The sequence below is a fragment of the Streptomyces sp. NPDC085481 genome (assembly GCF_044541845.1).
Classification (GTDB): domain Bacteria; phylum Actinomycetota; class Actinomycetes; order Streptomycetales; family Streptomycetaceae; genus Streptomyces.
On record NZ_JBITTJ010000006.1, the window covers coordinates 1 to 57,671 of the forward strand.

At 71.6% G+C, this 57,671-nt stretch carries 40 protein-coding genes (1 of these 40 running past the window's edge); 30 read left to right on the top strand and 10 right to left on the bottom strand.

The genetic code is table 11. The annotated features are described in order from the left end of the window. The coding region (locus ACIGEZ_RS14880; protein WP_399830635.1) for a DNRLRE domain-containing protein at nt 1-2,344 on the bottom strand (2,344 nt) is incomplete at its 3' end. 572 nt (nt 2,345-2,916) lie between these two features. Between ACIGEZ_RS14880 and ACIGEZ_RS14885 the strand changes: the two genes are divergently transcribed. From ACIGEZ_RS14885 to ACIGEZ_RS14900, 4 genes are all read left to right on the top strand, one after another. Then, nucleotides 2,917-10,746, top strand: a complete 7,830-nt coding sequence (locus tag ACIGEZ_RS14885; protein ID WP_399830637.1) for a ricin-type beta-trefoil lectin domain protein — start codon at nt 2,917-2,919, stop codon at nt 10,744-10,746. Between the two features lie 13 nt (nt 10,747-10,759). Further along, nucleotides 10,760-11,056 carry a hypothetical protein gene (locus ACIGEZ_RS14890; protein WP_399830640.1) on the top strand — a complete coding sequence of 99 codons (297 nt, stop codon included), beginning with the start codon at nt 10,760-10,762 and terminating at the stop codon, nt 11,054-11,056. A gap of 137 nt (nt 11,057-11,193) precedes the next feature. Continuing rightward, entirely contained in the window at nt 11,194-12,726 is a 1,533-nt protein-coding gene (gene miaB, locus ACIGEZ_RS14895) for a tRNA (N6-isopentenyl adenosine(37)-C2)-methylthiotransferase MiaB (RefSeq protein ID WP_399830642.1), read from the top strand. 134 nt (nt 12,727-12,860) lie between these two features. Next, entirely contained in the window at nt 12,861-13,568 is a 708-nt protein-coding gene (locus ACIGEZ_RS14900) for a hypothetical protein (RefSeq protein WP_399830645.1), read from the top strand. 154 nt (nt 13,569-13,722) lie between these two features. Here the strand turns inward: ACIGEZ_RS14900 and ACIGEZ_RS14905 are convergent, their stop codons facing one another. Continuing rightward, nucleotides 13,723-13,980 carry an antitoxin gene (locus ACIGEZ_RS14905; RefSeq protein WP_399830647.1) on the bottom strand — a complete coding sequence of 86 codons (258 nt, stop codon included), beginning with the start codon at nt 13,978-13,980 and terminating at the stop codon, nt 13,723-13,725. 79 nt (nt 13,981-14,059) lie between these two features. Continuing rightward, complete coding sequence (locus ACIGEZ_RS14910) at nt 14,060-14,287, bottom strand: hypothetical protein (RefSeq protein WP_399830650.1); 228 nt, start codon at nt 14,285-14,287, stop codon at nt 14,060-14,062. 113 nt (nt 14,288-14,400) lie between these two features. On the opposite strand from ACIGEZ_RS14910, the gene miaA reads away from it, so the two are divergent. The 6 genes from miaA (at nt 14,401) to hflX (ending at nt 22,608) form a co-directional block, all read left to right on the top strand. After that, complete coding sequence (gene miaA / locus ACIGEZ_RS14915; protein WP_399830651.1) at nt 14,401-15,339, top strand: tRNA (adenosine(37)-N6)-dimethylallyltransferase MiaA; 939 nt, start codon at nt 14,401-14,403, stop codon at nt 15,337-15,339. Between the two features lie 108 nt (nt 15,340-15,447). Continuing rightward, the gene (locus ACIGEZ_RS14920; protein ID WP_399831466.1) at nt 15,448-15,912 is read left to right on the top strand and encodes a hypothetical protein; all 465 of its coding nucleotides are present in this window, start codon (nt 15,448-15,450) and stop codon (nt 15,910-15,912) included. Between the two features lie 197 nt (nt 15,913-16,109). Continuing rightward, entirely contained in the window at nt 16,110-17,009 is a 900-nt protein-coding gene (gene dapF, locus ACIGEZ_RS14925) for a diaminopimelate epimerase (protein WP_399830654.1), read from the top strand. A 144-nt stretch (nt 17,010-17,153) separates the two neighbouring features. Next, nucleotides 17,154-19,385, top strand: a complete 2,232-nt coding sequence (locus ACIGEZ_RS14930; protein ID WP_399830656.1) for a RelA/SpoT family protein — start codon at nt 17,154-17,156, stop codon at nt 19,383-19,385. Between the two features lie 72 nt (nt 19,386-19,457). Further along, nucleotides 19,458-20,993: a M1 family metallopeptidase gene (locus ACIGEZ_RS14935; RefSeq protein WP_399830659.1), complete on the top strand. Its 1,536-nt coding sequence runs from the start codon at nt 19,458-19,460 to the stop codon at nt 20,991-20,993. Nucleotides 20,994-21,114: 121 nt separating this feature from the next. Continuing rightward, the gene (hflX, locus tag ACIGEZ_RS14940) at nt 21,115-22,608 is read left to right on the top strand and encodes a GTPase HflX (protein WP_399830661.1); all 1,494 of its coding nucleotides are present in this window, start codon (nt 21,115-21,117) and stop codon (nt 22,606-22,608) included. Between the two features lie 159 nt (nt 22,609-22,767). Here the strand turns inward: hflX and ACIGEZ_RS14945 are convergent, their stop codons facing one another. Both ACIGEZ_RS14945 and ACIGEZ_RS14950 read right to left on the bottom strand, forming a co-directional pair. Then, complete coding sequence (locus ACIGEZ_RS14945) at nt 22,768-23,940, bottom strand: trypsin-like serine peptidase (RefSeq protein ID WP_399830663.1); 1,173 nt, start codon at nt 23,938-23,940, stop codon at nt 22,768-22,770. A 199-nt stretch (nt 23,941-24,139) separates the two neighbouring features. Then, nucleotides 24,140-25,318, bottom strand: a complete 1,179-nt coding sequence (locus ACIGEZ_RS14950) for a trypsin-like serine peptidase (RefSeq protein WP_399830664.1) — start codon at nt 25,316-25,318, stop codon at nt 24,140-24,142. 321 nt (nt 25,319-25,639) lie between these two features. On the opposite strand from ACIGEZ_RS14950, the gene ACIGEZ_RS14955 reads away from it, so the two are divergent. The 5 genes from ACIGEZ_RS14955 to ACIGEZ_RS14975 all read left to right on the top strand — a co-directional run bounded on the left by ACIGEZ_RS14955 (nt 25,640) and on the right by ACIGEZ_RS14975 (nt 33,920). After that, nucleotides 25,640-27,076: a diaminobutyrate--2-oxoglutarate transaminase family protein gene (locus tag ACIGEZ_RS14955; RefSeq protein WP_399830667.1), complete on the top strand. Its 1,437-nt coding sequence runs from the start codon at nt 25,640-25,642 to the stop codon at nt 27,074-27,076. A 54-nt stretch (nt 27,077-27,130) separates the two neighbouring features. After that, a complete protein-coding gene (locus ACIGEZ_RS14960; RefSeq protein ID WP_399830670.1) occupies nt 27,131-29,164 on the top strand; it encodes an IucA/IucC family protein in 2,034 nt (677 codons plus the stop codon). Between the two features lie 68 nt (nt 29,165-29,232). Next, nucleotides 29,233-30,021 (top strand): GNAT family N-acetyltransferase, encoded by a 789-nt coding sequence (locus tag ACIGEZ_RS14965; protein ID WP_399830673.1) that lies wholly within the window; start codon nt 29,233-29,235, stop codon nt 30,019-30,021. 66 nt (nt 30,022-30,087) lie between these two features. Then, entirely contained in the window at nt 30,088-31,896 is a 1,809-nt protein-coding gene (locus ACIGEZ_RS14970) for an IucA/IucC family protein (RefSeq protein ID WP_399830676.1), read from the top strand. Between the two features lie 50 nt (nt 31,897-31,946). Beyond that, the gene (locus ACIGEZ_RS14975; RefSeq protein ID WP_399830679.1) at nt 31,947-33,920 is read left to right on the top strand and encodes an ATP-dependent DNA helicase; all 1,974 of its coding nucleotides are present in this window, start codon (nt 31,947-31,949) and stop codon (nt 33,918-33,920) included. A gap of 113 nt (nt 33,921-34,033) precedes the next feature. Here ACIGEZ_RS14975 and lexA read toward each other — a convergent pair whose 3' ends face one another. Beyond that, nucleotides 34,034-34,822, bottom strand: coding sequence for a transcriptional repressor LexA (gene lexA / locus ACIGEZ_RS14980; protein WP_362479180.1), 789 nt, complete (start codon nt 34,820-34,822; stop codon nt 34,034-34,036). Nucleotides 34,823-35,288: 466 nt separating this feature from the next. Between lexA and nrdR the strand changes: the two genes are divergently transcribed. The 3 genes from nrdR to ACIGEZ_RS14995 all read left to right on the top strand — a co-directional run bounded on the left by nrdR (nt 35,289) and on the right by ACIGEZ_RS14995 (nt 39,699). Beyond that, nucleotides 35,289-35,798 carry a transcriptional regulator NrdR gene (gene nrdR / locus ACIGEZ_RS14985; RefSeq protein WP_399830683.1) on the top strand — a complete coding sequence of 170 codons (510 nt, stop codon included), beginning with the start codon at nt 35,289-35,291 and terminating at the stop codon, nt 35,796-35,798. Between the two features lie 184 nt (nt 35,799-35,982). Further along, nucleotides 35,983-38,874: a vitamin B12-dependent ribonucleotide reductase gene (locus ACIGEZ_RS14990; RefSeq protein ID WP_399830686.1), complete on the top strand. Its 2,892-nt coding sequence runs from the start codon at nt 35,983-35,985 to the stop codon at nt 38,872-38,874. Nucleotides 38,875-39,015: 141 nt separating this feature from the next. Further along, nucleotides 39,016-39,699, top strand: a complete 684-nt coding sequence (locus ACIGEZ_RS14995) for a DUF6215 domain-containing protein (RefSeq protein WP_399830689.1) — start codon at nt 39,016-39,018, stop codon at nt 39,697-39,699. Nucleotides 39,700-39,750: 51 nt separating this feature from the next. On the opposite strand, the gene ACIGEZ_RS15000 is transcribed toward ACIGEZ_RS14995, so the two are convergent. After that, nucleotides 39,751-40,281 carry a TerD family protein gene (locus tag ACIGEZ_RS15000; protein ID WP_399830692.1) on the bottom strand — a complete coding sequence of 177 codons (531 nt, stop codon included), beginning with the start codon at nt 40,279-40,281 and terminating at the stop codon, nt 39,751-39,753. An 87-nt stretch (nt 40,282-40,368) separates the two neighbouring features. On the opposite strand from ACIGEZ_RS15000, the gene ACIGEZ_RS15005 reads away from it, so the two are divergent. Together ACIGEZ_RS15005 and ACIGEZ_RS15010 are read left to right on the top strand one after the other, a co-directional pair. Then, nucleotides 40,369-41,187 (top strand): arylamine N-acetyltransferase, encoded by an 819-nt coding sequence (locus ACIGEZ_RS15005; protein WP_399830695.1) that lies wholly within the window; start codon nt 40,369-40,371, stop codon nt 41,185-41,187. 32 nt (nt 41,188-41,219) lie between these two features. Further along, nucleotides 41,220-41,825 carry a YdbC family protein gene (locus ACIGEZ_RS15010; protein ID WP_399830698.1) on the top strand — a complete coding sequence of 202 codons (606 nt, stop codon included), beginning with the start codon at nt 41,220-41,222 and terminating at the stop codon, nt 41,823-41,825. 56 nt (nt 41,826-41,881) lie between these two features. Here the strand turns inward: ACIGEZ_RS15010 and ACIGEZ_RS15015 are convergent, their stop codons facing one another. Continuing rightward, entirely contained in the window at nt 41,882-42,571 is a 690-nt protein-coding gene (locus ACIGEZ_RS15015; protein WP_399830702.1) for a TetR/AcrR family transcriptional regulator C-terminal ligand-binding domain-containing protein, read from the bottom strand. A gap of 100 nt (nt 42,572-42,671) precedes the next feature. Between ACIGEZ_RS15015 and ACIGEZ_RS15020 the strand changes: the two genes are divergently transcribed. The 4 genes from ACIGEZ_RS15020 (at nt 42,672) to ACIGEZ_RS15035 (ending at nt 48,049) form a co-directional block, all read left to right on the top strand. Further along, the gene (locus tag ACIGEZ_RS15020) at nt 42,672-44,282 is read left to right on the top strand and encodes an ABC-F family ATP-binding cassette domain-containing protein (protein ID WP_399830705.1); all 1,611 of its coding nucleotides are present in this window, start codon (nt 42,672-42,674) and stop codon (nt 44,280-44,282) included. A 33-nt stretch (nt 44,283-44,315) separates the two neighbouring features. Next, the gene (locus tag ACIGEZ_RS15025; RefSeq protein ID WP_399830708.1) at nt 44,316-44,975 is read left to right on the top strand and encodes a histidine phosphatase family protein; all 660 of its coding nucleotides are present in this window, start codon (nt 44,316-44,318) and stop codon (nt 44,973-44,975) included. 12 nt (nt 44,976-44,987) lie between these two features. Then, nucleotides 44,988-45,899, top strand: coding sequence for an ADP-ribosylglycohydrolase family protein (locus ACIGEZ_RS15030; RefSeq protein ID WP_399830711.1), 912 nt, complete (start codon nt 44,988-44,990; stop codon nt 45,897-45,899). Between the two features lie 212 nt (nt 45,900-46,111). Further along, a complete protein-coding gene (locus ACIGEZ_RS15035; RefSeq protein WP_399830714.1) occupies nt 46,112-48,049 on the top strand; it encodes a DUF4153 domain-containing protein in 1,938 nt (645 codons plus the stop codon). Nucleotides 48,050-48,239: 190 nt separating this feature from the next. Here the strand turns inward: ACIGEZ_RS15035 and ACIGEZ_RS15040 are convergent, their stop codons facing one another. Then, entirely contained in the window at nt 48,240-49,793 is a 1,554-nt protein-coding gene (locus ACIGEZ_RS15040) for an MFS transporter (protein WP_399830717.1), read from the bottom strand. A 134-nt stretch (nt 49,794-49,927) separates the two neighbouring features. On the opposite strand from ACIGEZ_RS15040, the gene ACIGEZ_RS15045 reads away from it, so the two are divergent. The 3 genes from ACIGEZ_RS15045 (at nt 49,928) to ACIGEZ_RS15055 (ending at nt 52,193) form a co-directional block, all read left to right on the top strand. Continuing rightward, nucleotides 49,928-50,545 (top strand): TetR/AcrR family transcriptional regulator, encoded by a 618-nt coding sequence (locus tag ACIGEZ_RS15045; RefSeq protein WP_399830721.1) that lies wholly within the window; start codon nt 49,928-49,930, stop codon nt 50,543-50,545. A gap of 173 nt (nt 50,546-50,718) precedes the next feature. Beyond that, nucleotides 50,719-51,429 carry a ribonuclease HII gene (locus ACIGEZ_RS15050; protein WP_399830724.1) on the top strand — a complete coding sequence of 237 codons (711 nt, stop codon included), beginning with the start codon at nt 50,719-50,721 and terminating at the stop codon, nt 51,427-51,429. A 131-nt stretch (nt 51,430-51,560) separates the two neighbouring features. Next, complete coding sequence (locus tag ACIGEZ_RS15055) at nt 51,561-52,193, top strand: hypothetical protein (protein ID WP_399830726.1); 633 nt, start codon at nt 51,561-51,563, stop codon at nt 52,191-52,193. 263 nt (nt 52,194-52,456) lie between these two features. On the opposite strand, the gene ACIGEZ_RS15060 is transcribed toward ACIGEZ_RS15055, so the two are convergent. Continuing rightward, the gene (locus ACIGEZ_RS15060; protein WP_399830729.1) at nt 52,457-53,083 is read right to left on the bottom strand and encodes a hypothetical protein; all 627 of its coding nucleotides are present in this window, start codon (nt 53,081-53,083) and stop codon (nt 52,457-52,459) included. Between the two features lie 361 nt (nt 53,084-53,444). Here ACIGEZ_RS15060 and ACIGEZ_RS15065 point away from each other — a divergent pair, with 361 nt between their 5' ends. From ACIGEZ_RS15065 to ACIGEZ_RS15075, 3 genes are all read left to right on the top strand, one after another. Further along, the gene (locus tag ACIGEZ_RS15065) at nt 53,445-55,604 is read left to right on the top strand and encodes a RecQ family ATP-dependent DNA helicase (protein WP_399830731.1); all 2,160 of its coding nucleotides are present in this window, start codon (nt 53,445-53,447) and stop codon (nt 55,602-55,604) included. Between the two features lie 178 nt (nt 55,605-55,782). Then, nucleotides 55,783-57,381: a DUF4192 domain-containing protein gene (locus ACIGEZ_RS15070; protein ID WP_399830734.1), complete on the top strand. Its 1,599-nt coding sequence runs from the start codon at nt 55,783-55,785 to the stop codon at nt 57,379-57,381. Between the two features lie 169 nt (nt 57,382-57,550). Continuing rightward, on the top strand, nt 57,551-57,671 hold the start of the coding sequence (locus ACIGEZ_RS15075; RefSeq protein ID WP_399830737.1) for a glycogen debranching N-terminal domain-containing protein. Its footprint extends 1,967 nt past the window's final position; the window shows 121 of its 2,088 coding nt (coding positions 1-121); the start codon lies at nt 57,551-57,553; its stop codon lies off the right edge, out of view.

Here is a 57,671-nt window from a genome sequence, read left to right on the forward strand (position 1 = left end):
CGGGGGAGCCGGGGTAGGAGAACAGGTTGCCGTTGGCGTCGATGATCATCAGGTCGGCGATGTTGTCGCCGCCGACGTCACCGGGACCGTCCGCGGACTCCTTCGGCGGGACGTAGGTGGCGTAGTCGGTACGCGCACTGACGTTGCCGTTGGCGTCAAGGGCGAAGAGGTGCATCCAGTTCGGGCCGGCGTGCGGGGGCGTGAGGTTGGTCAGCGTGTAGGCGCCGTTGACCGCGGTGACGTCGGTGTACGACATCCCCTCCCAGCCCCAGCGGAACTTCGCCGCGCCGGGGGAGGTGATGGTCATGTTGCCGGTGCCGCCGAACTTCACGTCGGCCCAGGTGGCGCCGTCGGAGGTGGCGCGCTTGAACGGGGTGGTGTCCTCGTCCACGGTGGGCGGCGGGGGTGCGGAGCCGTCGACGGTGAGGCGGCAGGGCTCGGTGCCCGTGGGGAAGTTGGTCGAGGTGGCTCCGGCGGCGTCCTGTGCCATCACGTCCCAGGAGTACGTCGCCTTGTCCTCCAGTGACGTGGACGGGATGGTCGTCGAGACCGTGCCGCCGGCGGCGGGCGCGGCGACGAACGTGCCGGCCGGGACGGTGCCGCCGGTCTTCCAGAAGCGGAAGCGGAGCTTGGACAGGTTGTTGTCGCCGTCCTTGCCCGTGGCCTTCAGGACGATGTTGGTCTTGCCGACCGTGACACCCGCACCCGGGCCGGGCACGCAGGCGCCACCGGGGGTCGAGGTGCCGGCGGTGGGCTCGGACGGCGGACGGTTGTAGTCGACCTCGAGCGTCGCTGACGTGGCGCGGAACTTGCGCCAGGTCTGGGTGTCGGACTCGCTGGTGGCGCGCATGCCGAAGGTGATGTTCGACCAGCCGTTGTCGGCGCCCTTCTGGGCGGCGGCGACGACGGCGGAGTTGTTGAACGTCTCGTACTCGTCCGGGCAGGAGGTCGACCAGCCGTGCGCGAAGGACTTCGACTGCAGGTGGGTGGACCAGGACGGCTGCGAGTTCCACGTCGTACCGGAGGAGATCGACCCGGTCAGGTAGAACTTGAACTCGCGGGTGGTGCAGGACCAGGAGTGGTTGTTGAGGACCTTGAAGGCCGCCGAGGTGACGGTGGCGCCCTTCATCTTGGTGTCGAAGCCCATCCGCCAGAACGAACGGCCCAGACCGCCGGTGTCCGACTCGTAGCCCACACGGGCGTCGGAGGTACCGGAGGAGAAGTTGGTGCCGTTGTAGAAGCTGGAGTTCGGGTACGGACGGTACGCCGTCGTCCACGCCTGCCAGCCCGAGTTCATCGTCGGGTCGACGAAGAGCGGGAACTTGACGTTCTTGTCGTCAAGGAGCTTGGTGGCGGCGACGTTCAGCGCGAGACGGGCAGTCCCGGTCTTGTCACCGTCGAGGGCGACGGGCAGCTGAGCGGACTTGGCACCGGGCTCGATACCGGTCAGGCCCGACAGCTTCAGCACATCGCCCGGCGTAGCGGTCGAAGTGCGGTTGACGGTGCCGGCGGGCAGCTCGGGGTCGCGGCCGCTGGAGTCCCAGGCGAACGGGGTCGGGATCGACCCGACCTCCTTGCCGGCCTTGTCCAGGACGAGCACGCGGTTGGTCTTGGTGTCGTGCTGGAAGGTCGCGGTGGCGGAGCGCAGCCCGTAGGAGACGGACTTCAGCGCGTCCTGCTGGGCGGCCTGCGGCGTCTTGACGATGAGGACCTGGGCGAAACCGCCCTCCTCACGCGCGACGAGCAGCAGGTCGACACCCGGAAGCACCTCGGAATAGAGCGCACGCGGGCCGTCGAGCACCGGCTCGGGCAGCACACCCGGCCACGTGTACGCGATGGTGTGACCACCGAACTCCACCTCGGCCAGCACCGACGCACCCGGCGTCTCCGCGCGGGCGAACGAACGGTCCGCACGCGCGGCCTGCTCGCTGCCGCTGGAGAACCGCACCGGGTAGACGGCATTGGCCGGCGAGATGCCGAGCCCACGCGGAGCCCTCTCCGAGCGCGTGAGCTTGTTGTCGATCGGCGCCCACTTGCCGGCGGCGTTCTTCGTCCGCTGAGGCAGCGCGTGCGTCTGCGAACGCAGCTGACCGTTGGGCAGGGCCCACGTCAGCGAGGTCGCCGTGGTCGCGGTGTCGACGAGGACCTTCTTGCCACTGCGAACGGCCTCGGCCAGCGCGGTGGCCTCGTCCTTCGGGCCGGTGGAGGCCTGCTTGGCGTCGGTGGCCTTGCCACCGTTAGCCGTGACAGGCGTGGAATCGGGCTGCCACCAGGGCAAGAGGGCAGCGGTGAGGGCGGCCAGCACGAGGCCGATGGTCAAAGACAGCCGCGTGCGCGTGCGCACGAAGGGGCTGAGATAACGAGGCGGCGCGGTCACGGCGGTCTACTCCCGTGTGAACCAGACGGATGGTGAACGTGGACAACACAGACAGCCCCTACGGCAAGCCGCGGGGCACAGGACGGCACACGATCACACGCGCGAAGCATCACGTCTACGGATTAGATCTTTATTAATCCGTGACCTGAACAAAAGAGTCGGTCTCAGTGACGACGTGAATCCCCTGGTTTGCGGCTTTCGGAGCGAAGCGATGCGGGGACTTCAGGGGATTTCCCGGTTTGCCTGATTAGCAGTCAGAAAGGCGCTGTGATCGGCAATACGGCGTGACGTACGTCACTCGACATCACTCTGGGTAGTGCGTTATGCGCTTGCTCGTCACGCCACACGTCGCGGAGAGTGCCCCGGCGGGCGCCACGTAGGCGTGCGCTCCTTGGTGTTCCCGCAACTCTTTTCATTTTCCTTCACTTTGTGGCTGGTGGGAGTCGACGCGTATGCGTGCTTCAGGTCCGCTGTCATGGCTGGGGCGGGGACGCCCAGTCATGACGGAGTCGATACGACGGCGCCGGCGGCGAAGCCGCGTGGCGACCGTCCTTTTGTTGTCCTCGACCTTGACGGTGACGAGCCTGGGCGGGCAGGCGCTGGCCATCCCGGGCCCGGGCATGAACCGCGAAGAGCAGACCACTTCGGTCGATCTGCCCGACATCCCGAAGAGCACCGAGCTCGGCGGTGACGCCGAGGCGCAGAAGACGCTGAGCACGGCGCCCGAGGTCCCGGTCGACCCGTACGACCCGAAGGCCGTCACGCCGTGGACCGCGGACGTCGGCACGGCGCCGCTGACCGCGCAGACGCAGCCGGGGACGACGGTTCCGGTCTCCGACCTGCCGATCGCGATCGGTGTGCCGGTGGGCACGGATCCGGCTTCTGTCGCGGGTGACTGGAAGGTCGACCTGAAGGCGCCGGAGGCGTCGCAGGACGCCGGTGTCTCCGGTCTCATCATGCAGATCACGCCGCCCGCGACCGCGGACCCCGCGGCGCAGGTCGCGGTGGAGGTCGACACCACCGCGTTCGCCGACCTCTACGGCCCGCAGGCCGCCGACCGCTTCGGTCTCGTCCTCCTCCCGGACTGCGTCCTCTCCGCCACGCCGGAAGGCGACTGCGTCGCCGAGCCGGGCACGGAGACGATGTCGGGCAAGGACGGCGGGAGTGAGGGCGAGAAGTTCGAGCGCCTTCGCTCGACCGTGAAGACGGTCGCCGCGAAGGACGCGCCGACCAGGTCGCCTGCCGCGAAGAACGCCAAGACCCGCAAGATCCTGACCGGCAACGTGCCCGTCGCGGACCTGCTGGAAGGCGGAACCTCCTCCAGCGTGTCGGGCGCCTCCGCGCGCAAGGCCGCCTTCCCCGCGGTCGACGCGTCGGGCGCCCAGGCCCTCGGCGCGATGGACACCGGCGCCTCGGTGTCGGGTGACTTCACGGCCTCCCCGCTGCTGTCCTCGGGCTCCTGGTCGGCCGGCTCGTCCTCGGGCGCCTTCACCTACCAGTACCAGGTGCAGGTCCCGGAGACGGCGGGCGGCCTGATCCCGAAGATCGGCCTGTCCTACTCCTCGCAGTCGGTCGACGGGCGTACCTCGTCGACGAACAACCAGGCCTCGTGGATCGGTGACGGCTGGGACTACAACGCGGGTTCCATCACCCGTACGTACGCCAACTGCCGCCAGGACTCCAAGAAGGCCGGCTCCAACAACGCCACCCACCGCACCGCGGACCTGTGCTGGGGCTCGGACAACGCGACCCTTTCGCTGGGTGGCATGACCACCGAGCTGGTGTGGGACGCGGCCCAGAGCAAGTGGTTCACGGCCAACGGCGACGGCTCGAAGATCGAGCGCATCACCGGCCAGGCCACGGGCAACGGAGCCAAGGACGGTGAGTACTGGGTCGTCACGACGAAGGACGGCACCCGGTACCACTTCGGCCTGAACAAGCTGCCGGGCTGGTCCGACAACGGCACCGCCGCCGACGACCCGACCACCGACTCGGTGCTCACGGTCCCGGTCTACGGCAACCACCCGGGCGAGGACTGCTACAAGGCCGGCGACTGGGCCCACTCCTACTGCACGCAGGGCTGGCGCTGGAGCCTCGACTACGTCGAGGACATCCACGGCAACGCCATGTCGCTGTGGTGGAAGCGCGACACGAACTACTACGCGCGCAACATGTACTTCAAGGGCCCCGTCTCGTACCACCGTGACGGTTACCTGTCGCACATCTACTACGGCCAGCGCAAGGACACCATCTTCAGCGCCACGGCCCCGGCCCGCGTCGGCTTCACCGTCGAGGAGCGCTGCTACAAGGTCGGCACGGTCGAGTGCACCGAGGACAACTTCAAGTCGAAGAACCCGGGCAACTACCGCCCCTGGTTCGACACCCCGGCCGACCTCCGCTGTGAGGCCGGCAAGATGTGCTGGAACGCGGGCCCGACCTTCTGGTCCCGCAAGCGCCTGGACAAGATCACGACCTCGGCCCAGCGCCGCACCGACACCACCGCGCGTCAGGTCGTCGACGAGTACCAGCTCAAGCAGTCCTTCGCCGAGCTGAAGACCGGCCCGAACACCGCCCTGTGGCTGGAGTCCATCCAGCGCACCGGCTACGCCCGCAACGGCTCCACCGACGCGAGCGTGTCGCTGAACCCGGTCCGGTTCGAGTCCAACACCGAGGACATGCCGAACCGCGTCAAGGCGGTCAACCCGCAGCGCCCGGGCTTCTCCCGGCTGCGCATCGCGCGTGTCATCAACGAGTACGGCGGCGAGACCGTCGTCACCTACAAGCCCATCGCCGGCAAGTGCCTCTCCGGCACCGGCCTCCCGTCCAAGACGGACACCGCCGGCCTGAAGGCCAACACCGAGCTCTGCTACCCGACCTTCTGGAACCCGGACGCCGAGGTCGAGGACATCGACTGGTTCCACAAGTACGTGGTCCAGTCGATCGAGGAGCTCCCCAACGTCGACGGCGCCTACGCCACCAAGACGGCGTACGAGTACAAGAACCCCGGCTGGAAGTACGCCGAGGCCGAGTTCACGAAGAAGTCCACGCGCACCTACTCGCAGTTCGCGGGCTTCGAGCAGACCACGGTCATCACCGGTGCCGAAGACCCGGCCATCGGCAGCAAGCAGTCCAAGGCCGTCAACCGGTTCTTCCGCGGCATGGGCGACACCGTCCCCGTGAAGGACGTCCACGGCAACGTCATCAAGACGTCGGACGGCTCCACCCTCTACGACCGCGAGGCCTTCGCCGGCCTCATCGCCGAAGAACTCAGCTACACCAACCCGACGGACGCCGACACCGACTGGCTTTCCCGCAGCGTCACCATCCCCGAGGCCACCCTTCTCGGCAAGCGGGACCGGGACGACCTGAGCGATCTCAAGGCCTGGCGCGTCACGGAGCCCGAGGAGATCGCGTACACCAAGTCGTCCGGCACCAACTCGGACGACCCGCGTACCCTGCGCGAGGTCCGGACCAAGACGACCTACGAGTCGGCGTACGGTCTGCCCACCCAGGTGGAGGACCTCGGTGACACCGGCAAGACCGGCGACGAGTCCTGCACCAAGTCGGAGTACCTGAACCAGACCACCAAGAACATCATCGGTCTGACCAAGCAGGTCCTCGTCTCGCCCACCACCTGCGCCGCCGCCAACTGGACCGACCTCAGCACGCTGGGTGCCGGCGTCCGTACGGCGTACGACTCGACGGCCTACGCCACCGCTCTCGGTGCGTCGACCCGTGGTCTGGCGACCGAATCCTGGACGCTGAACGGAGACGGTTCCGGATTCCAGAGCGATGGCACCACCGCCTTCGACGCCGTCGGTCGGGTGGTTCGCCAGACCGACGCGGACCAGAAGTCGGTCACGACGACCTTCGACCCGCCCGCGGGTCAGGTCTTCAAGATCACCCAGACCAACCCCCTGGGGCACACGCAGGTCCAGGAGCTGGAGCCGGGCCGCGGGACCGCGCTGAAGACGACCGACGCGAACGGTCTGGTGTCCGAGGCGAAGTTCGACCCGCTGGGCCGTCTCGCCGAGGCCTGGTCCCCGGGCCGCACTCCCGCGGCGGGCGTCGTGCCGGACTTCCGTGCCGAGTACACGGTCCCGGCCGAGGAGACCGACCCGAACGACCCGACGCTCAAGATCCGCAAGCCTCCGTACGTCACGACGTACGCGCGCGGTCACGAGGACCGGGTCGAGACCTCCGTCACGCTGTACGACGGTCTCGGGCGCGAGCGTCAGTCGCTGGAGCAGCCGGAGAGCGGTGACGGGTACCTCGTCACCGACACCCTGTACAACAGCTCCGGTGAGGTGTGGCAGACCAACAACGCCTACCTCACCAAGGAAGCGAAGATCGGCGAGCTCTTCACGCCGCTCGCCGACACCGCTATCCCCAACATCACCCGCTACACCTACGACGGCCTCGGCCGCGTCCTGTCCGAGACCCCGTACATGAAGTACGTGGACCCGGTCACCAAGGAGGCCTCCTCGAAGGCGTACCCGGAGCGGGCCACCCGCTACGAGTACGGCCAGGACTGGTCCAAGGTCGTCAGCCCCGAGGGCACCTCGTCCTACCGCGTCTACACCGACGCGACCGGCCGAGCCTCGCGAGTCGACACCTTCAACCCGGCGGCGCCGAACGGCTTCACCTCGCTGAGCTACCAGTACGACGTGAACGGCCGTCCGGTGAAGGCCACCACCTCGGCCGACCCGGCCCACCCGTGGTCCTGGACGTACGACCACCGCGGCCGCATGGAGACCGCGACGGACCCGGACACGGGCACCACGCGAACCGCGTACGACGAGTACGACCGTGTGCTGTCCACGACCAACGGCCGTGGCGTCACGGTCTGGAACGGCTACGACGAGCTGTCCCGGCCGAAGCAGCAGCGCCTGAACGACGCCAACGGCACCCTGCTGGCCGACTACACCTATGACACCGCTCCGGGCGGCAAGGGCATGCCCGCCACCGCGGTCCGCTACACGGACGGTCTGGCGTACACGCAGAAGGTCAACGGCTACACCAGCGACTACCAGCCGACCTCAACCACCCTGTCCCTGCCGCAGTCCCTCGTCGACACATGGGGCTTCGCGAAGGACTACACCTACGGCTACAGCTACACCGACACCGGTGCGCTCGAGGAAGCGCAGCTTCCGGCCATCGGCAAGCTGGCGGCCGAGAAGATGGTCGTCCGCTACAACAAGGAGGGCCAGCCGCTCTCCGTCTCCGGCAAGGACTGGTACGGCTCGGAGACCGTCTACTCCCCGTACGGCCAGGTGCTCCGTTCGACCCTGGGCGCGCAGCCCTACCGGGTCTGGACGCAGAACCTGTACGACGAGGGCAGCGGTGAGCTGAAGGAGCAGGGCGTCTACCGGGAGCAGAACACCGCCGGCCTCGTGGGCGGCAACCTGGTCTCGAACCGTGCGTACACCTACGACCCGTCCGGCAACGTCACCTCGATCCAGGAGAAGTCCGTCGGGATCGAGGAGCGCCAGTGCTTCGTCTACGACCCGCTGGGCCAGCTGAAGTCCGCCTGGACCTCCAAGGACCAGACGAACTGCACCAACCCGAAGAACACCGACGGCACCCTGAACGTCGCCGCCGGCACCGACAACTCCGGCTACTGGCAGGAGTACGAGTACGACCTCCTCGGCAACCGCACCAAGCTGACCGAGAAGGACCTCACCGGCGACGCCAACAAGGACGCCACCAGCACCTACGAGTACGGCAAGGGTGCCGCCAAGGACCAGCCGCACACGCTCACCAAGGTGACGAAGAAGTACACGACCCCGGCCGGCGCTCAGGTCACGGCCGAGGCGCAGCGGGCCTACGAGCTGACGGGCGAGACCAAGACCGTCACCTCGATCCAGAACGGCGACAAGCAGGACCTGACCTGGACGTATGACGGCAAGGTCGACCGGATCATCGGTCAGGGCTCGGGTGGCAAGACCCCGTACGTGGGTCTCGGCCAGAAGTGCCTCGACCTCAAGTCGGGTCTCGCGACCGCCGGCAACGCCGTCCAGCTCTACGGCTGCAACAGCACCGTGGCGCAGGCGTGGCACTTCGAGCCGGCCCCGGGTCAGGCGGACGCCAACCTCGGCGTCCTCGAGATGTACGACACCTGGTGTGTCCAGCCCGCCGCCAACACGGCAGGCTCCGCGGCCCAGCTGCAGAAGTGCAACGGCTCCGCCGCGCAGCAGCTGAAGCGCAACGCGTCGGGTCAGCTGACGCACGTCGCCTCCGGTCTGTGCCTCGCGGTGCAGGGTGCGGCGAACGTGAACGGCACCGCGATCGTGCTCGCCACCTGTGACGCCGCTTCCACGGCCCAGCAGTGGCTGCCGCAGAACGACACCCGTCACATCTACGGCCCCGACGGTGAGCGCTGGCTGACCATCCAGGGCAAGCAGGCCACGCTCAACCTGGGCGAGGCGCAGGTCACCGTCCAGCAGGGCGGCGTCCTGGTCCGCACCGAGCGCACCTACGCCGCCCCCGGCGGTGCGGTCATGCGCTACGCCAACGGCACCGGTTCGGACGCGCTGGTCGCCCTCGCGGCCGACCACCAGGGCAGCGTGTACGCGGAGGTCACCCTCTACAGCGGTCAGGCGGTCCGGGTCCGCAAGCAGGATCCGTTCGGCAACCAGCGTGGTGCCGACACAGCCGGCGCGAACCTCCAGACCCACAAGGGATTCCTGAGCAAGACCCGTGACGACGCCTCCGGCTTCCAGCCGCTCGGCGCCCGTCTCTACGACCCCGTCGTCGGACGCTTCCTGTCCGCCGACCCGATCCTGGACCTGAACGACCCGCTTCAGTCCAACGGCTACAACTACGCCCAGAACAACCCGGTCTCGCACTCCGACCCGACGGGCCTTTCGATCGTCCTGACCGCTTCCGAGCGGGCCGCGGCCCTCGCGGGCGCCGGTCTGTCGGCGGCGCAGGTCGCTCAGGCCGAGGCGATGCAGGGCAAGTCCCTCACCTCCGTCATCCTGGCCGTGGCCTGGGAGACGCTGAAGGACTTCATCGGCATCAACGACGCCATGGCCTGCTTCGGCGGTGACATGTGGTCCTGCGTCAGCATCGTCGTCGACGCCATCCCGTGGACGAAGCTCGGCAAGATCCCGTCGGTCATCAAGGCCGTCAACCGCACCATCGACGCCATCAAGGCGTTCAAGGCGGCCAAGAAGGCCGCCGAGGCCGTCCTCAAGGCCGCCAAGGCCGCGGAGGCGGCAGCGCTACGGGCCAAGAAGCTGGCGATCGAGAAGGCCAAGAAGGAAGCGGCGCAACGGGCCAAGAAGAAGGCGGCCGAAGCGGCCAAGAGAAAGGCCGACGCGGCAGCCGCCGCGAAGCGGAAGACGGGTAACCCCGTCCACAAGAAGGCCCAGGCCAAGGCCGCTCCGAAGTCGTCCTCGCAGCCCAAGTCCAAGGGCTCCGGAGGCGGCAAGGGCTCCGGTGGCGGCAAGGGCTCCGGCGGGGGTGGCGGCAAGGCCAACACCTCCAAGCCCGGCGGCTCATCCGGCGGGTCCTCCCGCAACAACGGCGGCAGCAGCGGAAGTGGCGGCTCGGGCAAGGCCGATGAAGGCAGCGGCGGGTCCTGCCCGGTCGACAACAGCTTCACCCCGGGCACGAAGGTCATGATGGCCGACGGCTCCACGAAGCCGATCGAGCAGGTCAAGCCCGGTGACAAGGTCAAGGCCACCGACCCGAAGACCGGGAAGACCCGGATCGAGACGGTCACCGCCGCGATCAAGGGTCAGGGCCTCAAGCACCTGGTCGACGTCACGATCGACACCGACGGCAAGGCCGGTGCGAAGACCGCGACGGTCACGGCCACAGAGGGCCACCCCTTCTGGGTCCCCGAGCTCGCCGAGTGGATCGACGCCACCGACCTGAAGCGGGGCCAGTGGCTGAGCACCGATTCGGGCACCCGTGTCCGGGTGAGCGCGGTCGAGCACCGGACCAGCCGGAGTGCGACCGTCCACAACCTGACCGTCTCCGACGCCCACACCTACTATGTGGTGGCGGCGACGACCTCGGTCCTTGTGCACAACTGCGGGAACGGGTCGATCTCGGCCCAGGTGATGCGGGACCACATCGTCGCGAGGCACTTCGACTCCGCCCCGGAGGCCTGGACGAGGTGGGGCCACAAGTCGAAGTTCGACTCGTGGGTCACGGAGGACCACGTCCGGAACTGGGCGAGGCTTGCCATGCGGAAGCCGCTGGACAACATGAACCTCGGCACGGGCCAGAAGCACCGGCACCTGCTCCAGATCAGGAGTGTCCATCCGGTCGGATTCGACGCGGACGGGACACCGCTTCACAACGTCGCGGTCTGGGTGGAGAACGGCGAGGTGTCGAGTGTCCATCCGGACTACTGAGTAAGGACGAACGATGATCAATCTCCAGGTGAGAGGGGAGACGGGCAACGTCGTGACGCACGGGTCGTCCCGGCTGGACTTCATCAAGACGCTCCAGCACATCGACCCGGATGCGTTCCCGTTCCTGGGCAGTGTGCTGCCCTACGCGGACACGATGTTCAACTCGCGGCAGACCGAGCGGCTCCGGCGGGAGATCTCCGATCCCTCCGTCCGTGATCTTCTCGGGAACGACGCGGTGGCGGAGATCGAGAGCCTCTGTCATCAGGTGGAGAGCGGACCGCACCTCTACCTGTGGTTCCTGGGAGACTAGGAAGCAAGCGCTGTGCCGCTGAGCGGCAGCTCACGCGAAGCCCCGCCGGGTGCGTCCCGGCGGGGCTTCCGCTTGCTCCGGCCGAGCCTCCCGTCCGGCATTCCCGGGCACCCCCGCCGCCCCCTTACCCTTGAGGGATGACCAGCAGCAGCGACCGGACCGGAGCAGTGGACGAAGTGGGCGTGACGCGGACCTACGAAGTGCGCACCTACGGGTGTCAGATGAACGTCCACGACTCCGAGCGGCTCTCCGGACTGCTGGAGGACGCCGGCTACGTCCGTGCCCCCGAGGGCTCCGACGGCGACGCCGACGTCGTGGTGTTCAACACGTGCGCCGTCCGGGAGAACGCCGACAACAAGCTGTACGGCAACCTCGGCCGCCTCGCGCCCAGGAAGACCTCCCGGCCCGGCATGCAGATCGCCGTCGGCGGCTGCCTGGCGCAGAAGGACCGGGACACCATCGTCAAGAAGGCCCCGTGGGTCGACGTGGTCTTCGGTACGCACAACATCGGCAAGCTGCCGGTGCTCCTGGAGCGGGCCCGTATCCAGGAGGAGGCGCAGGTCGAGATCGCCGAGTCGCTGGAGGCGTTCCCCTCCACGCTGCCGACCCGGCGCGAGTCCGCGTACGCCGCCTGGGTGTCGATCTCCGTCGGCTGCAACAACACCTGCACCTTCTGCATCGTCCCGGCGCTGCGCGGCAAGGAGAAGGACCGTCGCCCCGGCGACATCCTGGCCGAGATCGAGGCGCTGGTCGGCGAGGGCGTCTCCGAGATCACGCTGCTCGGCCAGAACGTCAACGCGTACGGCTCCGACATCGGCGACCGAGAGGCCTTCAGCAAGCTGCTGCGGGCCTGCGGGAACATCGAGGGCCTGGAGCGGGTCAGGTTCACCTCGCCGCATCCGCGCGACTTCACCGACGACGTGATCGCCGCGATGGCCGAGACCCCGAACGTCATGCCGCAGCTGCACATGCCCCTGCAGTCCGGCTCGGACACCGTCCTGAAGGCGATGCGCCGCTCGTACCGGCAGGAGCGTTTCCTCGGGATCATCGAGAAGGTGCGCGCGGCCATCCCGCACGCCGCCATCTCCACCGACATCATCGTGGGCTTCCCCGGCGAGACCGAGGAGGACTTCGAGCAGACCATGCACACGGTCCGCGAGGCCCGCTTCGCGAACGCCTTCACCTTCCAGTACTCCAAGCGCCCCGGCACCCCCGCGGCCACCATGGAGGGGCAGATCCCCAAGGAGGTCGTGCAGGCGCGTTACGAGCGCCTGGTCGCCCTTCAGGAGGAGATCTCCTGGGAGGAGAACAAGAAGCAGGTCGGTCGCACCCTGGAGGTCATGGTCGCCGAGGGCGAGGGGCGCAAGGACGGCGAGACGCACCGCCTTTCCGGCCGGGCCCCCGACAACCGGCTCGTCCACTTCACCAAGCCGGACGAGGATGTCAGGCCCGGCGACGTGGTGACCGTCGAGATCACCTACGCGGCCCCCCACCACCTGCTCGCCGAGGGCGCGGTCGCGGCGGTCCGCCGCACGCGCGCCGGCGACGCCTGGGAGAAGCGCACCGCCGCGCCCGCCGCCAAGCCGGCCGGTGTCCTCCTCGGCCTCCCGAAGATCGGCGTCCCGGAGCCCCTCCCGGTCACCGACGCCCCGGCCTGCGGGAGCCACTGACCGAAGGCGGCGGGCCGGTCCGCGGCAGCCGACAGGCGACCTCCCGGCAGCACCGGCCGGTCTTCGGCGGCCCGCTGCCACTGACCGGCCCGCCGTACCCGGAGGGGCGGCCCCGGCGCAGTAGGCTGCGGATCATGCTTGTCGCCGCTGCCGTCTGCCCCTGCCCTCCGCTTCTCGTGCCCGCCGTGGCCGCCGGGGCGGCGCCCGAGCTCGACGACGCGCGGACGGCCTGTTCCGACGCGCTCGCCGTGCTCGCCGCCTCCCGGCCCGACCGGCTCGTCGTCGTCGGCCCCGCGGACGAGGGAGCCCGTGGTGTCCACCCGGCCGGTTCGGCCGGCTCCTTCGCCGGGTTCGGCGTCGACCTGGCCGTGCGGCTCGGCAGCGGGCCCGGCGGCGAGCGGCCGCTGCCCGCCTCCCTCGCGGTCGCCGCCTGGCTCCTGGAGCGGCACGACTGGGCCGACGCGCCCATCGAGGGGCTCGGCGTCGGCGAGACCCTGGAGAGCGCCCGCTGCGCCGAGACGGGCCGGCAGATCGCCGGCGCGGCCGACCGGGTCGCCCTGCTCGTGATGGGCGACGGAAGCGCCTGCCGCACCGTGAAGGCGCCCGGCTACCTCGACGAGCGCGCCGGGGCCTTCGACGCCGAGGCCGCCCGCGCGCTCGGCGCCGCGGACCCGGCCGCCCTGCTCGCCCTGGACGCGGAGCTCGCGTACGAACTGAAGGCGGCCGGCCGGGCCTGCTGGCAGGTCCTCGCGGGCGCCGCCGAGGGCGCGGGCCTGGACGGCCGGCTGCTCTACGAGGACGCTCCCTACGGCGTCGGATATTTCGTCGCCGCCTGGAGCTAGCCGGCTAGCCGACCGGCCTGCCGGCCGACAAGCCGACCAGCCGGCCTGCCGACCAGCCGGCCTGCCGGCCGGGCCGCGCGGGAAACGGCGGACGGCCGCGGAGCGTGAGGCTCCGCGGCCGTCCGCCGTGCGGAGGGACCGTGCGGTGACGCCGTCAGGCGGCCGGCGGCGGCGGGGGCGGCGTGGAGCCGTCGCCCTTCTCGTCCTTGTGGGCGAGCCGCTCGATGGCCTCCTTGGCCTTGCCGGTGCCGGATTCGATCTTCTCGCTGTACTTGCCCTTGGTCTTCTCGTCGACCACCTTCGCGGCCTTCTCCAGGCCGTGCTCCACCTTGCCCCCGTGCTGCTGCGCGAGGTCGGAGACCTTGTCCTTGGCCGGGGCGAGCTTGGCCTTCAGTGAATCCAGGAGACCCATGGGGTCACCATCCCTCCGACGGACCCGCACAGGGTCCGTGTCCGTGCTGAACCGTGCCTTCTTGTGGGCCTTTGCGAACCTACTTACGGACGCCTTCGCCGGCCTCGTTGTCCGCGGCCTCCTCCGCCGACTGCTGCTTCGGGATCTCCACGCTGTCGGCCTTGACCTCGGTCGCGGCGGGCTCCGCGGCCTCGGGGGCGGCCTCCGCCTCCGCCGCCTCCGGCGTCGTGTCCGGCGCCTCCTCGGTCACGACCGCCGCCTCGGCGGCTTCCTTGTTCTTGCGGCGAAACATTGCAAAAACGCCCATATCTACTCCCTAGCGTACTCAGGGTCGGAATCCCGCAACAGGCAACGAAGCCGGATGAGGGCCGTCACGTAGCTCATTCGGGGACGCGCCCTGATGTTTGCGAGACTGGGGCGGTGAGAAGTGCAGCTCCCGCCCCGCGGGTCATCGCCGTCGTCGGTCCCACCGCGGCCGGAAAGTCCGATCTGGGCGTCTTCCTCGCCCAGCAGCTGGGCGGCGAGGTCGTCAACGCCGACTCGATGCAGCTCTACCGAGGGATGGACATCGGCACCGCCAAACTGACGCCGGAGGAGCGCGGCGGTGTCCCGCACCACCTCCTCGACATCTGGGACGTCACCGAGGCCGCCAGCGTCGCCGAGTACCAGCGCCTCGCCCGCGCGGAGATCGACCGGCTGCTCGCCGAGGGCCGCCCCCCGATCCTCGTGGGCGGCTCCGGCCTGTACGTACGCGGGGCCATCGACGCCCTGGAGTTCCCCGGCACCGACCCGGCCATCCGGGCCCGTCTGGAGGCCGAGCTCGAGGAGCGCGGATCCGGCGTGCTGCACGCGCGGCTGGCCGCCGCGGACCCCGAGGCGGCCCGCGCCATCCTGCCCGGCAACGGCCGGCGCATCGTCCGCGCCCTCGAGGTCATCGAGATCACCGGCAAGCCGTTCACGGCCAACCTCCCGGGCCACGAGTCCGTCTACGACACGGTGCAGATCGGCGTCGACGTCGCCCGCCCCGAGCTCGACGAGCGCATCACCACCCGCGTGGACCGGATGTGGGAGGCCGGGCTCGTCGACGAGGTCCGCGCCCTGGAGGCGCAGGGGTTGCGCGAGGGGCGCACCGCGGCGCGCGCGCTCGGCTACCAGCAGGTGCTCGCCGCGCTCGCGGGGGAGTGCACCGAGGACGAGGCCCGCGCCGAGACGGTGCGCGCCACCAAGCGGTTCGCCCGCCGTCAGGACTCCTGGTTCCGGCGCGATCCGCGCGTCCACTGGCTCAGCGGCGCCGCCGACGACCGCGGGGAACTCCCGCGACAGGCGCTGACGTTGCTCGAACGAGCGGTTACAGCCTGATCACGTGATGGCATCGGGACGTCATGCCCGTCATTGAGGGGGTCGGCGGCGTGCCATCATCGAGCATCGATCGACCAAGTGGAGTCCGAGTTGGGAGGGCGCGTGGCGATGGAGGCCGGCCCTCGCGACACAGAACATCAGGCAGCCGTCCGGGGCGAAGCCCCCGGTGAGGCGCCCGGACTGACCCCGGACGGCCCGGACCAGGCCGAAGGAAGCGCCGTCGAGGTGGACGCGGCGGAAGTCGAGGTGGAACTGCGCCCGCAGCGCCGCCTGAGGATCTGGCAGCTCGCCCCGATCGTCGGACTCGCCGCCGTCGGTTCCCTGATGTTCGCCTTCCCGCTGGCCTTCGGCTCGGGCGAGGGCGGCGCGGTCGTCGCCATGCTCGGCCTGCTGATCAGCTCCTGCGCGGCCGGCTGGGGCATGATGGCCGCCCGCCGGGTCGGGTACACCTGGCCCGGACTGCCCGCCCGTGGTTCCGGCGACCGGCCGAACTGGCGCGTCTTCGCCCTCTACGTCGCCCTCAGCGCCCTCCTGGTCGCCCTCGCGGTCTGGCGCGTGGCCCGCCTGCGCTGAGCCCCGCCGCGCTGCTGCCCGCGCCGCCGGGCGGGGGCGAGCCGGGTCCGTACGGGCTGATCCGAGGCGCCCGAGCCGGGGCCGTACGGCTACGCGGCGCCCGGGCCCGGCCCCCCGTTCCCCCCGGAGCCCGCGCCCCGTTCCCGCTCCGTGGACCGTCGCGCCCCCTGTCGTACCCGACCCGTACAGTTGGTCCCGTGACCAGCACCGAGATCTCGCCGCTCACCTTCCTCAAGGGCCACGGCACCGAGAACGACTTCGTGATCGTCCCCGACGCGGACAACGCCGTCGAGCTGCTCCCCGCCGCCGTCGCCCGGCTGTGCGACCGACGGGCCGGCATCGGCGGCGACGGGGTGCTGCACGTCGTGCGCAGCGCCGCGCACCCCGAGGCGCGGCACATGGCCGAAGAGGCCGAGTGGTTCATGGACTACCGCAACGCGGACGGCTCGGTCGCCGAGATGTGCGGCAACGGGGTCCGGGTCTTCGCCCGCTACCTCCAGCACGCCGGGCACGTCACCGCCGGCGAGGTCACCGTCGCCACGCGCGGCGGCGTGAAGCGCGTCCACCTCGACAAGGACGGCTCCGTCACCGTCGGCATGGGCAAGGCGAGGCTCCCCGAGGCCGCCGTCACCGTCACCGTCGACGGCCGCAGCTGGCCCGCCCGCAACGTGAACATGGGCAACCCGCACGCGGTCGCCTTCGTCGACTCCCTCGACCACGCGGGGAACCTGTTCACCGAGCCCCCGTACGAGCCGGCCGGGGTCTACCCGGACGGTGTCAACATCGAGTTCGTCGCCGACCGGGGCCCGCGTCACGTCGCCATGCGCGTGCACGAGCGCGGTGCGGCGGAGACCCGCTCCTGCGGCACCGGCGCGTGCGCCGTGGCCGTCGCGACCGCTCGCCGGGACGGTGCCGACCCCGCCGTGTCCGGGCACCCCGTCACGTACACCGTCGACGTCCTCGGCGGGACGCTCGTCATCACCGAGCACCCCGACGGCGAGATCGAGATGACCGGCCCCGCCGTCATCGTCGCCGAGGGCACGATCGACCCGGCGTGGCTCGCCGGGACCTCCGGATTCGAAACGGTCAACGACTGATTCGTCGCTCGAATGGGTGATCCGGTTCACGCTCGGCGAGAGCGGGACTGCGCCACGTGGTGGGGTCGGTAGCATCAAGCACCGGCCCGCCGGGCACGCCACTGCCCCGGCCCTCCGCCGGTCGACGCCGCCGGAGGTGCCCCCATGAGCGCAGAGGCCCCCAACCCCGTGAGCGAGGCCGAGACCACCGGCCCCGAAGCTCCCGGCCGCAGGCGCGGCCGCGCGAGGATCGACCTCCGCAGGCTCGGCCGCGCCGCCCTGCTGGGCGCCACCGCGGGGCCCGCCGTCCGCGACCGGCTGCCCGACGCCATCGGCCACGTCGCCGAGGCCCACCGCGCCCACCACCCCCACGCCGACCTGGCCGTGCTGCGCCGGGCGTACGTCCTCGCCGAGTCCTCGCACCGCGGCCAGTACCGCAAGAGCGGCGAGCCGTACATCACCCACCCGCTCGCGGTCACCTTGATCCTCGCCGAACTCGGCGCCGAGACCACGACGTTGACCGCCGCCCTGCTCCACGACACGGTCGAGGACACCGAGGTGACGCTCGATCAGGTCCACCGCGAGTTCGGCGACGAGGTCGCCTACCTCGTGGACGGCGTGACGAAGCTGGAGAAGGTCGACTACGGCGCCGCCGCCGAGCCCGAGACCTTCCGCAAGATGCTCGTCGCCACCGGCAACGACGTCCGCGTGATGTCGATCAAACTCGCCGACCGCCTGCACAACATGCGCACCCTCGGCGTGATGCGCCCGGAGAAGCAGGCCCGCATCGCCAAGGTCACCCGGGACGTCCTGATCCCGCTCGCGGAGCGCCTCGGCGTCCAGGCCCTCAAGAGCGAGCTGGAGGACCTGGTCTTCGCCATCCTCCACCCCGAGGAGTACGAGACCACCCGCGCCCTCATCGCCGGGAACGCCGGCGCGGCTGATGCCCTGGCCGCCATCGCCGAGCAGGTCTCCGCGCTCCTGCGCGAGGCCGGCATCGGTGCCGAAGTCCTCGTCCGGCCGCGCCACTTCGTCTCCGTCCACCGGGTCCGCCTCAAGCGCGGCGAGCTGCGCGGCAGCGACTTCGGCCGGCTCCTCGTCCTGGTCGGCGAGGACGCCGACTGTTATGCGGTCCTCGGCGAGCTGCACACCTGCTTCACCCCGGTGATCTCCGAGTTCAAGGACTTCATCGCCGCCCCGAAGTTCAACCTCTACCAGTCGCTGCACACCGCCGTGGCCGCGCCCGACGGGGCCGTCGCCGAAGTCCTCATCCGCACCCACCAGATGCACAAGGTCGCCGAGGCCGGCGTGGTCGCCCTGGGCAACCCGTACAGCGGCCAGGACACCACGGACCCGGCGGGCGCGGGCCAGAGCGCGGGCCAGGGCGTGGGCCCGAGCTCAGGCCAGGGAACGGCTCAGGGCGGGGGCCACGACCCCGGCCCCGGCCCCGGTCCCGAGGACGGCGAGCGGGCCGACCCGACCCGCCCCGGCTGGCTCTCCCGGCTGCTCGACTGGCAGCAGTCCGCCCCCGACCCCGACACCTTCTGGACCTCGCTGCGCGCCGATCTCGCCCAGGACCAGGAGATCACCGTCTTCCGCACCGACGGCGGCACCCTCGGCCTGCCCGCCGGCGCCACCTGCGTCGACGCAGCCTACGCCCAGCACGGCGAAGCCGCCCACGGCTGTCTCGGAGCGCGCGTCAACGGCCGCCTCGCGCCCCTGAGCACCGTGCTCCACGACGGCGACACCGTCCAGCTGCTGCTCGCCCAGGACACCGCCTCCGGGCCCTCCCCGCAGTGGCTGGACCACGCCCGTACCCCCGCCGCCCGGATCGCCATCACCGGCTGGCTGCAGGCCCATCCCGAGGCCGCCAAGGTCCCCGCGGCCGTCCCCCGCGCGGCGGCCGCCGGCGTCACCGCCGACCGGCGCACGGGTGCCAGGCTGCGCGCCGAGCTGCCCGGCGCCCAGGCCCCCGCCGTCCGCCCGGCGGGCTGCTGCACCCCCGTACCCTCCGACGAGATCACCGGCTTCGTCGTACGCGGCGGCTCGGTCACCGTCCACCGCAGCGGCTGCGCCTCCGTGGACGCCATGAAGCGGCTCGGCCGCTCACCCGTCACCGTGCACTGGGGCGACACCGCCGCGTGCCGGGTCACCCTCGTCGCCGAGTCCTTCGGGCGGCCCGGGCTGCTCGCCGACCTCACCGAGGCCATCGCCGCCGAGGGCGCCGCGGTCGTCGCCGCCACCGTCGAACCCCCCAGCGAGCAGCGGGTGCGCCACACGTACACCCTCCAACTGCCCGACGCGACCGGGCTGCCCGCCCTGATGAAGGCCATGCGGGACGTGCCCGGCGTGTACGACGTGGGCCGCGCCCGGCATCCCGCGTCACCGCAGATCTGAGCCCTGACCCCTTCGGGTGGCGGGCGCGCGCGCCGCCCGGTGGAGCGGCCCCCGCCCTGGTAGCGGTAGCTCATGCCGCTCCCATCCCGTACGCCGTGGAAACCCGCCTCCTCCAGGCGTGCCCTTCGCTCCGCCGTCCTCGTCGCCCTCTCCGCGGGGCTCGTCGCCGCGGCCCTGCCCGCCCCCGCGCCGCTCGGCATCGGGGACCCGCTCTTCCCGCACCTCGGCAATCCCGGCTACGACGTCCTGTCGTACGACATCGACCTCACCTACCCCGGCCGCAACACCGCCCCGCTCGCGGGCGTCACCCGGATCGAGGCGCTGGCCACCGACGACCTGGAACGGATCAACCTCGACTTCACCCACGGCACCGTCTCCGCCGTCACCGTCGACGGCGAACCCGCCGCCTACGCGAGCAGCGGCGAGGACCTGGTGATCACCCCGGCCCACCCGGTCGGGGAGGGCGATGCGGTCGAGATCACCGTCACGCACACCAGTGACCCCACGGGCCCCGTCGACAGCGGCGGCTGGGTCCGCACCGGCGACGGCCTCGCCACGGCCCTGCAGGCCGACGCCGCCCACCGGGTCTTCCCCTCCAACGACCACCCCGCCGACAAGGCGTACTTCACCTTCCGGATCACCGCCCCCAGCACCCTCACCGCCGTCGCCAACGGCCTCGCCGAGAGCCACGTCCGGAACGGCGACACCACCACCTGGACCTACCGCACCACCCACCCCATGGCCACCGAGCTCGCCCAGGTCTCCATCGGAGAGTCGACGGTCGTGCGCCGGCGCGGGCCGCACGACCTGCCCGTACGCGACGTCGTGCGCACGGCCGACCGAGAGCTCCTGGAGCCCTGGCTGCGGCGCACCCCCGGCCACCTGGAGTGGATGGAGCGCCAGGTGGGCCCGTACCCCTTCGAGACGTACGGGGTGCTGATCGCCGACGCCGACACGGGCTTCGAGCTGGAGACGCAGACCCTCTCCCTCTTCGAGCGGGGCCTCTTCACGGAGCCCGCCTACCCCGAGTGGTTCGTCGACTCCGTCATGGTCCACGAGCTCGCCCACCAGTGGTTCGGCGACAGCGTCTCGCCCCGCACCTGGTCGGACCTCTGGCTCAACGAGGGGCACGCGACCTGGTACGAGGCGCTCTACGCGGAGGAGAAGGCCGGGAAGTCCATGGAGCGGCGCATGAAGGCCGCCTACGCCGACTCCGACGCGTGGCGCGCGGACGGCGGGCCGCCGGCCGCGCCGAAACCGCCGCAGCCGGGGGAGAAGATCAGCCTCTTCCGCCCCGTCGTCTACGACGGGGCCGCCCTCGTCCTCTACGCCCTGCGCCACGAGATCGGCGCCGACGCCTTCCAGCGCCTGGAGCGCACCTGGGTGAGCGAGCACCGGGACGGCACGGCCTCCACCGCCGACTTCACCGCCCTGGCGGCGCGGATCTCCGGGCGCGACCTGAGCCGCTTCTTCGCCGACTGGCTGTACGGGAAGAAGACCCCACCCATGCCCGGGCACCCCGACTGGCGCAGCCGGGCCCCGCAGCGGGCCGCCGGGGCGAAGAGCGCCCCGTCCGCCGGGGCGGACAGCGCGGCGAAACCGGGATGACGGGCCCGGTCCGGCCGTGTCACCATCTTCAGGTCGGCGGCGCGGCCGGGACCCGGGAATTCCTGCCGGGTGTCACGCGTTGTGACTGCCGTAACCGACTTTTCTTCGACGTAAGGATCCAATGACCTCCTCTTCATCCCCTTCCCAGGACAAGCAGAGCTTCGCGGAGACGAACCGCACCGAGAGCCTTCGGGCCGATGCCCTGATGGAAGAGGACGTCGCCTGGAGCCACGAGATCGACGGAGAGCGGGACGGCGAGCAGTTCGACCGCTCCGAGCGCGCGGCCCTGCGCCGTGTCGTGGGCCTCTCCACCGAGCTCGAGGACGTCACCGAGGTCGAGTACCGACAGCTGCGCCTGGAGCGCGTCGTGCTGGTCGGTGTGTGGACCTCGGGGACGGTGCAGGACGCGGAGAACTCCCTCGCGGAGCTCGCGGCCCTCGCCGAGACGGCGGGCGCCCTCGTGCTCGACGGCGTGATCCAGCGCCGTGACAAGCCGGACCCGGCCACCTTCATCGGCTCCGGCAAGGCCCAGGAGCTGCGGGACATCGTGCTCGAGACCGGCGCGGACACCGTCGTGTGCGACGGTGAGCTCAGCCCCGGCCAGCTGATCGCCCTCGAAGACGTCGTCAAGGTGAAGGTGGTCGACCGGACCGCCCTGATCCTCGACATCTTCGCCCAGCACGCCAAGTCCCGAGAGGGCAAGGCGCAGGTCGCGCTCGCGCAGATGCAGTACATGCTGCCGCGACTGCGCGGCTGGGGTCAGTCGCTCTCCCGTCAGATGGGTGGCGGCGGCGGTGGCGGCATGGCCACCCGTGGTCCCGGTGAGACCAAGATCGAGACCGACCGGCGTCGGATCCGCGAGAAGATGGCGAAGATGCGCCGGGAGATCGCGGAGATGAAGACCGGCCGCGACATCAAGCGGCAGGAGCGGCGCCGTCACAAGGTGCCGTCCGTCGCCATCGCCGGCTACACCAACGCGGGCAAGTCGTCCCTGCTCAACCGCCTCACGGGCGCGGGCGTGCTGGTGGAGAACGCGCTGTTCGCCACCCTCGACCCGACCGTCCGGCGGGCCGAGACGCCCACCGGCCGGGTCTACACCCTGGCCGACACCGTCGGCTTCGTCCGGCACCTGCCCCACCACCTGGTCGAGGCGTTCCGCTCCACCATGGAGGAGGTCGGCGACTCCGACCTCATCCTGCACGTGGTGGACGGCTCGCACCCGGCTCCGGAGGAGCAGCTGGCGGCCGTGCGCGAGGTGTTCCGCGATGTCGGCGCGGTGAACGTGCCGGAGATCGTCGTGATCAACAAGGCGGACGCCGCCGACCCGCTGGTGCTCCAGCGCCTGCTGCGGGTCGAGAAGCACTCCATCGCCGTCTCGGCCCGTTCGGGCCAGGGCATGGAGGAGCTGCTCGCGCTCATCGACGCCGAACTGCCGCGGCCGCAGGTCGAGATCGAGGTCCTGCTGCCGTACACGCAGGGCGGTCTCGTCTCGCGGGTGCACGCGGAGGGCGACCTGACCTCCGAGGAGCACACCCCGGAGGGCACCCTGCTCAGGGCGCGGGTGCACGAGGAGCTGGCGGCGCTGCTCGCGCCGTACGTCCCCGCCGCGCACTGACCCTGCTTCACCGTACGACGAAGGCGCCGGCCGCCTCCCGGGAGGGAGACGGCCGGCGCCTTTCTGCGGTGTGGCTTCCCGTCAGCCGGATGACCTGCGGGTCGGCGGGTCAGCGGGTCCTGCGGGTCAGCGGGTCCTGCGGGTCAGCGGGTCCTGCGGTCAGCGGGCGAACTTCTTGCTGACCATCTCGTGCGCCGCCTTGGCGCCGCGGCCCAGCTGCGGTCCTGCCAGCCAGCCGTTGCGGCCGGCGGGGCCGATCGACGTGTTCGACACGAGCGCCGTCGTGCCGTTCGGCAGCGCGCGGAACCAGCCGCCGCCCGACGAACCGCCGGTCATGGTGCAGCCGATCCGGTACATGGTCGGCGTGGCCGGCGCCGTGGTCAGACGCGAGCCGCGGTCCAGGCACTTGTGCATGATCATGCCGTTGTACGGCGGCGCCGCCGGGTAGCCCCAGGCGCCCAGGGTGCCGGCCTGTGCGGCCGTCGGGGCGGAGAAGTCGATCGGCAGGGCGACGCCCACGGTCTCCTCGAGGGACTTGCGGCCCTGCTGCGGCTGGACGTGCAGCACGGCGTAGTCGTACGGCCAGGCCTGGTTGGTGCCGCCGCCCTGGATCCACTCGCCGGAGGTCACCGCCCAGTCGGCCCAGTACTGGCCGTAGGGGTAGACCTCGTGCGGCTGCGCGTTGCGCAGCGCGGCGGGCGACTTGCCCAGGTCGTTGAAGGCCGGGACGAAGGTGATGTTGCGGTACCAGCCGCCGCGCTTGCCGGCGTGCACGCAGTGACCGGCGGTCCACACGAGGTTGGACTTCCCGGGCCGGCGCGGGTCCTTCACGATCGTGCCGGAGCAGACCATGTGGCCCTCGGGCGCGTCGAAGAAGATCTTGCCGACCGGGGCCGCGTTGCGGTGGTACGGCGTCTTCTCGCGCTGCGCCTGCACCGGCCGCGGCACGGGGTCGCTGCCCGAGCTGCCCGCCTGGGCGGTGATGGTCGGGTCCGGGCTCTTGGCCGACTGCATACGGGCCGGGTCCCACAGCCCGTCGATCACCGGGTTGACGAAGTCCTCGGCCTCACGCAGCCACTTGTCCTGGTCCCAGTTCTTCCACTCGCCGTCCTTCCACTTGTCGAGGTCGACGCCGTGCTTCTTCAGCTTGCCGGCGATGTCCTTGGTGAGGTCCGAGCCGGAGCCGTCCTCGGTGGGAGCGGCGCTCGCGGAGGCGGACGTGTCGGCGGGCTTGTCCGCCGCCGGCGTCTCGGTGGGGCCGCAGGCGGTGGCGGTCAGCGCGAGCGCCGCCGTCAGGGCCGTGAGAGCCGGCACGAGTCGTATGGAACGCATGAAGTGATGTCCCCCTGGGGTGTGTCGGCGCGTCCGGCCGTCCGGCCGCGGAAAGGCGGCCCGCCATGGCGGGATCACCCGGCATGGTTGCCATGGACGCGTCACTAGCGGTGCACAGTATGCCCGTACGGAAGGGCGGACCCCCTCCAGGGTCCGCGGGGCGGGACCTCGGAGAGACCCCGCCCGCTCCCGTCCCGGGTCAGCGGTTGGCGTACTTCTTGCTGACGCCGGCGTAGACGGCCTTCGCCTCGGCGCCGAGCCGCGGTCCGGCCAGCCAGCCCGCCGTCACCGGGCCGATCGACGTGTTCGACACCAGTGCCGGCTTCCCGTCCTGCCCGGTGGCCACCCAGCCGCCGCCGGACGAACCGCCGGTCATGGTGCAGCCGATCCGGTACATCGTCGGCTGATCGGTCTTCACCGACAGCCGGCCCGGCTTGTCCTGGCACTGGTACATCTTCTGGCCGTCGAACGGTGCACCCGCCGGATAGCCGGTCGCCGTCAGGTTCGCGATCTTCGGCACGGCCGGCGCGTTGAACTCCACCGGCAGTGCCGAACCGACCGTCTCCTCAAGCGACTTGCCCGTGCTGCCCTTCTCCGGCGTCACGTGCAGCACCGCGAAGTCGTACGGAGCGCCCTGGCCGCCGGTCGCCCCACCCTGGCCGATCCACTGGTCGGAGGTCTGCGCCCAGTCGCTCCACCACACGCCGTACGGCGCGATCTGCTCGCGCGTCGCGCTCTCCAGCTCGGCCGTCGGCTTCCCGCTGTTGTTGTACGAGGGGACGAAGGCGATGTTGCGGTACCAGCCGCCCTTCTTGCCCGCGTGCACGCAGTGGCCGGCCGTCCACACCATGTTGGACTTCCCCGGGTGCGCCGGGTCCTGCACGACCGTGGCCGAGCAGACCATCGAGCCCTCGGGGCCGTCGAAGAAGACCTTGCCGGACGCGGCCGCGTTCTCGTGGTACGGCGCGGACACGGCCTTCGCCTTCACCGGCTCCGGCGTCGGGTCGGTCACGCCCTTGTCACCCGAGATGTCCTCCTCCTCGACCGGCTTGTCGGGCCGCTCGGCGTCCCGCATCCGGTCCGGGTCCCAGAGGTCCTCGATGATCGGGTTGACGAAGTCCTTGGCCTCACGCAGCCACTTGTCCTTGTCCCAGTTCTTCCATTCGCCGCCCCGCCACTTGTCGACGTCGATCCCGTGCTCCTTCAGACGCTCCTTCAGGTCGTCGGGAATCGTGATCTTGCCGCCGGAGGTCGGGGTCGCGGTGGCGCTGGGCTTGTCACCCCCCGCGTTGTCCTCGGTCGGACCGCAGGCCGTCGCCGTCAGCGTCAACGCCGCGACGGCGGATGCTGCGGCCAGCATCGGACGAATCGATCGCATCTCGTGATCCCCCTGGGACTACGTCAACTTGTGCATCTGTGAACAGTGGCGGCGCCGGTGGGCCGTCCCACATGAGGCCCCACTATGCCGGTGCCGGAGGGGACGGTACGACGCAGGTCCTCGGTTCCGGACCCCCAACAGCCGTTTCCGTGCCGTGATCCGGGACACGCCAAGGAACTTGGCCCGCGCCCGTGATCCCCGGCATCCCCCGTCGTTGGTACGGACGGGGGACATGACGGTGGCGATCGGGGCGGCCCATCGGGGCAGCCGCGCAACGTGCCGATGTGCAACGCAACTGTTACAGCGGGAGGACACCCAGCCGTGGCCGTGACCGAACCAGCTCCGGCCGTACCACCGGCCGCGCGGACCTGTGACGAGAGCCGTGCCGGGGCGGACGAACCCCGAGCGGCCGGCGAGCCGGTCGCCCACGAGGGCATCCTGCGCCGCCAGTCGCAGCGCGAGTCCGCCGCGCGCACCTACGCGCGCTCGCTGCCGATCGTCCCCGTACGGGCCAGGGGACTCACCATCGAGGGCGCCGACGGCCGCCGCTATCTGGACTGCCTCTCCGGCGCCGGCACCTTGGCGCTCGGGCACAACCACCCCGTGGTCCTGGAGGCCATCAGGAAGGTCCTCGACTCGGGGGCGCCCCTGCACGTCCTGGACCTCGCCACCCCGGTCAAGGACGCCTTCACCACCGAGCTGTTCGCCACCCTCCCCGCCGGGCTCGCCGACGACGCCCGCATCCAGTTCTGCGGGCCCGCCGGCACGGACGCCGTCGAGGCGGCCCTCAAACTCGTCCGCACGGCCACCGGCCGGCGCGGAGTGCTCGCCTTCAGCGGCGCCTACCACGGCATGACGGCCGGCGCCCTCGACGCCTCCGGCGGAGCCACCGACGTCCGCGTCGCGCGGCTGCCCTTCCCGCAGGACTACCGCTGCCCCTTCGGCGTCGGTGGCGACCGCGGCGCCGAACTGGCCGCCCGCTGGACCGAGAACGCGCTCGACGACCCCAAGAGCGGCATTCCCGCCCCCGCCGGGATGATCCTCGAACCCGTCCAGGGCGAGGGCGGCGTCATCCCCGCCCCCGACGCCTGGCTGCGCCGCATGCGGGAGATCACCGCCGCCCGGTCCATCCCGCTGATCGCCGACGAGGTCCAGACCGGAGTCGGCCGCACCGGCGCCTTCTGGGCCGTCGAGCACAGTGGCGTCGTCCCCGATGTGATGGTCCTGTCCAAGGCCATCGGCGGCTCCCTGCCGCTCGCCGTCGTCGTCTACCGCTCGGCGCTCGACGCCTGGGAACCCGGTGCGCACGCGGGCACCTTCCGCGGCAACCAGCTCGCCATGGCCGCCGGCGCCGCCACCCTCGCGTACGTACGGCAGAACCGGCTCGCCGAGCGCGCCGGCACCCTCGGCGCCCGCATGCTCGGCCGGCTCCAGGGCCTCGCCGCCGCCCACCCCTGCATCGGCGACGTCCGCGGCCGGGGCCTGATGATCGGCGTCGAGCTGGTCGACCCCGAGGCCGCGGGCCCCGACGACCTCGTCCCGCCGCCGGCCCCCGAGCTCGCGAAGGCCGTCCAGCGGCAGTGCCTCGACCGCGGCCTCATCGTCGAACTCGGCGGGCGCCACAACGCGGTGGTCCGCCTGCTTCCCCCGCTCACCCTCACCGACGAGCAGGCGGCCGCCGTCCTCGACCGCTTCGCCGACGCCCTCGCCGCCGCCGAACGGGCCCACCGGCCCCACTCGTCCGGGCTGTCCCACTGAACCCGGACCGAACCGCCCGGCCCCATCCCCCCGGCCCCCTCCCAAGGAAGCCCCGTGAACCCCACCCCCGCCTCCGAAACCACCGGCACCGGAACCCCCGCCGCTGCCGCGCCCGCCCCCCTCACCGCCGAGCCCACGGTCCCCCGCCAATACCCGGGCCCGACCGGCACACAGGACCCGCAGCACCCGCAGGAGCCGCTGGGCGCACCGGACCCACGGGACGCGTCGGACCCAGTGAGCGCGCGGGGCACACGGGACGCGTCGGACCCACTGAGCGCACAGGGCACACGAGACGGGCAGGAGCCGCTGGGTGCCCAGGGCCCACGCGACGCGGAGGAGGCGCGGGACGCGCAGGCTCCGCCGGTCGATCCGGACCCCCTCGACGATCCCGACCCGCGGCGGGCCGCCGACCTGGCCTCCGTCGAGAGCCTGCTGCGCTGCTGGGTACGGGAGAAGAACCTGCCGGCCCCGCCCACCGCCACCCTGCGCATCCCCCTCGACGCCAGCGGCACCGCCCTCCTCGTCCCCGTCCGCTACTGGTCTCCCACCGGCTGGCACCGCTTCGGCGCCCCGGCCCTCGACGGGCTCCCGGCCACCGCCCCGGCCGTCGACGCGGTCACCGTCGCCGCCCTGCTCAGCCGGGAGTCCGGCCGGCCCGAGGGCGCCGAACTCGTCGGCCGCGTGGCCGACTCCGCGCGCCGCACCGCAGACTTCATCACCGAGCGCCGCCGTGACCCGCGCCCGCGCGACGAGGCCGACCTCTTCCTCACCGCCGAGCAGTCCCTGCTGCTCGGCCACCCGCTGCACCCCACCCCCAAGAGCCGCGAAGGACTCTCGGAGGCCGAAGCCCGGCTCTACTCGCCCGAGTTGCACGGCTCGTTCCCCCTCCACTGGATGGCCGTCGACCACACCGTCCTCGCCGCAGACTCGGCCTGGACCGAGCAGGGCCGCCCCGTCGCCGCCGCCCAGCTCACGGCCGGCCTCGCCGCGGGCCTCGACCTCCCGGCCGGCACCGCCGCCCTGCCGCTCCACCCCTGGCAGGCCCGTGAGCTCCGCCACCGCCCCGCCGTCGCCGCCCTTCTCGACGCCGGCCTCCTCCACGACCTCGGCCCCCACGGGAGCCACTGGCACCCCACCTCCTCGGTCCGCACCGTGCACCGCCCCGGCGCCCGGGCCATGCTCAAGCTCTCCCTTGGTGTGCGGATCACCAACTCCCGCCGGGAGAACCTGCGCAAGGAACTCCACCGCGGAGTCGAGGTGCACCGCCTCCTGCGCACCGGCCTCGTCGACCAGTGGCAGGCCGCCCACCCCGGCTTCGACATCGTCCGCGACCCGGCCTGGCTCGCGGTCGACACCCGCGACGGCGAGCCCGTACCCGGACTCGACGTCATGATCCGGCACAACCCCTTCGCCGCCGGTGACGACGCGGTCTGCCTCGCCTCCCTCACCGCCCCGCGCCCGTGGCCGGGCGCCACGCGGATGCGCTCCCGTCTGGCCGACGTCATCGGCCGCCTCGCCGGCCGCACGGGCCGCCCTGCCACGGCCGTCGCCGCCGAGTGGTTCCTGCGCTATCTCGACGTGGTGGTCCGCCCCGTCCTCTGGCTCGACGGCCACGCCGGTGTCGCCCTGGAGGCCCACCAGCAGAACACCCTGGTCCTCCTCGACCCCGACGGCTGGCCCGTCGGCGGACGCTACCGCGACAACCAGGGCTACTACTTCCGCGAGTCCCGCCGCGACGAGCTGGAGAGCCGCCTTCCGGGCATCGGCAAGGCCAGCGACACCTTCGTCACCGACCAGGTCACCGACGAGCGCTTCGCCTACTACCTCGGCATCAACAACATCCTCGGCCTGATCGGCGCCTTCGGCGCCCAACGCCTCGCCGACGAACGCGTCCTGCTCGCCGCCCTGCGCCAGTTCCTCACCACCGCGACCGGCCTCGGCTCCCCGCTGCCGCACCGGCTTCTGGAGGCGGCGACCCTGCGCTGCAAGGCCAACCTCCTCACCCGCCTGCACGGCCTCGACGAGCTCGTCGGCCCGGTCGACACCCAGTCCGTCTACGTCACGATCACCAACCCCCTTCGCGCCTGAGTCACCGCCCGGGACCACCCCGGCGAAGCCCCTTCCACCACCCACACCGCCGAGAGGAGAGCGCCCCCGTGCCTCCCACCGAAGCGCACCCCGGCACCGACGCCCCGCCCGATACCGGCACCGCCACCGAGCCCGAGCCCGGTTCCGGGCCCGTCAACGGCAGCGAGAACGAGCCCGGCGCCGCCCCCGGCGCCGACCCGGGTGCCGACGACACCCTGGACCTGCACCTGTCCGACGAACTCGTCGCCCTGCTCGCCGCCGGCGAGTACAGCGGGAGCTCCGACGGCGACCTCCTCGACGACCTCGCCGCCTGGCAGCCGGCCGCCACCGCCGCCGGCAGCTTCCGGCTCGTCCCCGTACGGATCGACCGGGACCTGCCGCTCATCGCCCGCTGGATGAACGACCCGGCCGTAGCCGCCTTCTGGGAACTCGAAGGCCCACAGAGCGTGACCGCCGACCACATCCGCGCCCAACTCGACGGCGACGGACGCAGCGTGCCCTGCCTCGGTGTCCTCGACGGCACACCCATGAGCTACTTCGAGATCTACCGGGCCGACCTCGACCCGCTCGCCCGGCACTACCCCGCGCGCCCGCACGACACCGGCATCCACCTGCTCATCGGCGGCGTCACCGACCGCGGCCGCGGTATCGGCACCACCCTCCTGCGGGCCGTCGCGGACCTCGTCCTCGACCACCGGCCCCACTGCACCCGCGTGCTCGCCGAACCCGATCTGCGCAACACCCCCTCCGTAGCAGCCTTCCTCGGCGCCGGCTTCCGCCTCTCCGCGGAAGTCGACCTCCCCGACAAACGAGCCGCGCTCATGGTCCGCGACCGCGCCCTGCGCCACGTCCTCTGAACACCCTCTGCCTTACATACACCGCTCGACCCACAGCGGTTCCCACTCCGAGGAGTCCTCGTGTCGATGTCCCCTGCACCCCACGACTCCGCACAGCCGGCCCTGCCCGCGCCGCCCGAACTGAACCCGGCCGCCTGGTCCAGAGCCGCCTCCCGCCTGCTCGCCAAGGCCATCGCCGAGTTCGCGTACGAGGAGATCGTCGAACCCCGGCCGGCCGATCCCGCCACGACCGCGGCCGCCGGCCCGGCCCACTACACGCTCACCCTCGACGACGGCACCGCGCTCGCCTTCACCGCCCGCCGCGGCGCCTACGGCAGCTGGCGGATCGCCCCCGAATCGATCACCCACGAGGGCCGGCCCGCCACCGACCCGCTGGACTTCCTCGTCCGGGCCCGCCGCCTCCTCGGCCTCGACGGCGCCACCCTCGGCCACCTCATCCGCGAGCTCACCACCACCCTCGCCGCCGACGCCCGCCTCGACCACACGGCCCTGCCCGCCGGCCGCCTCGCCGACCTCGGCTACGCGGAACTCGAAGGCCACCAGACCGGGCACCCCTGGCTCGTCCTCAACAAGGGCCGGATCGGCTTCTCCGCCACCGACGCGGCCCAGTGGGCCCCCGAGGCCCGCCGCCCCACCCGCCTGCCGTGGATCGCGGTCAGCAGCCGGATCGCCGCCTACCGCGGAGTCACCGGCCTCGACACCCCCGACCAGCTCTACGCCCGCGAACTCGACCCGGAGGTCCAGGAGACCTTCCGCACCGTCCTGCGCGCCCGCGGTCTGGACCCCGACGGCTATCTGTTCCTCCCGGTCCACCCCTGGCAGTGGGACGAGGTCGTGCTGCCGCTCTACGCCCCGGCGATCGCCTCCGGGACCGTGGTCCCGCTCACCGCGGACGGCGACCTGCGCCTGTCGCAGCAGTCGATCCGCACCTTCCTCAACACCAGCCGTCCCGACCGCCACACCGTCAAGCTGCCGCTCTCCGTCCTCAACACCCTCGTCTGGCGCGGCCTGCCCACCGAGCGGACCCTCGCCGCGCCCGCCGTCACCGCCTGGGTGCACGGACTGCGCGACGCCGACCCCTTCCTGCGCGACGAGTGCGGGGTGATCCTCCTCGGCGAGGTCGCCTCCGTCACCGTCGAGCACCCGCTGTACGACCGGCTGCCGGAAGTCCCGTACCAGTACAAGGAACTCCTCGGCGCGATCTGGCGCGAACCCCTGCGGCTGCCCCCGGGCGAGCGGGCCCGCACCCTCGCCTCGCTCCTGCACACCGACCCCGAGGGCCGGGCCTTCGTCGCCGAACTCGTCGAGCGCTCGGGGCTCGCGCCCAGGGCCTGGCTCCAGCGCCTCTTCGCCGCCCTGCTGCCGCCGCTGCTGCACTTCCTCTACCAGTACGGCACCGTCTTCTCCCCGCACGGGGAGAACGCCATCGTCGTCTACGACGAGCAGGACGTGCCCGTCCGGCTGGCGATCAAGGACTTCGTCGACGACGTGAACGTCAGCGCCGTGCCGCTCCCCGAGCACGCGACCATGCCGGACGAGGTACGCACCGTGCTGCTCACCGAGGAGCCCGACTTCCTCACCCAGTTCATCCATTCGGGCCTTCTCGTCGGCGTCTTCCGCTACCTGGCACCGCTGTGCGAGGAGCAACTGGACGTCCCCGAAGAGGAGTTCTGGACCCTGGTCCGCGCCGAGATCCTCCGCCACCAGGGCCGCTTCCCGGAGCTGAAGGAACGGTTCGAGCTGTTCGATCTCCTCGTCCCCCGGATCGAGCGACTCTGCCTCAATCGCAACCGGCTCCATCTCGACGGCTACCGCGACCGCCCCGAGCGCCCGCACGCGGCCGTCCACGGCACCGTCCCGAACCCGCTCGCGTGATCACGGGGATGGACTCGGGTGTCGGTGGTGCCCCGTAGGGTGGAAGGGCTATGACGAAGCCATCCCTCCCCGATCTCCTCCACGCCGCCGTCTCCGCCGTCGGCGGTGTGGAGCGCCCCGGCCAGGTCACCATGGCCGAGGCCGTCGCCGAGGCCATCGACGACGGTTCGCACCTCCTCGTCCAGGCCGGCACCGGCACCGGTAAGTCCCTCGGCTATCTCGTACCGGCGTTGGCGCAGGGGGAGCGGGTGGTGGTCGCGACGGCGACGCTGGCGCTCCAGCGCCAGCTCGTCGAGCGCGATCTGCCGCGGACGGTCGACGCCCTGCATCCGCAGCTGCGCCGCCGGCCGGAGTTCGCCATGCTCAAGGGCCGGTCGAACTATCTGTGCCTGCACCGCCTCCACGAGGGCGTTCCCCAGGACGAGGAAGAGGGTCTCTTCGACCCCTTCGAGGCGGCGGCTCCCACCAGCAAGCTCGGCCAGGACCTGCTGAGGCTGCGCGACTGGTCCGACGAGACGGAGACGGGCGACCGGGACGACCTGACGCCGGGCGTCTCCGACCGGGCCTGGGCCCAGGTGTCGGTCTCCTCGCGCGAGTGCCTGGGCGCGAGCAAGTGCGCGTACGGAGCGGAGTGCTTCGCCGAGGCCGCCCGCGAGCGGGCCAAGCTCGCCGAGGTCGTCGTCACCAACCACGCCCTGCTCGCCATCGACGCGATCGAGGGCGCGCCGGTGCTGCCGCAGCACGAGGTGCTGATCGTCGACGAGGCCCACGAGCTGGTCTCCCGGGTGACCGGCGTGGCCACAGGTGAGCTCACCCCCGGGCAGGTCAACCGGGCCGTGCGCCGGTCGGCGAAGCTGGTCGACGAGAAGGTCGCCGACCAGCTGCAGACCGCGGCCGAGGGCTTCGAGCGGCTGATGGAGCTGGCGCTGCCCGGCCGCCTGGAGGAGATCCCCGAGGATCTCGGCTACGCCCTGATGGCGCTGCGCGACGCCGCTCGCGCGGTGATCACGGCCCTCGGCTCGACCCGCGACCGGTCCGTGCAGGACGAGGACGCCGTCCGCAAGCAGGCGCTTGCCTCGGTGGAGACCGTGCACGGGGTCGCCGAGCGGATCACGCAGGGCTCCGAGTACGACGTCGTCTGGTACGAGCGGCACGACCGTTTCGGAGCCTCGCTGCGGGTCGCTCCGCTCACCGTCTCGGGGCTGCTGCGGGAGAAGCTGTTCGCCGACCGCTCGGTGGTGCTGACCTCGGCCACCCTGAAGCTGGGCGGAGACTTCAACGGGGTGGGTGCCTCGCTCGGCCTAGCCCCGGAGGGCACCCAGGGCGAGGACCTTCCGGTGTGGAAGGGCATCGACGTCGGCTCGCCCTTCGACTACCCGAAGCAGGGCATCCTCTATGTCGCCAAGCACCTGAACCGGCCCGCGCGGGACGGCGAGCGCGGCGACATGCTGGACGAGCTGACCGAGCTGATGCAGGCGGCCGGCGGCCGGACGCTCGGCCTGTTCTCCTCGATGCGTGCTGCCCAGCAGGCGGCCGAGGAGCTGCGGACCCGGATGCCCGAGCTGCCGATCCTGCTCCAGGGCGAGGACACCCTCGGCGAGCTGATCAAGAACTTCTCCGCCGACCCGAAGACCTGTCTCTTCGGCACGCTGTCGCTCTGGCAGGGCGTGGACGTCCCTGGGGCGAGTTGCCAGCTGGTCGTCATGGACAAGATCCCCTTCCCGCGCCCGGACGACCCGCTGATGAGCGCGAGGCAGAAGGCGGTCGAGGACGCCGGGGGCAACGGGTTCATGGCGGTGGCGGCGACGCACGCCGCGCTGCTGATGGCCCAGGGCGCCGGTCGTCTCGTGCGGGCCACGGGGGACCGCGGCGTGGTGGCGGTCCTTGACCCGCGCCTCGCGACGGCCCGGTACGGCAACTATCTGAAGGCCTCGCTGCCCGACTTCTGGTACACCACGGACCGCAACCAGGTGCGGAAGTCGCTGGCGGCCATCGACGCGGCGGCCAGGACGGCGGAGGCGTAGCGGCCGCTCCGGCGAAGGCACGACAAACGGGCTCGGGGGCCCTGGAGACACGGCAGGGCCCCGGGACCGGCGCAGTGGGTCCCGGGGCCCGGTTCAGGGCCGACGAGGTGGTGTCACACCCGTCGCAGCACGGCGACGACCTTGCCGAGGATGGTGGCCTCGTCGCCGGGGATCGGCTGGTACGCCGCGTTGTGCGGGAGGAGCCAGACGTGGCCGTCCTCGCGCTTGAAACGCTTGACCGTGGCCTCGCCGTCGAGCATGGCGGCCACGATGTCGCCGTTCTCGGCGACGGGCTGACGGCGGACCGTGACCCAGTCACCGTCACAGATGGCGGCCTCGATCATGGAGTCGCCGACCACCTTGAGGACGAACAGCTCGCCGTCACCGACCAGCTGCCGGGGGAGCGGGAAGACGTCCTCGACGGACTCCTCGGCCAGGATCGGACCACCGGCCGCGATCCGGCCGACCAGGGGGACGTAGGAGGCCGCGGGCTTGCCCGTGGTGTCCGTCGGCTGCGTGCTGGGCTGGTCCGAGCCCCGCACCTCGTACGCGCGAGGGCGGTGCGGGTCGCGCCGCAGGAAGCCCTTGCGCTCCAGGGCCATCAGCTGGTGCGCCACGGAGGACGTGCTGGAGAGGCCCACCGCCTGACCGATCTCGCGCATCGACGGCGGGTAGCCGCGGCGCTGGACGGAGTCGCGGATGACCTCGATCACCCGGCGCTGCCGGTCGGTGAGGCCGGAGCTGTCGGCCCTGATGCCTGGGGGGCGTCCAGGGAGCGAGCGCGCGGGTCGGCCGGGCTCCTCCCCGCTCATGGCTGCATCATTCATCGCATGCACCGGCTCGAGTCGGCCCTGGGAGCGGTCCTGGGCAGTGATGGTGGCACTGTCTGCGGTGGTGGTCACGTCGGCGGCCCCTCTCGAATGGTCTCCCTCGCTGGCACAACGGTAGTGGCTTTCGAAAGGTTGCGCCAAACACACGTTCGAGTGAAAAATCGCAGATCGACTTACGTGTATGCGCACGTAGGTGTATACGCCGATCGGGCTGCCGTCTCAATTCGGTCATTACGGTAGCCTTCACCGCTGGACCGAGTGGGGCGGGGCGCCCTCCAAGTGTCGCATCGGCGACCCCGGAATCCGTGCCGCCGCGCCCTTCCCGTACCCTCGTGGCCGGTCGCGATCGCGACACGCGCGTCGGGCTGAAATCTCGCACCAACCCAAGATCTAGTGGTTGGATTGCATCAGCCGCCTAGAAGTAGTGGTACCCGGTCTGTTGGGGGTCTCCACATCGCCTATGCTGGTGGTCGCTTCGAGGGGCCTTGACGGCCCCGACGGGGCTATTCAGTCGTGCCGTGAGGGAGGGTCGGAACCAATGCACTGCCCCTTCTGCAGGCACCCCGACAGCCGAGTCGTCGACAGTCGCACCACCGACGACGGCACGTCGATCCGACGCCGCCGCCAGTGCCCCGACTGCTCCCGTCGTTTCACGACGGTGGAGACGTGCTCACTCATGGTGGTCAAGCGTTCGGGAGTCACTGAACCCTTCAGTCGTACCAAGGTCATCTCGGGCGTGCGCAAGGCATGCCAGGGGCGGCCCGTCACCGAGGACGCCCTCGCCAAGCTCGGCCAGCGGGTCGAGGAGGCGGTGCGCGCCACCGGGAGCGCCGAGCTGACCACCCACGACGTGGGTCTGGCCATCCTCGGCCCGCTGCAGGAGCTCGACCTCGTCGCGTACCTGCGCTTCGCATCCGTGTACAAGGCCTTCGACAGTCTCGAGGACTTCGAGGCCGCCATCGCGGACCTCCGCGAGCGGCCTCCTGCCGAGGGCGGCGGAACCGGGGCGACCCCCGCGGTCCCCGTTCCCGCCACCGCCGCCGACTGACCGGCGGGCCGGACCGCCGCTGCACCGACGGTCCGGCGACCGGCCGCCGAGCGGCCCGTAAAGACCTGCCCCGAGCCATCCGTGAGGTGCTCGTGGCAACAGCACTACATAACGCAGTACAGAAGACGGAGCCCTGGAATTTTCCGGGTGCTCCAGGGTGTTTTGCCCGTATATGGGAGGCGGCATGACAGAGACGGCGAGCGGTCCGGCACGTGGTTCCCGCGCCAAGGGAGCCAAGGCAGCGAGCAAGGGCCTGCGTATCGAGCGCATCCACACCACCCCCGGCGTGCATCCGTACGACGAGGTGAGCTGGGAGCGCCGTGACGTCGTCATGACCAACTGGCGCGACGGTTCGATCAACTTCGAGCAGCGCGGCGTCGAGTTCCCCGACTTCTGGTCGGTGAACGCGGTCAACATCGTCACCAGCAAGTACTTCCGCGGGGCCGTCGGCACCCCGCAGCGCGAGACCGGTCTGAAGCAGCTCATCGACCGGATCGTGAAGACCTACACGAAGGCCGGCGAGGACTACGGCTACTTCGCCTCGCCCGCCGACGCCGAGATCTTCGAGCACGAGCTGGCCTACGCCCTCCTGCACCAGATCTTCAGCTTCAACTCCCCGGTGTGGTTCAACGTCGGCACCCCGCAGCCCCAGCAGGTCTCCGCCTGCTTCATCCTGGCCGTCGACGACTCCATGGAGTCGATCCTCGACTGGTACAAGGAAGAGGGCATGATCTTCAAGGGCGGCTCCGGCGCCGGCCTGAACCTCTCCCGGATCCGCTCCTCCAAGGAGCTGCTCTCCTCCGGCGGCAACGCCTCCGGTCCGGTCTCCTTCATGCGCGGCGCCGACGCCTCCGCAGGAACGATCAAGTCGGGCGGCGCCACCCGCCGCGCGGCCAAGATGGTCATCCTCGACGTCGACCACCCGGACATCGAGGACTTCATCGAGACCAAGGTGAAGGAAGAGGAGAAGATCCGCGCCCTGCGCGACGCGGGCTTCGACATGGACCTGGGCGGCGACGACATCACGTCCGTCCAGTACCAGAACGCCAACAACTCGGTCCGAGTGAACGACGAGTTCATGAAGGCCGTCGAGGCCGGCGGCAAGTTCGGCCTGCGTGCCCGCATGACCGGCGAGGTCATCGAGGAGGTCGACGCCAAGGCGCTCTTCCGCAAGATGGCCGAGGCCGCGTGGGCCTGTGCCGACCCGGGCATCCAGTACGACGACACGATCAACCACTGGCACACCTGCCCCGAGTCCGGCCGCATCAACGGCTCGAACCCGTGCAGCGAGTACATGCACCTGGACAACACGTCCTGCAACCTCGCCTCGCTGAACCTGATGAAGTTCCTCAAGGACGACGGCAAGGGCACGCAGTCCTTCGACGTCGAGCGCTTCGCCAAGGTCGTCGAGCTCGTCATCACCGCGATGGACATCTCCATCTGCTTCGCCGACTTCCCCACCCAGAAGATCGGTGAGAACACCCGCGCCTTCCGCCAGCTCGGCATCGGCTACGCCAACCTCGGCGCCCTGCTGATGGCGACCGGCCACGCGTACGACTCCGACGGCGGCCGCGCACTGGCCGGTGCCATCACCTCGTTGATGACCGGCACCTCGTACAAGCGCTCCGCCGAGCTCGCCGCGGTCGTCGGCGCGTACGACGGCTACGCCCGCAACGCCGAGCCGCACCAGCGGGTCATGAAGCAGCACGCCGACGCCAACGGGAAGGCCGTCCGCGTCGACGACCTGGACACCCCGATCTGGGCCGCCGCCACGGAGGCCTGGCAGGACGTGATCCGCCTCGGCGCCAAGAACGGCTTCCGCAACTCCCAGGCCTCGGTCATCGCCCCGACCGGCACCATCGGTCTCGCGATGTCCTGCGACACCACCGGCCTCGAGCCCGACCTCGCCCTGGTCAAGTTCAAGAAGCTGGTCGGCGGCGGCTCGATGCAGATCGTCAACGGCACCGTCCCGCAGGCCCTGCGCCGCCTGGGCTACCAGGAGGAGCAGATCGAGGCGATCGTCGCCCACATCGCCGAGAACGGCAACGTGATCGACGCCCCCGGCCTGAAGACCGAGCACTACGAGGTCTTCGACTGCGCCATGGGCGAGCGTTCCATCTCCGCGATGGGCCACGTCCGCATGATGGCCGCCATCCAGCCCTGGATCTCGGGCGCCCTGTCCAAGACGGTCAACATGCCGGAGACGGCGACCGTCGAGGAGGTCGAGGAGATCTACTTCGAGGCGTGGAAGATGGGCGTCAAGGCGCTCGCGATCTACCGCGACAACTGCAAGGTCGGCCAGCCGCTCTCCGCCAAGAAGAAGGAGGAGGAGAAGGCCGAGGTCACCGCGAAGTCCGAGGCGACGATCCGCGAGGCCGTCGAGAAGGTCGTCGAGTACCGCCCGGTCCGCAAGCGCCTCCCGAAGGGCCGCCCGGGGATCACCACCTCCTTCACCGTCGGTGGCGCCGAGGGCTACATGACCGCCAACTCCTACCCGGACGACGGTCTCGGCGAGGTCTTCCTGAAGATGTCCAAGCAGGGTTCGACGCTCGCCGGCATGATGGACGCCTTCTCCATCGCCGTCTCCGTCGGTCTGCAGTACGGCGTCCCGCTGGAGACCTACGTCTCGAAGTTCACCAACATGCGCTTCGAGCCGGCCGGCATGACGGACGACCCGGACGTGCGGATGGCGCAGTCGATCGTCGACTACATCTTCCGCCGCCTGGCGCTCGACTTCCTGCCCTTCGAGACCCGCTCCGCCCTCGGCATCCACTCCGCCGAGGAGCGTCAGCGGCACCTGGAGACCGGCTCGTACGAGCAGTCCGACGATGTCGATGTCGACGTCGAGGGCCTGGCCCAGTCGGCGCCCCGCGCCCAGGAGCTGAAGGCCGTCGCCACCCCGGCGAAGGCCGAGATCCCGGCCCCGAAGCAGGCCCACACCTCCGCGGAGCTCGTCGAGATGCAGCTCGGCATCAGCGCGGACGCCCCGCTCTGCTTCTCCTGCGGTACGAAGATGCAGCGCGCCGGCTCCTGCTACATCTGCGAGGGCTGCGGCTCGACCAGCGGTTGCAGCTGACCGTCCTGAACAGCGTGTGAGAGAGGGTGCCGGCCACGGGTCGGCACCCTCTTCCGCGTCCCCCGGGATCCCGGTTCGCGGAGAAACGATCACCGGTTACGCTCTTCGGCGCGCCGCGGAGCGCGTACAGCAGGGGGAAACATGGCTGAATCGACGAACGAGGGTCCGAGAGTGGGCGCCCAGGTGGCGGCCGCGCTGGGTCTGGGGGCATTGCTGGCGGGCAGTTTCTGGTACATGGCGACGCACGACCAGGGGAGCGCCGCTGATCGGGGGCGGGCCGTCTGTACGGCGTCGACCGGCTCCCTGCCGGCTCAGTACGTCTCCGGCACGCGGTTGTGCGAGGCGCTGAACCGGCCGGATCTGCCGGCGCTGCTCGGCACTCCGGGCGAGCAGGCGCAGAACGCGTGGGGCAGCGACGGTTGGACCACTCTCCTCAAGGACGACAAGGTCGCCTCTCCTGAGGGGGACGTCCGCCTCCCGACGTACTCGGTGAATCTCTCCGTTTCGTACGACCGGCTCCCGGTCGCCACCATGGGACGGTTCCTGGGGAACACGGCGGAGCCCACCAAGGTTCTGGGGCGCGAGGCGGTGTTCTACTCGGATCGCACCATCGCGCTCAAGATCTCGCTCGGCGGCGGAGGGAAGGGTGAAGCCGGCCCCGGCGGCATCGCCCGCCATCTGCTGGTCGCCAAGGACCCGAAGGACGGCGGCGGTTCGTACGAGATCGTCATCTGGCGCCAGGACCAGGGGGTCCCCGACGACGCGGCGCTGCTGCGGGTCGCCGAGCGGGTGCTGCCGACGATTCCGGGCTGGGCGACGGGCTGAGGAGGAACGGGACCGGCCTGAGGCCGGTCCCCTTGTGGTGTCCGGCCGCCCTTATGGGCGCTGTTCGCCCATAAGGGCGCCGAAGTCGCGCGGGTCGATGTCGAAGCCGTGGAGGAGGGGGCGGAAGATCCACTCCCCGGCTCCGTCGCGGACGAACTCGACGATCGTCGCCGCGGTCGCGTCCGCGACCGACGCGAGGTCGTCGTCCAGCAGGTCGGTGTAGCCCTCGCGGACCCGGACGCCGGTGTGCGCGACCTGGCCGAAGGCGAGGCGGCCGCCGCCCTGCTGTATGGCGACGCCCACCACCACGCGGCCGTAGCGGGGCGCGAGCCTGGTCAGCTCCAGGGTCATCGCCTCGTCGTAGCCGAAGCCCTGCCCCGTACGGCTGTCCCGGTGCAGGGTGATGGTGCCGTCGGGGGAGCGGCTGTCGAAGTGCACGAGATAGGACGGCGGCCCGTATGGCTCGTCCGCCGCGTAGACCCCCGCGACGAGGTCCAGGTCATGCGCGGGTGTGCCGATCGGGCTGGGGTCCCACTTGAGCGACACCTCGACCTTGGCGACCCCTTTGTTGAGTCCGCTCACCGCGAATCCCCTCTCCTTGGGCGGCTTCTGACGACCCGTTCATGCTGTCATGTGATCAACCTGTCATCGGTCGAGGGGGAGTGCGGTATGTGGAACGGTGAAGAGCTGGATCTGGACGCTTATCTGGCGCGGATCGGCCACTCGGGAGATCTCGCGCCGGACCTCGGCACGCTGCGCGCGGTGCACCGCGCTCATGTGGGGGCCATTCCGTTCGAGAATCTGGACGTGGCGCTGGGGCGGCGCGTCCCGCTCGATGTGAAGAGTCTCCAGGCCAAGCTCGTCCAACGGCGGCGCGGCGGCTACTGCTACGAGCAGAACTCCCTGCTGGCCGCAGCCCTGGAACGGATCGGCTTCCGGGTCGCGGGCCGCGGCGCGCGCAACCGGACCAGGGGGAACGCGCTGGTGCCGGTGACCCACGCTCTGCTCGTCGTCACGATCGACGGCGAACGGTGGCTTGTGGACGCCGGGTTCGGGTCGCAGGGGCCGCTGGAGCCGGTGCCGCTGGTCGAGGGTGCGCGGGTCGACCAGGACGGCTGGACCTTCGGTGTCGGGGTCGAGGAGGAGGGCGTCCATGTACTGCGCGCGCTTCGCCCGCAGGGGTGGACCGACCTGTACGCGTTCGCGCCGCACACGCTGTACCCCGCGGACTTCGAGCTGATGAACCACTACAGCTCCAGCCATCCCTGGTCGCGCTTTCTCGGCCAGGTCGTGGTCCACCAGCCCGGCCCCGAGGTCCGCAGGGCGCTCATCCGCACCGGTCTGACCTCGGTGTACGTGGACGGCACGAGCGAGGAACAGACCGTCGGGCCGCACGAGTTGGTCGCCACCCTCTGCGAGGTCTTCGGAATCGAACTGGACGACGAGGAGGCGGCAGGACTGGTGCGCGTGCAGTCCGCGGAGGTCTGACGGCGCGTGGCTGCGACCCTTACCATGGCGCGGTGCTGGTCAAGTGGATTCGCTGCACCGTGTTGGACCGTCGAGGGTTCGAGCGGGGACAGCGGAAATGGGCGGGGCTGCTGGGTGAGCCGGGGTTCCGGGGGCAGGGCGGGGGATGGAGCCGGCGTCGGCCGGATGTCGCTCATGTCTTCGCGTTCTGGGAGAGCAGGGCGTTCTACGACTCGTTCATGGCGCGCTCCCACGACCGGCTCGCCGCGGCGCAGTCCGGCACGTACAAGGATGCCCAGATCAAGCTCTTCGACCACCGCTTCGACGTGAAGACCGGGTTCGAGCCGCGGTTCGGCGACGCCGACGTGGCGCGGGTCGCGCACTGCCGGATCCATGCGGACCGCGTCGAGCACTTCGCGTTGATGCAGGAGAAGGTGTGGAACCCGGCGATGGCCGGATCCCCGGGCATGCTCCGCGGGCTCTTCGGCGAGGCGCCGGGGCACGAGTTCCTGGTGCTCTCGATGTGGAACTCGGCCGCGGAGCACGGGAAGTACCGGGCGGAGCGGGTGGAGCGGCTCGGTCTGCGGGCGCAGACCGAGGCCGATGTGGCGGCCCTGGCGGGCGACGTCGTGGAGCTCGAGTCGACCTGGGCGGTGTGAGCCCGCGCGGTGGCGGCTCGGGTGGTGATCGGTCCTCCGTCGTGGCGCCGGGGTGATCAGGCGGCCGGTTTGCCGGCCGCCGTTTCCTTTTCCATCGCAGCGGTGTCCTCGGGGGTGAACGCGCCTGCTGTCACCGCAGCGAGGACGGTGCGGGCCGCCTGGTCCGCGGTCGCGGCGTCCACCGGCTCGCGGGTGACGAAGAGGCGGAGGAAGAGGGGCGCGGAGACCGCCCGTACGACCGCGCCCGCGTCCGTGCCGGCCGGGGCCTCGCCGCGGACCACGGCACGCTCGACCACGGGCTCGCAGCGCCGGAAGCGCTCCGCGTAGAACGCGTGCAGCGACTCGGCGGCCTGCCGGGACTGGAACGCGGCGCCGACGAAGGCCGTCGGCGCGGCCGCCTGCGCCGGGTCGGCGAAGGCGGCGACCACCTCGCGGGCGAGGGCCCGCAGGTCGCCGGCGAGGCTTCCGGTGTCCGGCGGCGTCCACTCGTCCTCGCCCGCCAGCGCGAGGGCGTCCGCGACCATGCCCTCCACGCTGCCCCAGCGGCGGTAGAGCGTCGTCTTGTGGACGCCCGAGTGCTCGGCCACGTATTCGACCGTGAGGGCCGGATAGCCGTGCTCGGCCAGACCGGTCAGGACGGCGTCGCGGACCGCGGCGCGGGTACGGGCCGTGCGGCCGCCGGGGCGTCTGCTGCCCGGGGTCGGGGCCTTGACTGCTTCGCGGTCTTCCTCGTTCGCGTCATTCAATTGCTACTCCCGTTGCGTTAGTGGGGATGAGTGTGTCACACTCGACTTAACGCGACATCCGTTGCGTTTGCTGGTTCCCTACTGCCTCCGGAGGCGCCCCTTGCCCACGCAGATCTCTCTTCACGACGTGACCGTGACCCGCGGCGAAAGACTGCTGCTCGATCAGGTCTCGCTCACCGTGCGCCCCGGTGAGCGGATCGGGATCGTGGGGGAGAACGGTGCGGGCAAGTCCACCCTGCTGCGGATACTCGCGGGGCTCGACGCGCCGGACTCCGGAGACGTCGTCACCGTGACGGACGGCGACACCCGACTCCTCGCGCAGACACCCGAACTGCCTCCGCGGGCCACCGTCGCCGAAACGATAGACGCGGCGCTCGCCGAGCTGCGGGCCATGGAGCGGCGACTGCGCACCCTGGAGGCCGGCCTCGGCGCGGCCGGCGAGCGGGCGCTCGACGAGTACGGCGACCTGCTCACCGCCTTCGAGCTGCGCGGCGGGTACGAGGCGGACGCCAGGGTCGACAAGGCCCTGCACGGACTCGGTCTGGCCCACATCGGGCGGGACCGGCGACTCGGCAGCCTCTCAGGCGGCGAGCAGGCCCGGCTCGGCATCGCCTGCACGATCGCCGCGGCGCCCGAGGTGCTGCTGCTCGACGAGCCGACCAACCACCTCGACGCCCAGGCGCTCGACTGGCTCGAGGACGCCCTCCTCGCCCACCGCGGAACCGTGCTCGCCGTCTCCCACGACCGCGTCTTCCTGGAGCGGGTCGCCACCGCGATCCTGGAGCTCGACGCCGACCGCCGCACGGTCGTGCGGTACGGGGACGGATACGCGGGCTTCCGCGCCGAGCGGGCGGCCGCCCGGCGGCGCTGGGAGCAGGCGTACGCGGAGTGGTGCGCCGAGACCGCACGCCTGGAGGAGTACACCCGGACGACCGCGCTCACCGTCGCCGCCGGACGGGCCATCAAGGACAACAACAAGATGGCGTACGACCGCGCCGGCGGCCGGGTCCAGTCGTCGGTCTCCGGAAGGGTGCGCAACGCCCAGGAGCGGCTGCGCCGGCTCCACGAGGAGCCGGTGCCCGAGCCTCCGAAGCCCCTGGCCTTCACCGCCCGGCCGGTCGCCGGACGCGCCGAGGGTGAGCTGCTCGCCCTCAGCGGAGTGCGGGTCGCCGACCGGCTGGCCGTCGGGGAGCTGACCGTGGGCGCGGGCGAGCGGCTGCTGATCCACGGCGGCAACGGCGCCGGCAAGTCCACCCTGCTCCGCGTCATGGCCGGCCTCGTCGCACCGGACGCCGGCCGGGTGACCAGGCGCGGACGGACCGGCTTCCTGGCCCAGGAGATACCGGCGCACCGGCCGGCCGAGCGGGTGCTCGCCGCCTTCGGGCGCGGCCTCGCCCTCCCCGAGGACGAGCAGGCCGAACTGCTCCTCTCCTACGGGCTGTTCCGCCCGGACGATCTGCGGGTGCCGGTCGGGAGCCTGTCCGCGGGGCAGCGCCGCCGCCTGGCGCTGGCCCGGCTGCTGGCCCGGCCCGCCGACCTGCTGCTGCTCGACGAGCCGGCGAACCACCTGGCCCTCGGTCTCGTCGAGGAGCTGGAGGATGCACTGCGCGAGTGGCCGGGCGCGGTGGTCGTCGTCTCCCACGACCGGGAGCTGCGCCGCCGCTTCACCGGGCACATACGCCGGATGGACTCCGGACGCCTGCTCGACTGAGCCGACCGGCCCAGTCCGATCTAGGGTCGTCCCATGGCAAGACCGCGGCGCATCGTCCTCGTACGGCACGGAGAGTCCGAGGGCAATGCCGATGACACGGTGTACGAACGGGAGCCCGACCACGCGCTCAGGCTCACCGAGACCGGGTGGCGGCAGGCGGAGGAGACGGGGGAGCGGCTGCGGGAGCTCTTCGGGGAGGAGCAGGTCAGTGTCTACGTCTCGCCGTACCGGCGGACCCACGAGACCCTGCGCGCGTTCCGGCTCGCCCCGGATCAGGTGCGGATCAGGGAGGAGCCGCGGCTGCGGGAGCAGGACTGGGGCAACTGGCAGGACAGGGAGGACGTACGCCTGCAGAAGGCGTACAGGGACGCCTACGGGCACTTCTTCTACCGCTTCGCCCAGGGCGAGTCGGGGGCCGACGTGTACGACCGGGTCGGGGCGTTCCTGGAGAGCCTCTACCGGAGCTTCGAGGCCCCGGACCATCCGCCCAACGTCCTGCTCGTCACCCACGGGCTGACCATGCGGCTGTTCTGCATGCGCTGGTTCCACTGGTCGGTCGCCGACTTCGAGTCGCTGTCCAACCCGGGGAACGCGGAGACGAGGATGCTGCTGCTCGGGGAGGACGGGAAGTACCGGCTCGACCGGCCCTTCGAACGCTGGCGTACCCCGGAACCGTACGGTCCCACCGGATAGAGTGGCAGAGCGATGACCGCTGACTCCTCTCTCGACCGGCGCTTCGAACGCGCCCTGGCCAGCCTGCGTGGGCTGTCCGTGGGAGACGCCCTGGGCTCCCAGTTCTTCGTCCCCGCCAACTATCCCCTGCTCAAGCGGCACGAGCCGCCCACCGGTCCCTGGCAGTGGACCGACGACACGGAGATGGCCTGCTCGGTCCTCGCCGTGCTCGTCAGCCACGACCGGATCGACCAGGACGCGCTCGCCGCGTCGTTCGCCCACCACCACGACTTCGACCGGGGCTACGGTCCCGCCGTCAACCGGATGCTCCGGCTCATCCGCGAGGGCGGCGACTGGCGGGAGCTCGCGGCCGCCCTCTTCAAGGGGCAGGGATCGTGGGGCAACGGCGCCGCGATGCGGATCGCGCCGCTCGGCGCCTGGTACGCCGACGACCCCGAACAGGCGACCCACCAGGCCGAGATCTCCGCGTACACCACGCACCAGCACCGGGAGGCCGTGGTCGGGGCGATGGCCGTCGCCGCCGCTGCCTCGCTCGCCGCGGACCCGGCCGGTCCCCCCACGCCCGAGGCCCTGCTCGACGGCGTCGTCGCCCTCGTCCCGCGCAGCGCCGTCGGAGCCGGGTTGCGCCGGGCCCGCGACATGCTCGACTACGGCGACGCCGCGACGGTCGCGGCGGTACTGGGCAGCGGCCGGCGGACCAGCGCGCACGACACGGTGCCGTTCGCGCTCTGGTCGGCGGCCCGCGCACTCGGCGACTACGAGCGGATGTTCTGGACGACCGCGGAGGTAGGCGGCGACGTCGACACCACCTGCGCCATCGCGGGCGGAGTCGTCGCCTCCGCGCCGGCCGGCGCACCGCCTGCAGCATGGCTGGAGCAGACCGAGGAGCTGCCGGACTGGGTGCGGGCGGGGGCGCGCTCGTAGCCGAGCCGCCGACCCCGTGAGAACCGGGCATTCCGGCATGCGGAGTGTCACGGTCCTGATACAGGGGCTTCCGGGCGGGTCCACCGGGACGGACCGCGGTTAGAGTCGGCCACTGCGCAGCGCTGATCATGACAAGCGCGCGCTGACGAGACACCCGGAACCGCCGAACGCGGCCGCACGGCCGTGCGCGGACCGGGTCGGGAGGGGGTCCCGTGACCGACACACCATCCGCGCAGCCGCCGAAGGACAACGCCACACCGCCCGGGGGCGGCACGCCGTCCCCGGACGACTCGTCACCGAAGGGCGGCAAGCCGTCCCGGGCCGGCGAGGCACCTCGGGACAGCGCGGCGCAGAAGGCCGGCGTGCCGTCCCAGGGCAGCGCGGCACCGCAGGACGCCAGGCCGTCCTCTGACTGCCCGCCGCCGAAGGACGCCAGGCCGTCCGCCAACAGCGCGCCCTCCGGGCAGCAGCCCGCCGGGCCCACGCAGCCTGCCGCGCCCACGGCTCCCGCACTGGCCGTGGCGGGGGCCCCGGCAGGCGGACAGCCGGGGCCGTACGGGCGGCCGGGCGCGTACGGTCCCGGGGCCTACCCGCCGTACCAGACCTGGGCACCGCCCAGGAAGCCGAGCACCGCGAGCCCGCTGAGGCCGGCGGCGCCGGCGCGCGCGAGCGCCGCCACGCTCTGGGCGATCCTGGCCACGGCGCTGCTCGCCGCCCTCCTGCTCAGTGGCGGCGCAGGCGTGAACCTGCTCCTCGTGGCGGTCCCCGCGACCCTCGCCGGTGCCTTCGCCGCACGTGCCGCGGGCCGTCGGCTCCGCCCCTGGACCCTGGTCTGGGCCCTCGGCGGCGCGGCCCTGCTCGCCATACCGGCGCTGAGCGACGCGGGCTGGCCGACCTTCCTCGCGGTGGTCTGCGCCATCGGCGTCACCGGCTTCGCCCTGCACGGCGGCCGGGGCTGGCCGAGCATGCTGCTCGGGCCGGTCGGCCTGTTCGACTCCGTGGGCACCGGCATGCTGTGGGTCTGGCGGGCCGTACGCGAACGTGCGGACGGTTCGCGCGGCCGCTGGGGACCGATCCTGCGCACCGGCGGGATCGCCGTGGGCCTGCTGGTCGTCTTCGGTGCGCTGTTCGCCGGTGCGGACGCCGCCTTCGCCGATCTGCTGGGCTCTCTCATGCCCGATGTCTCGCTGGTTCAGGCGCCCTGGCGCACGCTGTGCTTCCTGCTCGGCCTGTTCGGTGCCATCGCCGTGGCCCGGACGGCGGCCGCCCCGCTGCGCTGGGACCGGCTGACCTTCCCGGCGGGCAAGCCCCGCAACCGGGTGGAGTGGGCGCTTCCGCTGATCGTCCTGAACCTCCTGTTCGCGGCCTTCATCGCGATTCAGCTCGCCGTACTGTTCGGCGGCTACGACAAGGTGCTCAGCGAGACCGGTCTGACCTACGCGGAGTACGCCCGCCAGGGCTTCTGGCAGCTGCTCATGGCCACGCTCCTCACCCTGGTCGTGATCGGCCTCGCCCTGCGCTGGGCGCCCCGCACGGGCGCCGGCGACCGGCGGCTCGTCCGCGCGGTCCTCGGCACCCTGTGCGTGCTGACGCTGGTCGTGGTCGCCTCAGCGCTGCGCCGGATGGACCTGTACGTGGACGCGTACGGGCTGACCCGGCTGCGGATATCCGTTGCCACCATGGAGATCTGGCTGGGCGTGGCGATCCTGCTGATCATGGCGGCCGGCATCTGGGGCGCCCGCCTGCTGCCCCGCGCGCTCGCCGCCAGCGCTGCGGGCTTCGTCCTGGTCTTCGGCCTGATCCAGCCGGACGCCGTGATCGCACAGCAGAACGTCGACCGCCACGAGCGGCTCGGCAAGATCGATGTCCACTACCTGGAAGGGCTCTCCGCCGACGCCGTCCCCGCCCTCGACCGGCTCCCCGAACCCCTGCGCTCCTGCGCGCTCCTCGACCTCGACGCCCGGCTCCGCGAGGACGACGGCGGCTGGTACGCCACCAGCAGGTCCGAGGCCCGCGCCCGCGACATCCTGGCCGCGCGCCCCGTCCACGGCACGGCGGCGCAGTGCGGCGGGCCCAGCCGTGAGGGGGAGTACGACCCGGATGCGGACCCGTACGGCGACCCGTACAGCGACCCCTACGGCGCGCCCTGATGTGCGAGCCGTACGGTGCGGGCTGACCTGTGACCCGTAGGGTGCGGGCTGCCCCGTGACCTGTACGGTGCGGGCTGACCTGTGACCCGTAGGGTGCGGGCTGACCCGTGACCCGTACGCATAAGGCAACGTGCCCTCCTCCCCGTACGGGAAGGAGGGCACGCGCATGAGGGGACCGGGGTGACGACGGTCAGGCCACGGGGCCGGCGGCCTCGGCCTTGCCGCTGAGTGCCTCCAGGTCGCTCTTGCGCACCCGGATCACGGCCACCGCGGTGACCAGCGCGATCAGCACCATGGCGACGGCGGCGGTGAACGACGTCGAGATGCCGGTGGTCAGTACGTCGTGGCCCCAGGGGGCCGGCAGCTCGTGCGTCTTGGCGAACTGCGCCTGCTGCTCGGGAGTGGAGTGGGCGAGGAAGTCCGGGAACAGCCGCTTCCCCTCGTCACGGCTGGCGGTGCCGAAGATCGTGACCAGGATCGAGAGACCCAGCGAACCACCCACCTGCTGGGTGGCGTTGAGCAGGCCGGAGGCGGCGCCGGCCTCGTGCTGCGCGACTCCGGAGACGGCGGTCAGCGTGAGGGTCACGAAGTTCAGGCCCATGCCGAAGCCGAAGGTGACCATCGGGCCGAGCACCCCGCTCAGATACGAGCTGTCCGGCGTGATGAAGGTCAGCCAGAACAGACCGACACCGGTGATCGCGGCACCGGACACCATGAACGGCTTCGGGCCGAGGACGGGCAGCAGCCGCTGGGCGAGCCCCGCGCCCACGCCGATGGCCAGCGTGACCGGTAGGAAGGCGAGACCCGAGCGGATCGGGCTGTAGCCGAGCACGTTCTGCACGAAGAGAACGATGAAGAAGAACATGCCGAACATGGCGGCCGCCAGGCTGAGCATGATCACGTACGTGCCCGAGCGGTTGCGGTCGGCGAACATCCGCAGCGGGGTGATGGGTTCCCGCGCCCGCGACTCCACGACCGCGAAGGCGGCGAGCAGGACGACGGCCGCGATGAACGCGCCGATGGTCAGCGCGTCCTTCCAGCCTTCCTCCGAAGCGCGGATGAACCCGTAGACGAGCGCGGTCATGCCGAGCGTGGAGGACATCGCGCCCGCGAGGTCGAAGCGGCCGGGGTGGCGCTCGGACTCGTTGATGAAGCGCGGTGCCAGGAAGGCGATGACGAGGCCGATGGGCACGTTCACGAAGAGCACCCAGCGCCAGTCGAGCCACTCGGTGAGCATGCCGCCGGCGAGCAGGCCGATCGCGCCACCGCCGGCCGAGACGGCGGCGAAGACGCCGAACGCCCGGTTCCGCTCGGGGCCTTCGGGGAAGGTCGTGGTGATCAGCGCGAGGGACGTGGGCGAGGCGATCGCGCCGCCGACACCCTGGAGCGCACGTGCGGCCAGCAACTGCCACGGCTCCTGTGCGAACCCGCCGAGGAGGGAGGCGAGGGTGAAGACCAGGATGCCGGTCAGGAAGACCCGGCGGCGCCCGAGGATGTCGCCCGCCCGCCCGCCGAGCAGCAGCAGACCGCCGAAGGTCAGGGTGTAGGCGCTGAGCACCCACGACAGGTCGGTGGTGGAGAAGGAGAGCGCGTCCTGGATGTGCGGAAGCGCGATGTTCACGATCGTGGCGTCAAGAACGACCATCAACTGGCAGGCGGCGATGACGGTCAGGGCGATTCCCGGCCGATTCGGGTACTTGGCGGCGCCTGGATCGGTCCGGGTGTCCACCGGCGTTGTTGTCACTGTGCATCCCCCACGGAAGAATTCAGTGAACGCACCCGTTCACTGTCCTCCACGGTAGTGAGTCCCCCTCAAGGAACGCAACCGTTCACTGAGCACTGCCGGACAGTCAGAGTCGCCCCAACAGAGAGGTCCTGATGGTTACTTCGCACTCCGCGGCCGCCGCTCGGTCGCAGAGGGCGGCGTCACGGCGCCGCGGTCCGGTGCTCGAACACGCCATTCTGGAGGCGACGCTGGAGCAGCTCAGCACCGTCGGCTGGAGCGGCCTGACCATGGAGGGCGTTGCGGTCGGCGCGCAGACCGGCAAGGCCGCGGTCTACCGGCGCTGGCCCTCCAAGGAGGACCTGGTCGTGGAAGCGCTCCGGTCGGCCCTGCCCACCATGGACGAGGTGCCCGACCACGGCAGCGTGCGCGAGGACCTCTACCAGCTGTGCCGGAGGGTGCGGGAGGCGATGTACTCGAAGCCGGGCTTCGCTCTTCGCTCCGTCATTCACGAATGCGACAGTGAGACCTCCGAGCGCTTTCAGGGGCTGATCCTCAGCGGGGTGATCGAGCCCTCGCAGCGGCTGCTGTGCGAGGTGGTCAAGCGTGGCGTCGAGCGGGGTGATGTGCGCGCGGACGCGCCCGGCGAGCTGGTTTTCGACGTCATTCCGGCCATGATGATGTACCGCTCGAAGGTGTGCGGCAGTGAATGGACCGACGGTGAGATCGCCGAGATGGTCGACCTGGTCATGGTGCCGCTGCTACGGCCCTGAGGCGGCGTTCGGCGGCCCCTGGCGGGTGCGGGGCGAGCGGGTCGGCGGGCCGGCCGGCGACGGTGTGCGGGCGGGTTTCGGCCTGCTTGGCCGGCGGGTTTCGGCCGGGTATGGATCATCACGTGGAATCCGGGTACCGAGGGAGGTATCCATCGGCGTAACCTGTCAGCGCCATGCCGTACGAACCACCCACCCACACTGTCGAGCGATCGATCCGAGCCACCACCGGCGCCAAGATCGTTGCCGGGGTCGACGAAGTCGGACGCGGGGCATGGGCCGGTCCCGTCACGGTGTGTGCCGCCGTCACGGGTCTGCGCCGGGCCCCCGACGGACTCACCGACTCCAAGCTGATCACGCCCAAACGCCGCACCGCGCTCGCCGCGGAGCTCCAGGGATGGGTCACGGCGTACGCGCTCGGCGACGCGTCGCCCACGGAGATCGACGAGCTCGGCATGACCGCCGCGCTCCGGCTCGCCGCCGTCCGCGCCCTGGAGGGCCTGCCGGTCCGCCCGGACGCGGTGATCCTCGACGGCAAGCACGACTACCTCGGCAGCCCCTGGCAGGTCCGTACGGTGATCAAGGGCGACCAGTCCTGCATCGCCGTCGCCGCCGCCTCCGTCATAGCCAAGGTCCGGCGCGACGCGCTCATGGCCGAGCTCGAGGCCGAGGCGGAGCAGTACGCCGCGTACGCCTTCGGAGCCAACGCGGGCTACCCCTCGCCTGTCCACAAGGCCGCCCTCGAAGAGCTGGGGCCCACGCCGTACCACCGGCTCTCCTGGGCGTACCTCGACGCGATGCCGCGGTGGCGGCACCTCAAGAAGGTCCGCCTCTCCGCCGAGGCGGCCGCACTGGAAAGCGGGGGCCAACTCGGCTTCGACTTCTGACTTCCGGCTTCTGGATTCTCCGGCGGGGCCCGTTCGCGGAACTCTCCGGCAGAGCCGTTTCAGCGGCCGGGGCGCGCCTGTGCGCCCACCCGCCGGAGCTTCGCGCGCCGGCGTTTGATAGACATCCACCCATGCCTCTCATCCCCGAGGAGCCTCAGATTCACGAGAGTGCCCAGGGTCCCCGCGCGACTGCGGCCGCCGGCCGCCCCGTGCCGACCCCCCGACCCGTACCCGGCCCGCGCACCGCGGCCTCCCCGCGACCCGGACGTCCGGTCCCCGGTCCGGCCAGGCCCGCCCCGCCGGCGCCGGGCCCGCAGCCCGCTGCGGGACCGACCCCTCCGGCCCGTCCGGAGAATCGTTCCGACCAGCGGTCCGGAACCCGGATCCAGCTGATCCCCGCTTCCGCCGACGGCGCTCTCGACGCCGCCGACGAGGCCGTGGACCTGCTCCTTGAGTCCGGCCGCGCCCCCGGCGACGTGCTGGTGCTCACCACCGGCGAGCAGCACCCGTGGACGGCGCACGAGCTGTCCTTCGGCGAAGCCGCCTACTGGGCGCAGCAGGACGCTCGCGAGGACGTGTTCTTCGCGGACGCCGCCGCAGTGGAGCGGGCCGCGGCACGACCCGTGGTGGTCGTCGCGGTCAACGGCGGCTCCGACGAGTCCGTCGCGCGCCACCTGCCGCAGGCGCTGGCGCGGGCGACCGCGCTGCTGGTCGTCTGCGGTGACCCGGAGCGCGTCAACGCCGTGCTCGGCGCCGGCGTCTGAGTCACGCCACGTCCGGGACCCGGCCGCCCAAGTGGGCGGTCGGGCCGGCCGTCGTTCGGTCGTAGCGTGCTGTGTGCCGGCGCACGGCGGCGTGCGGAAGCGGGCTGCGTGGCGTACGGCCTGGTCGGTACGGACGTACAGCCTGGTTAGTGAGGACATACGGCCAGGCCTGGTTAGTGAGGACATACGGCCAGGTCAGTACGGACGTACAGCACTGGTCAGTGCGCACCTAACGGCCCGGTCGGCCCGCACGTGCGGACAGGTCAGCGTGCGGCGGCCCGGCGCATCGGTTCGGGTGCGCCGCTCGCGATCCGCGGCACGAGCCGTTCGAACTCGGACTCCTCGCCCAGCGGCGTAGGAGGCGAGTCGGTGCTCGGCCTCCGGCCGCCGCGGCCTTCCCCGAGCACCTGCCAGCCCCCGCGGGTCAGCGTGATGTACGCGCCGCAGCGCAGCCCGTGGAGCGTGCAGGCGTCCCGCAACCCCCACATCCAGGCCCCGTCCTCCTCCGTCCACCGCTCGTCGCCCTCGCGGCAGTAGAGCAGCACGGCCGTCCGTACCGGAGTGCGCCGTCGCAGGTCGTGCGGGATGACCCGGCGCAGCGCCGCCAGGAGCGCGTTGCGGAGCTCCCAGCCGTCCGCGGGCGCGGCGCGGCGGGTGAACGAGGCGCTGGCCGCGAGCCGTTCCTCGTGGTCGAGGATGGCGAGCACCGCGGTCGAGGGCGTGGGCAGATGCCGGGAGTGCAGTCCGCTGACCATTTCGCGGGGATTGGTCAGCAGCGGGATCCCGGCCGCGGCCCACTCCGCCGGTTCGAGCATCCGAGCGAGGCGGCTGGCCGACCCGGACGACGAACTGAGCGAGGCGCCTGAGGACGGAGCGAATCCGAGGGTCATGATCCTCCCTTCGGATGCGCGCCCGCTCCGCGGGCAGGGTCGGGTGGTGAGGGCGCACCACGGCACGGTCCAACCGGACCGCGTACGGGCCGTGCGGGGCGGATTCCCAATTCTTCCTGGCCCGTGCGCGGGCGGCAACGAGCAATTGGGACAGCTGACTGGAATGAGCCGGTATGACTCTCATATCCCTGCCCAGTTACCCAAAGTTCACGCCCCGTTTGACCGCTGGATGGCGAGGACTGTCGTAAACACTCCCACCGCTCCCGCCCGCCGCGCCAGCCCCGCACCGCCACTGCCGCGAGATCACGGTCACGCTGGGTGAATTCGCCGCCGGCCCTGGTCTTCGGGTTGCATGGGGGGCATGGACAACCTGGAGCTCCGCACCGAAGCCGACGCCATCCTCGCCGAGCTGGTCGGCGCCCCAGGAGGCTCGGCCCGGCTCCGGGAGGACCAGTGGCAGGCGGTGTCGGCCCTGGTGGAGGAGCGCCGGCGGGCCCTGGTGGTGCAGCGCACCGGCTGGGGCAAGTCGGCGGTGTACTTCGTCGCCACCGCCCTGCTGCGCCGGCGCGGATCCGGCCCAACGGTGATCGTCTCGCCACTGCTGGCTCTCATGCGGAACCAGGTCGAGGCGGCGGAGCGGGCCGGTATCCGGGCGCGCACCATCAACTCGGCCAATCCGGAGGAGTGGGACACGATCTACGGGGAGGTCGAGCGCGGCGAGACCGACGTTCTCCTCGTCAGTCCGGAACGCCTGAACTCAGTGGACTTCCGTGAGCAGGTGCTCCCCAAGCTCGCGGCCACGACCGGTCTGCTCGTCGTCGACGAGGCGCACTGCATCTCCGACTGGGGCCACGACTTCCGCCCCGACTACCGGCGGCTGCGGGCCATGCTCGGCGACCTCGCTCCCGGGGTGCCGGTGCTTGCCACGACGGCGACGGCCAACGCGCGGGTGACGGCGGACGTGGCCGAGCAGCTCGGTACCGGAGCCGGCGAGGCCCTGGTCCTGCGCGGCTCGCTGGAGCGGGAGAGCCTGCGGCTCGGAGTCGTCCGGCTGCCGGACGCTGCGCACTGGCTGGCCTGGCTCGCCGAGCACCTGGACGAGCTGCCCGGCTCCGGGATCATCTACACCCTCACGGTCGCCGCGGCGGAGGAGGCCACCGCCTTCCTGCGCCAGCGCGGCTTCAAGGTCGACTCCTACACGGGCCGCACGGAGAACGCGGACCGGCTGCAGGCCGAGGCCGACCTCCAGCAGAACCGGGTCAAGGCACTGGTCGCCACCTCGGCCCTCGGCATGGGCTTCGACAAGCCCGACCTGGGCTTCGTGATCCACCTCGGGTCGCCGTCCTCGCCGATCGCCTACTACCAGCAGGTCGGCCGCGCCGGGCGGGGGGTGGAACACGCCGAGGTGCTGATGCTGCCGGGCAAGGAGGACGAGGCGATCTGGCGCTACTTCGCCGACACCGCCTTCCCGCCCGAGGCCCAGGTCCGCCAGACCCTGACGGCCCTCGCCGGCGCGGGACGGCCGCTGTCCGTGCCCGCTCTGGAGGCGGCGGTGGATCTGCGGCGGACCCGGCTGGAGACGATGCTCAAGGTCCTCGACGTGGACGGGGCGGTGAAGCGCGTGAAGGGCGGCTGGGAGAGCACCGGGCAGCCCTGGACGTACGACGCGGAGCGGTACGCGTGGGTGGCGCGGCAGCGGGCGGCCGAGCAGCAGGCCATGCGCGATTACGTGAGCTCCGCCCAGTGCCGGATGGAGTTCCTGCGGCAGCAGCTGGACGACGAGGGAGCGGTCCCGTGCGGCCGGTGCGACAACTGCGCCGGCGCCTGGATCGACTCCTCCGTTTCGACGGAGGCGCTGACCGGGGCGACGAAGGAACTCGACCGCCCGGGGGTGGAGGTCGAGCCGCGCCGGATGTGGCCGACCGGCATGCCCGCTCTGGGCATCGAGCTCAAGGGCCGTATCCCCGCCGGGGAGCAGTGCTCCACCGGGCGGGCCCTGGGACGGCTCTCGGACATCGGCTGGGGCAACCGGCTGCGCCCTCTGCTGGCCGAGAACGCGCCCGACGGTCCGGTCCCCGACGACGTTCTGAAGGCCGCGGTGGCCGTCCTCGCCGACTGGGCGCGCTCTGCGGGCGGTTGGGCGCCGAACGTCCCCGACGCCTCCGCCCGGCCTGTGGGAGTCGTCGCCGTGCCCTCCCTGTCCCGCCCGCACCTGGTCGGCTCCCTCGCCCAGGGCATCGCGTCGATCGGCCGCCTCCCTTACCTGGGCAGCCTGACGTACACCGGACCCGACGGAGCGCACGCGGCACGCCGCAGCAACTCCGCCCAGCGCCTCCGGGCGCTCTCCGGCGCCTTCACCGTCTCCGATGACCTGGCTGCCGCACTCGCCGATTCCCGGGGCCCCGTGCTGCTCGTCGACGACTACACCGACTCCGGCTGGACCCTCGCCGTCGCCGCTCGTCTGCTCCGCCGGGCCGGCAGTGCGCAGGTGCTTCCGCTGGTCCTCGCCGCGGCCGGCTGAGCCGGCCGGCATCTCGCTGTCCCGAATCTCGTTGTGCGGATCATGAGTCCATGCAACCCGATCGACCCGACGATCCGCGAGTGAGTCGTCGGGCTTGTGGATAACCTCGGTCGTCCCCGGGTCCGGAGTTATCCACAGGGGTTTCGCGATCGGTGGTGATCGCGGGACCGTCCTGACCATGAACGCGAATCACCACGAATCCCACGGTCCGTCCACGACCCAGCAGATCACCCTGCGCGGCCCCGCCGAGCTGGCCGACGCCCTGCCGTTCATGCTCGGCTTCCACCCCAGCGACTCGGTCGTGCTCGTCGCGCTCCACGGCGAGCGCGGGCGCTTCGGCGGGCGGGTCAGGCTCGGCATCCCCCGCTCGCCACGCGAATGGGCCGACACCGCCGAGCACTTGGCCGAGTGCCTCGTCGAGGGCTGCGCCCGCCGTGGCGACCGTCCCGACGCCATCGTCGTCTTCCTGTGCCAGGACCCGGCGCGGGGCGAGACCGGCCGCCGGGTGATGGAGCGGCTGCGCCCCTTCGCTCAGCGGCTGCGCACCGCCTGCGGCGCGCTCGACGTTCCCGTACTCGAAGCCCTCTGCATCTCCGACGGCCTCTACTTCTCCTACTGCTGCCCGGACGCCCGCTGCTGCCCGCCTGACGGCACACCCCTCGCCCTCTCCGGTACGTCGGTGATGGCGGCCTCCGCGGCCTACGCGGGGATCCAGGTGCGCGGCTCGCTCAAGGACCTGGAGGCGCGGCTGAAGCCCCCGCTGTCCGGCGGTGACCCGACGCAGCGGGCGGCTCTGAGCGGGGCGGCCTCCGTGCTCGTGCCCAAGATCCTGGACGCGCCCGCCGGGCAGGGGCGCCAGGAGGTGCGCGACACCACGATCGGCCTCGCCCGGCGGTTGATCGAGCGCTTCTCGGGGCCGTCGGAGGTCCCGTCGGTCCGTGCCGGTGACGGCGGTGTGCCGATCGGCCGTGTGGTTCTCGGGGACGGCCAGGCCCGCGGTGGCACGGCGTGGGCCGATGCCGCGGACGACGCGCGCCTGACGCCCGACGAGGCCGCCACGTTGATCCTCGGACTGCAGGACCGGGACACCCGGGACCAGGCCGCCGAATGGATGGAAGGCCCGGAGGCCGACGGCGCGCTGCGGCTCTGGCGGGCCCTGTCCCGGCGCTGTGTCGCTCCCTACCAGGAGTACGCGGCGGCTCCGCTCGCGCTGGCGGGATGGGTCGCCTGGTCCCTCGGTGACGAGCCGTCGGCCCGGGTCGCCCTCGGGCTCGCCCTGGAGGCCGACTCCGAGTACCTCTTCGCCCGGCTGCTCCACCAGGCGTGCAGCGAAGGGCTGGACCCTGAGTCGCTGCGCAGCTGCCTGCGCGCGGAGCGGGACACCCGCACCGCCGCCGGATCCCGGCCGGGGGGCGGAGGTCCGGACGGGGTTGCGGATCAGGGCGGTGAAGTGGCGGACGACCGGGCCGACGGACCGGTTGATGCCCTGGCCGACGACCCGGCTGACGGACCGGTTGTTGGCCTGGCAGACGAGCCGGCCGGCGGACCCGCTGATGCTCCGGCCGACGACCGGGGACGTGCACCGCGTCCGGAGGAGGCCCGGCAGGCCGCGCGGCGGACCGCACGGCAGGCGGGGCTGCGGGCGGCCGGGGCGGGCCGTGGGCCCTCGGGTGCGGCCCGGCGGGGTGCCGCCCGGCCGGGCGCCGTCGGTCCTACGCGGCCCAGGAGCGCGGGCGTGCGGCGCACCGGGCGGCGCGGGACGAGGAGCGGCGGGTGAGGCCCGTGACCCTACGGCCCGCAGGGGCGTTCACCTCTGTGGCGGTTCCGCACGAGCCGTGCCGCCTCCTCACCCCCGGACCCCCGGACCGCCCGAGCGGCTTCGAGCACGTCCGTCGACCGGACCGCCCGAGCCTCCCGGACCCCACAGAGAGCGCCGCACACCCCTCATGGCCCCCACCTCGGCCCCGGCCCCCGGACCCTCCGCCGGGCACCCGCCGCCCCTCACTGGAGCCCCACCGGGACCGGCAGCCGCCGGAACAGGCCGCCCCGGCGAACTGCCCGCCGTGC

Excerpts from the sequence above, each read along its gene's own strand:
- ACIGEZ_RS14910 (WP_399830650.1), bottom strand. The coding sequence starts at position 14,287 with ATGGGCGTTTTTGCAATGTTTCGCCGCAAGAACAAGGAAGCCGCCGAG.
- ACIGEZ_RS15030 (WP_399830711.1), top strand. The coding sequence starts at position 44,988 with ATGACCGCTGACTCCTCTCTCGACCGGCGCTTCGAACGCGCCCTGGCC.
- ACIGEZ_RS15005 (WP_399830695.1), top strand. The coding sequence starts at position 40,369 with ATGTGGAACGGTGAAGAGCTGGATCTGGACGCTTATCTGGCGCGGATC.
- miaB (WP_399830642.1), top strand. The coding sequence starts at position 11,194 with ATGACCAGCAGCAGCGACCGGACCGGAGCAGTGGACGAAGTGGGCGTG.
- ACIGEZ_RS14930 (WP_399830656.1), top strand. The coding sequence starts at position 17,154 with ATGAGCGCAGAGGCCCCCAACCCCGTGAGCGAGGCCGAGACCACCGGC.
- ACIGEZ_RS14945 (WP_399830663.1), bottom strand. The coding sequence starts at position 23,940 with ATGCGTTCCATACGACTCGTGCCGGCTCTCACGGCCCTGACGGCGGCG.
- nrdR (WP_399830683.1), top strand. The coding sequence starts at position 35,289 with ATGCACTGCCCCTTCTGCAGGCACCCCGACAGCCGAGTCGTCGACAGT.
- ACIGEZ_RS14970 (WP_399830676.1), top strand. The coding sequence starts at position 30,088 with ATGTCCCCTGCACCCCACGACTCCGCACAGCCGGCCCTGCCCGCGCCG.
- ACIGEZ_RS14920 (WP_399831466.1), top strand. The coding sequence starts at position 15,448 with ATGGAGGCCGGCCCTCGCGACACAGAACATCAGGCAGCCGTCCGGGGC.
- ACIGEZ_RS14950 (WP_399830664.1), bottom strand. The coding sequence starts at position 25,318 with ATGCGATCGATTCGTCCGATGCTGGCCGCAGCATCCGCCGTCGCGGCG.
- ACIGEZ_RS15055 (WP_399830726.1), top strand. The coding sequence starts at position 51,561 with ATGCCTCTCATCCCCGAGGAGCCTCAGATTCACGAGAGTGCCCAGGGT.
- hflX (WP_399830661.1), top strand. The coding sequence starts at position 21,115 with ATGACCTCCTCTTCATCCCCTTCCCAGGACAAGCAGAGCTTCGCGGAG.
- ACIGEZ_RS15065 (WP_399830731.1), top strand. The coding sequence starts at position 53,445 with ATGGACAACCTGGAGCTCCGCACCGAAGCCGACGCCATCCTCGCCGAG.
- ACIGEZ_RS15060 (WP_399830729.1), bottom strand. The coding sequence starts at position 53,083 with ATGACCCTCGGATTCGCTCCGTCCTCAGGCGCCTCGCTCAGTTCGTCG.
- ACIGEZ_RS14890 (WP_399830640.1), top strand. The coding sequence starts at position 10,760 with ATGATCAATCTCCAGGTGAGAGGGGAGACGGGCAACGTCGTGACGCAC.
- ACIGEZ_RS15070 (WP_399830734.1), top strand. The coding sequence starts at position 55,783 with ATGAACGCGAATCACCACGAATCCCACGGTCCGTCCACGACCCAGCAG.
- ACIGEZ_RS14900 (WP_399830645.1), top strand. The coding sequence starts at position 12,861 with ATGCTTGTCGCCGCTGCCGTCTGCCCCTGCCCTCCGCTTCTCGTGCCC.
- ACIGEZ_RS15025 (WP_399830708.1), top strand. The coding sequence starts at position 44,316 with ATGGCAAGACCGCGGCGCATCGTCCTCGTACGGCACGGAGAGTCCGAG.
- ACIGEZ_RS14975 (WP_399830679.1), top strand. The coding sequence starts at position 31,947 with ATGACGAAGCCATCCCTCCCCGATCTCCTCCACGCCGCCGTCTCCGCC.
- ACIGEZ_RS15045 (WP_399830721.1), top strand. The coding sequence starts at position 49,928 with ATGGTTACTTCGCACTCCGCGGCCGCCGCTCGGTCGCAGAGGGCGGCG.
- ACIGEZ_RS15050 (WP_399830724.1), top strand. The coding sequence starts at position 50,719 with ATGCCGTACGAACCACCCACCCACACTGTCGAGCGATCGATCCGAGCC.
- ACIGEZ_RS14995 (WP_399830689.1), top strand. The coding sequence starts at position 39,016 with ATGGCTGAATCGACGAACGAGGGTCCGAGAGTGGGCGCCCAGGTGGCG.
- ACIGEZ_RS14935 (WP_399830659.1), top strand. The coding sequence starts at position 19,458 with ATGCCGCTCCCATCCCGTACGCCGTGGAAACCCGCCTCCTCCAGGCGT.
- ACIGEZ_RS14905 (WP_399830647.1), bottom strand. The coding sequence starts at position 13,980 with ATGGGTCTCCTGGATTCACTGAAGGCCAAGCTCGCCCCGGCCAAGGAC.
- ACIGEZ_RS14990 (WP_399830686.1), top strand. The coding sequence starts at position 35,983 with ATGACAGAGACGGCGAGCGGTCCGGCACGTGGTTCCCGCGCCAAGGGA.